The following is a 57,671-nucleotide window of genomic DNA, read 5'->3' as shown; positions in this document are numbered from 1 at the left end:
TACCGGCTTGCTCTCTAACAAGGGTTGGGTAAAACCACGAAAACCGCCCTTCTCGCCGTTTAATGCGCCTTTTTTGAAGATGGTCAGACGGGCTGGTACAGGGTTACCGCTTTTGGATTGAAATACGACGGACAAATCAATGGGAAACACATCCTGATTTAAGGCATTTTGCAATGCAGTAACCGATTCACTGCTCAACCCAAATGAAGATAAGGGTTGACCGATGATCTCATCCGGTGAGTAACCCAGGCAAACCTTTATGGCATCTTCACAGAAAATAATGCAGCCGCTTTCGTCTGTTTCCCACTTCCATTGTGGCAGAACCGTCGGTGGGGGTGGAGGGGGAGGAATCTGCTCGGCGGCATCTTCCGTAATGTTGGCAAAGAGATGGTCAAGCCGGTTGAGCAATTGCTTTTTCGACATATTGCAGGATCTCCTGGGCTAATTCGCGGTATTGCAAAGCAGAACGGCTTTTGGGAGCATGGTAGATAATCGGCAGACCGGCAATGGAACTTTCCCGCAGACGGGTATCCACCATGATGACGGTTTCCAGCACACCATTGCCAAAACTTGCACGTAACTGTTCACTCAGGGTTCGATGGATGCGGTTGCGGCGATCAAACATGGTGAGTAAAAGCCGGTAGGTGAGATCGGGATTGGTTTGCGAGCGAATGCGGCGGATTAAACTCATCATGTTTTTCAAGGCATAAATGGAAAAGTACTCTGCCTGCGTAGGAATGATGAGTAATTGCGACGCGGTCAGGGCATTAATCACCACGGAACCCAAAAAGGGGGGACAGTCAAATATTACATAATCAAACGGCAGCGAGATTTCGGAAAACGCCTTTTTCAGGGTAAATTCATATTCGGGACGGGCGGGCAAAATTCGTTCGCTATAGCCCATATCATGATTGGAAGGGATAAAAAATAAACCCGGAATACCGGTTTCCCGCCATAGTTTATGGATGGGAGATTGATCGGCAACGGCGTTCAGAATGGTTGCATGTCCGTTGAGGGGATCCGTTCCCAGTGCGAGGGTTAGATTGGCCTGAGCGTCCAAATCAACCAGCAACACCTGCCGCCCCGCTTCAACCAGGGCTGCACCCAGAGAGAGCGCTGTAGTCGTTTTGGCAACTCCGCCTTTTTCGTTTGTGATGGAAATAAAATAAGTCATACCTGCCCCTTCCTGCTCGAACCGTTTGATCCGTTATTCCGTTTTTGTAGAGTGGATGGTTCATTGCTCTGCTGTTGTGGAGGTGTGGTTTCTTCACCAGTATCTTTCCATATGACTTGAGCATGGCTGGCATTCAAAGTGCGTTTCAATTCTTGAATGGCAATCTCGATCATCGTGTTCGGGTCATTTGTGGAGCGGATCTTGCTGGTGATTTCCAAAACGCGGCGCTCGCGCTCAGCGCGACGGATGGTCTTTTCCAGCAAACGCGCATTTTCCAGAGCCAGCCCAACCTGATCAGCAACTGCCTGAATGGAACGAATTTCTTCTTCACTCCAAACCCGATCGGCAATTTGATCATCTTCAATGTGAATCACCCCAACGGTTTCACCTCTCAGCCTGACCGGAACCGATAATGCCGCCGGTTGACTTTCCTTTGCCGGGCGGACGATAACATCTCCGGAGAGCAGCACATCGGAAATTTCCTGTTCGCGCATCTCTTCCAATGCAATCAAACCATGAGGTGTTGCCCGATAGCCAATTACCGGTCGTTCTCCGGCTTCTTTGCTCCATTCCTGACGCAGGTAAAGCCGGTGAACGCGTTGAGATTCCTCCAGCGCTTGCAGGGTTTCGGTGTAGAGCCGGTTATTGAGGATGGCGATGGCAATTTGATCAGCCAGGATGCTGAATAATTCAACGTCTTCCTGGGTGAAGGCGTTGGGTATTGTACTTTGCACATCCAGAGCGCCGATCACCTCGTTGTTTGCTTTGAGGGGGAGTGCCATTTCGGATCGGGTTTGAGGTAAATCGGGATTGTTGAAGAAGACTGCGTCTTTACCAACATCAGTGGCGATACGGGCTTCTCCGCTACCGGTTACATAACCCACAATACCAACCTGACCGACCTTGAGCCGGTGCTGGCGAGCAAGCATCCGTTTACCGCCTTCTGAGTTTGCTGCTCGCAGAACGGCGTATTCCTTCTGTTCGTCCAACAAGAAAACGCCCACGTGATAAAACCCAAATCGTTCGCTGATCAGGATGGTGAGCTGGTTCAGCAGACTTTCCAGTTTTTGGGTCGAAACGATACCGCGGGCTACATCCGAAACGGTTTGCAACTGGCGTGTCCTGTAGAGCAATGCCTCATTTTGTTGGGCGAGTTCACGGGTTCGCTCTCGAACCCGGTCTTCCAGCGTGTTGATCAGGTTCTTCAACTGGTTGGTCATAAAATTGAATGCCTGAGCCAGTTTTCCAATCTCATCACCGGTTTCTACCTGCGCCTGTGCATCCAGCTCACCGGAGGAGATCAGCTCTGCAGTTTGCTGCAAACGAACAATCGGCCGGCTAAACGAGCCGGAAACCACGCTGGCAATTAACCCCACCAACCCAGCAATCAAGGTAGAAATTAAGATGGATAAGCGGCCTTGCCGTGCGACTAAGCCGGCAAAAGTAGTCTGTTCGCGGACAAAGACCACATACCACGGGTTGGTTTTCAAGCGAGTGATGGCACCAATTTCAGGATGGCTGGGATCATCCGGGTGAAATTCTGCAGTAAAGAAGGGGGAGTTCAAATAGTTTTCCAAACCTGCCGAGAGGGCAACATCATTGGTGCTCATTTCGTAAAGTGGTAAATTCGGAACACGATTGGATTGAATCAATTTTCCCATCACGTCCGAAGGCAGCGGCATGACCAGTTTATAAATACTGTTGGGAATGAGCGTATCGGCCAGACGCAAATAATTCTCATCGAGCAAGATTGGGTAGGAACGGATGCCCACCAAATTTACCTCTTGCTCCAGTAATTCCTGCAAGATCAGGGCGTCAAATTTAGCGCGCAAAACACCGATTACCTGCTGGCGTTGATTCCGTACCGGGCTTGAGAAATAGATATATCCATTCCGAGATCTCGGGTCAAAAATTACAGGTGAGGCATAAACCTGCCCAGTTGTGAGCGGGAGTGTAAAGTACTCGTTTTGAGATTCGTCTTGCCCGATTTGAAGAGGATTAATATCCAGAACGGCTTTGCCTTCCGCATCAACCAAACCATAAGAACGCAGAAAGCGCTGTTGACGGGAAGATAACGAACGCAAGGTCAGAGTAGCTGCCACTTCCTGGGTACTGTTAGGGCGGTACAAAGGCGAAAGCGAAAGGTAGTTCGAAAATACAGCCAGAGAAGCTTCACTGGCAATGGATTGTTTGTTTTCTTCAAAGAACGAATCGACTTTAGAAGCAGTCTGCTGGGCTGCAAGAAGAAGGACTTGATTGGTCTGATTACGCAGAGCATCCTGAAAGAAACGCGAATTGATAATCGAGATGACCAGTAATGGGACAATGGCAATTGCCAGTGAAATTGTCAGCAGTTTGATGCGTAATGTGGCGGAAAGAACTTCCAGCATCAACAAGATGATATAAACCATCATTAAGATGCCCAACAATACCGGAATGAACAATTCAATCTGCGGCAACCTGACTTGCGAGACAGGTAAAAAGTTGCCGGCGATGACAGCCGTCAGTGCTGAAAAGAAAGCCAGAGAGATACCGGTATCCCTTCGTTGACCTTCAAGGGAACCGGTGACCAGAAGAGTCAATACCAAAAAGAGGATGATTGCCAAAGGCAAAGCGACATTGACAATGAGAGCACTGAAAGCAATGGCACTTATTGAAAGCGTTGGAGCAAGCAGGTAGGTGCGCTTTTCGGCGGCTTCTTTCTCAGGAAAAGTAGCGGCGAAAAGAGATGCAAGAAAGCCGCCCGCGCTAAAAAATGTAAGAGTAAAGATTTGCCAGTAAGGTTGATTGAAGGATGTTAGCAGGAAGATGACACTTGTAATTCCAAGAATAATGGCAGCAAGCCGAGCCACGCCGGCAGCAAAGCGATCACGGCGATACGCTGGCTCGACGCCTTCTTGCGAGATTATCCTCATCAAATTGCTCTGGTATCCGATATTCATGAAACCTCCAGTGGATAATCCCCATGCTGTATCTCTTGCGAAGGAAGAATCTGGACAGTTACTTCGCGTAAACCCAGTTTTTGTCTGATTTGCTGGGCGGTTGTCTTAAGAATTTGTTCGAAATCGGTACTGGAGCGTACCTGTGTGGCAAGATCGCCTACCAGATGTTCTCTCTCGGCACGGAGTTGTAATTCCTCCAACAAACGGGCGGTTTCCAGAGCTGAACCCAACCGTTCTGCAGTTGTGTGAAGAAGCCGCTGAATTTCAGGAGACGGCTGCCCGCCTTTGAACTTAATATTGAGCACCCCGATCACTTCACCTCGGCTGTGCAGCGGCACCTGTACCGTTTGGGCATCCGATAAAGATTGTGAAGGATTTTTCACAACGGGAATTGGTTCAACTTGCTTACGATCAGGATCATAGCGAAAACCGCGGGTTTTACGACTACTGCGGATGTACATCCGCCAGGACTTGCGGGTTTCGGTGCGGTACCCGCTTTCCAAATCGGCTACAGTTTGTTGAAGCTGGTCAATCAGTCGGATGCGTTCCAATGCCACTGCCAGTTGATTGGCAATAATTTGAAGCGATTGAATATCCACCTGTGAGAACGCTTCCGGCTCGGTAGATTGAATATCTAATGCGCCGAGCACTCGATCTCCAATCTTGATGGGAAGGGCAATTTCAGAGCGGGTGTAAGGCAAGAGCGGATTCTTGAAGTGGACTGCATCCTTGCCGACGTCCAAAGCAATGCGCGCCTCTCCACGGGCAACCACGTTTCCGACAATACCTTCCTCGCCTTTTTTAAGGCGGTGACCTTGGGCGAGCATCTTCTCACCCGCTTCTCCCAGCGCAGAAACCAGTACGGCATACTCATCTGTATCGTCCATGAGGAAAATGCCAGCGTGATAGTATCCCAAACGGTCGCGAATCAGTTGAATGGTATTACGGAAAAGATTTTCCTGACTGGTTTCCATTGAGATTTGGTGGGCAATCTCACCGGCGGTTTCCATCAGGCTGGTTTGCCGGGTAAGTAGCCGGGTGCGTTCTTCGATGCGCGCTTCCAGGTTTTTTCTTTCTTCATCCAGAATTTGGGAGAGTTCTTTTTCAGAAGAAGCTGCCCTGTTGTAAACCTTGAGAAGGTGTCCGGAAATCATGGCCAAAACCCAATTGGAAAGGACGAAAGCCGCAATCAATCCGATGAAAGGTACGAGTTCAAGGGATTGAGTTCCCAGACCAAATGGTTTCAGCAACCCAAAATGGAGAGAAATACCCGCCGTCAGAATGAGTGCCAGACTAACCAAGAAAGTGGTCATGCCCGCTTTTCCATTCCAGAATATAAGGGCAACTTGAACCGCGGTCAGGAAAAGGAGAAGTCCAATGCTTTGCATCTCTCCAAGTAAAAATAAGGCGAAACCAACCAGCAAATAAAAGATTATCAGGAAGCCAGTCCGTAAAGAGGTTGAAAAGCTTTGACGAAAAGTAACCAGCAGGAGGAGTGCGAGCAGCGGAGCTAGTGCCAGTGGAAGGAGGGGCTGTTGGGTGAGGGCGTTCTGAAAGGCAATCCACAGGTAGGCGGCCAGACTGAGTACGCTGGTGAGATTCAAAATGGGCTGGAGAGCGCCACTCAGGTCATCCACTTCACCTCCGCGGCTGAATGCGGATGATAAAGAGGAGTAGGGGCGGGTGGGGAGATTTTGACTCATCCTTCAACTTCCTCCATTTGATCTTCAACCGGCGGAATTAACTGGACGCTCACCTCAGCCACATTGGGAAGGTGACCGATTTCAAGGAGAGCCGCTTTGAGAATCTGGTCAACGGTATTTGCGCGCGAAAATTGAGCGGTCATTTCACTGAGGCGCTGCTCTTCCATTGCCCGACGTTGGGTTTCCTGAATCAAGCGGGCATTTTCCAGAGCAATGGCGGTTTGATTGATTACCCCATCCACAAATTCCATTTCTTCGGGTGTCAAGCTCTTATCGCCTAATTCAAGAGTCAGGTTACCAATTGCCTGATCGCGAAGGGTCAAGGGGATGTGGATTTGGTTAGATGCTTTTCCATCTTGAATGGCGGAGGGATTTTGGTAGGTGTACTCAAGTTTGCCGTGCATGGCAACCGCGTCTTCCCAGGATTGCATGAGGTAAGCCCGGTTGAGTGCGCGGATCTCTTCAAGATTTTGTTGGGTTTCCTGAAACAGGCGGGCATTTTCCAGGGCGGTCGCGAGCGAATCGGCAATACCCATCAAAATGCGAATATCATCTTGATCGAAGGCTTCGGGTTGGGTAGATTGAATGGTCAGGGCACCTAAGCAGACACCGCGGCTGATAATGGGTAGTGCCATTTCAGAACGGGTTAGGGGTAAGTAAGGATTGTTGAAACGGACGGCTTCAACCCCGGTATCCAGTGCAATTTTGGGTTCTTTGCGTGCTGTTGCCCAGCCAATCATCGAGTTTCCGCCAACCGCCAGTTTGTGACCGGCGGCAATCATCTGGCGGCCGGCTTCGCCTGTGCCTGCTTTGAGGACGGCAAATTCGCCGCGCTCATCCACTAAAAAAATACCGGCGTAATACAGATCAAATTCTTTTTGAATCAGGTCAACCGATTGTTGGAGAAGTGTTTCGGGATCGAGAAAGGTGTTGACTGCTCTGGCAATTTCTGCTGCGGTACGTATCTGGTTCAAACGGCGCTTCAGGGTTGTGGTTCGTTCTTCCACATTTTTTTCGAGGTTCAGACGGGCAGCGTTCAATTGCATTGTCAAGGTTCGTTGTTGCAACAATGAACTTTGTAAACCGTTCAAGATAGTGTAGATGGACAGCAAAATGAAACCGCCCACGATGCTGAAATGAATTGCCACATTGACCCAGTTTTCGAAACTCATTGAATTCAATAGAGTTTCCTGCAATGGCTGGTTCATGCCCCCGTAGTTCATCCCGTAGCCCATCCCCACCACCGTGGCAAAGGTGAAAAGGATGGCAAAAACACCAGCCCGTACCCCCCATAAAAGTCCAGCGATGAAAACAATGGCCAATACATAGGCAACCGCGTTCCGTGTTACGCCGTAAACCACCAGATTTTGAACGGCCAAACCATACAGGACGACCAGAATTGCCAGGGTACGCAGGTTGAAGGATAATTTTCTGAGGAGGGGTAAAGCAAGCGCTACCAGCAATGCCCCGGTGTACAGGTAAATTGAGGTGCGGTCTTGATATTGGATTGCCCGTTGTATGGCAAGGTAGTAAATCACTGTGCCTGCCAGCGCAAACAGGAGGAGTGTAGTCTGTAAGATACGCTCGCGCCAGGTGGCTAGCTCCCCTAAACGGGAGATGTGAGGAGGGGTATGGGCAGGATTAATTTGGCGGATGAAGTTCATTTGCCGTTATCCTCAATGTGGTGACCATTGTTGTGTTCATCGGGGATGGATGTTAAAGCAGCATGGCTCTCACGTGATGAACTTTGAACACCTGGATTAATCTGGATATGGGCTTTGCGTGCACCGACTGCCCTGCTAATTTCATTTACCGAGGTACGAAGAATGGTTTCGATATCAACCGAACGGCGAATTTTACTGGTGATTTCATAAAGCATCCGCTGTCGTTCAACTTGTTGGCGAATTTGATCCACCAGACGGGCATTGGTGAGGATCGCACCCAGTGCGTCGCCAAGTGCGCCAATGATTTCCTGATCGTTTTCGTCGAAGCGATCCACCTGCTCGGATTCCACAGTGAGAACGCCAAGCAATTCATCCGAGAAAAGAATCGGAACAGCCAGCGCAGATTGCGTTTCCGGGTGGATGGTCACATTGGTCTCACCCGACGATAGACGACCAACCCGCACCGGATAGCGGTCTCGGGCGGAAATTGCCAGCAGATGTTTGCTGTTCTGGATGTTGATCTGATTGATTTCCAATCCCTCAAATCCGATGGCGGTATGCAGGAACAGGTTGCCGCTCTGATCAGCGAGATAAAAGGCTACACGTTCCTCGCCCAGAGATGTTCGCAGGTTATAAACCGTTCTCTGGATCGCTTCACTGAGGTTCGTGCTGGTAGAAGCGGCGGTGGTCATCTGATGGAGTAAGCGATGTTTGACCAGATTTTCCTGCGCATGGGCGTATAGATGGGCATTTTCCAATGCCATTGCCAGCTGATCTGCCAGGATTTCCAGCGTGTGAATGTCCTCGGTTGTAAAGGCATTAACCCGGTCACTTTGCACATCCAGCGCACCAATCACACGGTTTGCGGTTTTCAAAGGCACAACCAATTCCGAATGGGTATCTGGAAGGAGGGGGTTGGGGTAATAATTGGGATTTTGGCGGGTATTGTTGGACACAACCGTTTCGGCTTTGGCAACGGCCTGCCCAACCAGTGAACGAGAGCCAACAGCCAGACGGTGTCCGGCAGCTTTCATCTTCTGCCCGATCTCGCCGGAGGCTTCATGTAACACCGCGTATTTTCCTGTCGGATCCACAAGGAAAACCGAAGCGTGGTAATAACCAAATCGTTCGCGAATCAGGTTAGTCGCATTGACCAGCACTTGTTCGGTCTGCAGGGAGGAAGCCACATCGCGGGCAATCTCGGCAGCGGTGAGCAGCTGTTGGGCCTGCCGGTTGCTCAGGTTTTCGGTTCTCTTCAACTCGGTGATATCCTGAGAAATCACCAGCAAAGCATAGGGGTTTTTATTGGCGGGGTCCGCATTTGAAAATAGCGGAACACGGGAAACTAGCTCCCAGAGCGTTTCTCCATTTTCCGCATGATATTCGACCATTTCGCCGACAACAGGAATACCAGAGGAAATGACTCGCATGTCATGCTGATGGCGGAGGTTGCCAGCCTCGCCGGGGATTAATTCTTCATCAGTGTAGCCGGTAATCTCACTGGCTGAGGAGTATCCAAGGCTGGCAATAAAGGAATTGGAAACCCGCAGATAACGCCCTTCCTGATCTTTGAAGTAAATTTTCTCCGGCACGTTTTCCAGCAAGGCATTCAGCAGGGTGTGTTCCTGATCGTAGGCTTGCAAAGTTGAGGTCATGTTCTCAACCAGCTGTGCATTGCGGATGGAAATGGCGATTTGGGGGGCAATTGTCTCCAGTAAAATCAGGTCTTTTTCCGAAAAGCGTTCTTCTTTTTGGGTATCCTGTACGATGATTGCACCAAGAACCTGGCCGCCCACCATCAGCGGTACACCCAGCCAGGATTTGGCAGGCTTACCAACAATTTTTGCGCCTAAACGCATGGCATCTCGTTCAACATCCGAAACCGCATACATGTATTTATAAGCGTTCCAGCTGGCGGGTAAGTCTTTCGGTTCAAACTTTAAGGGCAGCAGCAGCGATTTTCGATTCTGAATGATATAGGAGGTCAGACCCTCACCCAACGGGAAGGGTGGAATGGAAGTCACTTTCCCGTCTTCGTAGTGATAGGGGAACTGGATAATTTGATTGGCTTGATCGTAAATAGCGAAGGAAAAAGATAAATCCGCACCAATTTGTTCACTGACCTTTTGGTGCACCAACTGATAAAGAGGTTGCAGGCTGAATTCATTGCTGATCGCCTGACTGATGCTGGTCAGGGTCTCATAAGCAGACATTTGACTGCGAAGGCTGCGGATGCTGCCAAGTTTTTCCAGTACCGCACTGATGGTATGAGATAAATGGATAAAGGGTTGTAGGTTCACCGCCGAAAGCGGGGTTGGCTTACGCGAACCAATGACAAACAGCCTGACGACCCGTTGATTGACCAGTAAAGGGAAAATTGCGATGGAATTGCAATTGCGATTTTCAAAGAGGGTGAACAGATTGACAAGTTCACTGATTTCCTCTTTTTGTTCGAGGATAATACAATCTTTGCCCGAAAATAAAGTTTGCGGGTTTTCAATCTGAATGGCGGTCCCTTTCAGGGACTTTTCGGTATACCGCACCTGCCGGTCAAGGAGATGCATCAGACGCAAATTATTGGGGTAGATGTCAAAGAATGCCGAAACATAATCGATTTTGGATAGAGTTTCGTCGAGGATTTGATTAATCTGAGATTCTTCACCGGCGTGATTGATTTTTTGAGCGGCGTGATATAACGGGTTTTCCTCTTGGCGGTCAAATTCAATCGGTTCGAAGGAAAACTCACTGTCGAAGTTTTCCTGGCGGTCCTCTTCAACGGTGAGGTCTAAACCAGACTCAACCAGCCCGGAAGATGGGTCGGCTTTTTGAGAAATTGCCTGTAACTCAATTTTTCGGTACATTCGTCCCAGTTCATTGCGAAGCAGATTCAGAGCGTAGGCCAGTTTCCCAATTTCATCTTTGCTTTGAACAGTGAACTTTTGACTCCAATCCCCATTGGCGAGTTTTTCGGTTTGGGTGGAGAGATTTTCTATCGGCACGATGAACACCTGAATGAACAGCCAGGTGATCCCTGCAGCGATTAACAGGCTGATCCCTGATCCTGCCCAAAATACCGGTTGTGAAAGAATCAAAATCCATGGAGTTTGTCCGCTTGTTGCAGGTGGCAGCAGAGATACTGCAAGGACGGTGGAAGCAACCGAGAGCAGTAAGGGGAAAACTGCCAGCAAGAACAAAAATAATAGAGCCTTATGCCTGATTCGCTTGAAGAAAGTGGGAGAAGATTTTCGGGACGGGGTAGATGGAAGAGTCATCAGAAAATCCTTAATCCATTTCCCAGACGGGTTCACCTGCCAGAATGCGCTGGATTTGATCGGGGAAGCGATCGGGATCGAGTGGTTTACCCAAAAAGCCGTCAAAGCCGGCTTTGCGGGCTTTGTTCATTTGCTCCAGACTGGCTTCAGCGGTGACGGCTACTACCGGAACATTCTTGAATCGCTCAGATTGGCGGATTTTGTTAAAAGCCGAATAGCCATCCTCATAAGGAAGGCGAATATCCATCAAAATCAGATCCAAACGGGGGAGCGTATCCGCAAATTCGACTACTTCATAACCGGAGGTTTTCCACTCGCAGTGAATCCCTAAAAATCCTAGCATGCGGGCAATCAACACGAAGTTGGACACATTATCTTCTACCACCAGAACCGTAACATCTTTGAGCAGGCTGCCAGTGGTACCGGCGGCCGGGGCTGGTTTTTGAGGATTTTGATTTGAGGTTGTGTTCATAGCTGCTTGACTCGATTACCGTTCAGAAATTGATTGACCTGATCAATGAAAGTGTCAATGTCAATGGGCTTTTCGATGTACCCGTCGCAACCCGCCCGCAAGGTACGTTCCTTGTCGCCGCGCATGACATTGGCGGTCAGGGCAATTACGGGCACATGGCTGGTTTGAGGAGCTGTCTTGATTTGCCGGGTGAGGGTGTAGCCGTCAATTTCCGGCATATTGATGTCCATCAGAATCAAATCCGGAATGCGAGTTTGAAGTAACTCCAAAGCTTGATGGGCGTTTTCGGCTTCCAAGACCAAAAAGCCCTCATGTTCCAGCAGACGCCGAACCAGCATTCGATTGTCAAAATTGTCTTCGATGTAAAGGATACTCTTTCCCGCGGTCATCAGATGAGGCACTCCTTGAAAAGTGAGGAAGCAGCGTTTGAGGAAATTATTTAGAAAAATCTCGGTTAAATTATAGTATTTTCTTGGGGCTGGCTCATCATCCCTTGCATTATTGTTAAGTTATTGAAAAATAAAACAAACCGACTGGTGCAAGGATCCTGCCAGTCGGTTGAAAATAAGTGTGCCTGTCTTAGAGCGGGTGATGGGACTCGAACCCACGACATTTTGCTTGGGAAGCAAACGTTCTACCACTGAACTACACCCGCATTGTGATTGGGATTATATGCAGTTGGGCGAAGAATGTCAAGCGCCGTAATGTTGCACTATGGTATAATTTTTGATTGATCTGTGAACAAATTTAACAAATCCTTTACGGATTAAGGAGACCAATTTGGCTTTCAATCCTTTCAACTGGCTGATGGGATTGTTTTCTCTGGATATTGGCATTGACCTTGGTACGGCCAATACATTGGTCAATGTTCGGGGTAAAGGAATCGTTATCAATGAACCATCCTGGGTGGCAATTGAGAAACGAACCCGCCGCCCGCTTGCCATTGGATTACAAGCGAAAGAGATGGTCGGACGCACACCGGCCAATGTGATTGCGGTGCGTCCGTTGCGAGATGGAGTCATTTCGGAGTTTGAGATTACCCAGGCGATGCTGGGCTATTTTATTGGAAAAGCCCATCAACAATCCGTTGTGCCGATGCCACGCCCGCGGGTTGTTGTGGGTATTCCTTCTGGCGCAACGGAAGTGGAAAAACGGGCTGTCTATGATGCGGCGATGTCTGCCGGAGCCCGAGAAACTTACCTGATTGAAGAACCTCGAGCTGCCGCACTAGGGGCGGGATTGCCCGTTGCTGAGGTTCAGGGAAGCATGGTTGTGGATATTGGCGGAGGTACAACCGAGGTGGCAATCATCTCGATGGGCGGGATTGTGGTTTCGCGCTCCCTGCGAGTAGCGGGTGATGAGATGGATCAGGATATCATCCAGTACATTCGTAACAAGTACAACCTGTTTATTGGGGAACGAATGGCGGAGCTGGTCAAAATGCAGATTGGTTCGGCTTACCCCTTACCCGAGGAAAAGACAATGAGCGTTCGCGGGCGGAATCTGGTCAGTGGATTGCCCGAAACACTGGAAATTTCCTCAGTAGAAATACGAGAAGCCATCGCCGGTTCGGTTCAGGTCATTGTGGATACCATCAAGGATGCGATTGACGAAGCGCCGCCAGAAATTGTGGCCGACTTGATTGAAACTGGGATTTGTCTGGCGGGCGGGGGTGCTCAATTGCAGGGACTGGTTGAACGACTATCTGATGAATTACATGTACGGGTATGGGTTGCAGAAGACCCAATGACCTGCGTTGCCCGTGGTGCGGGGATGATCCTTGAGGATCTGGATAAATATGCCGATTTTTTGGTTGGATTGGATCGTACAGGCAGCCGATAACCAACCCTGGTCGCTTGGCCGTTGTGTTAAAATGCTGGGCATATCATGAAAACAACCGGTTCTGGATTCTGGCAAACCGCAACCCTGTTGCTGGTAGGGGTGGGGATTGTCCTGTTTGCTTTGAGTGGTTTTTTGACCCCTCTGTTGGGGACTGTGCTCTCACCCTTGGTCAATGTGCAGGAATGGCTGGCGACCCGTTACATGGCAGTTTATGAATTTGTCACCGTTCCGCGCGATGTGGCAACCCTTCGAGCACGTAATCAACAATTGGAACAAGAAGTTACCAGCCTGCAGGCTCAAATCATCGAATTACAGCAACAATTGCGTGAAGCCCAGGTGTTGTATGCCCTGTTGGATTTTGCCCGATCCAATCCGCAGGGTGGACAGTATGTTGCAGCCGCTGTAATCGGTAAAGACCCCAATCCGTTCTTAAAATATGTGTTCATTGATCGCGGATCGGATGATGGATTAAGGCGTGGAATGCCGGTGATTACCAATCAGGGATTGGTTGGGCAAATTGATGCGGTCACCGCCACGGCTGCCAGAGTCAGGTTAATCACCGATCCTTCCTCAATTGTGAATGTGCGGATCGAGCCGCATCGTAGTGAGGCGCAACTGGTTGGATCGGTAACCGGCGATCTAACCGTTGAAATGGTATCGCAGGATGCACCGCTTCAACCCGGCGATCTGGTGCTAACCTCCGGTTTAGGAGGAACTTATCCAGCCGACTTGCTGATTGGACAGGTTATTTCGGTGCGTAAACAATCCAACGAGTTGTTTCAGTCCGCCTCAGTACAACCTGTGGTTGATTTTTCTACATTGCAGGCGGTTCTGGTAATTACCAATTTCCGGCCGGTTGATTTTTCTCCGTTGATCCCTACCAGCGTGCCTTGATTTGAGATGTTGATCTCTCTTTTGGGCATTCCCATTTTTACCCTTCTACTGATGCTGCAACTGGCAATTGTCAGCCGGTTACCGCTACTTCAGGGAACAGCGGATTTAATGCTGTTATTTGTCATCGCCTGGTCACTTCATGAACGGGTCAAACATGCGTGGCAATGGACCTTGATTGGTGGCACCCTGGTATCGCTGGTTTCTGCAACCCCCTTCTTTGTACCTTTAATAGCCTATCTGGTAGCCACCGCCATTGGAAGGCTTTTGCAGCGGCAAGTCTGGCAAACCCCTATTTTAGCCATGCTGCTGATGACCTTTGTTGCAACCATTCTTTATCACGGAATCACTTACCTTGCACTGTTTTTCAACGGGACAGCGCTCCCTATTCAGGAGAGTATCTCTCTGGTAACATTGCCCAGTACCCTGTTGAACTTGATTTTTGCCTTACCGATATTTGTGATTGTCAATGATCTGGCTCATTGGGTTTATCCGGTTGAGGTAATTTAATCTCCAAAATGAACGAAAATACTCCATCCCCCGCACCTCAATTTCTCAGCGGTTGGCGCTTGATCATGACCTACCTTGTTATAGGTGGGGTGATTGCGTTTTATTTGTTTCGCTTGTTCACGATTCAAATCCTGCAAAGTGAAGCCTACTTGATACGAGCGGAGGACAATCGTACCAATATTGTGCGGCTGCCAACCCAGCGCGGCTTGATTTTTGACCGCAACGGCACGGTGCTGGCGCGGAATATTGCTTCCTACAATGTGGTGATCATCCCGGCAAATCTTCCGACCGATGAGGGGGCTGTGCAGGAAGTTTACCGCCGGCTGTCTTCCCTTATCAATGTACCGGTCAATAACGGGGAAATTAACGAGGAAACTGTTCGTAACTTTACCCCCTGCTTCAATGATTTAGGAATTGCCCAAATTGTGTTCATCGGCGATTCGCTGGCGCCATTCAGCCCCGTTCGGGTTAAGTGTAACATTGACGAAACTACCGCTATGGTCATTCGTGAAAAGAGCGCCGATTTACCGGGCGTGGAGATCGAGATCGAACCCATTCGGGATTATCCAACAGGCGTGCTGACTTCAACGATTGTCGGTTTTTTGGGACCTATCCCGGCAATTGAGCAGGATTATTGGGAAAATCTTGGTTTTGTTGCCAATCGGGATAAGGTTGGCTACGCGGGTGTGGAAAACAGCCTGAATGATGTTTTGATGGGTAAAAACGGACGGCGAGTCGTGGAAGTGGATAATGCTGGAAAAATCATCCGTGATGTTGAACCACCCATCGAACCGGTGCCGGGTAATAATATCCACCTGACGATAGATGTGCGCCTGCAGGCGGCTGCGCGGGCGGCATTGTTGAATAACATGCAGTTTTACAATATCCGCGTTGGAGATCCGGACCGTTATACGCAAGGTGTGGTCATTGTGATGGATGTCCGTACCGGCGAGATACTGGCGCTGGTTTCTCACCCGACTTTTGAAAATAATCGGATGGCGCGTTTCATCCCGGCTTATTATTATGAACAATTAACGCGTGATCCCGCCCGCCCGCTTTTCAACCATGCCATTTCGGCGGAACATTCACCGGGTTCGGTTTATAAACTGGCAACAGCGATTGGGGCGCTCAACGAGGGGGTGGTAACGCCGGAGCAAGAAATCTTCGATCCGGGTGTGATTACATTGGAACAACGTTTTGCTCCCAATGACCCCCGCCCGCGGTTTGAGGAATATGTTTGTTACACCTATAAAACAACCGGCAAAGGTCACGACCAAGTAAATTTTGTAAAGGGTGTAGGTGTTTCCTGCAATGTGTATTTTTACAAGCTGGGTGGTGGTTATCAGAATGAGGTGCCAAATGGAGGCTTAGGGGTCTGGCGTCTTAAGGAATATGCGCAGGCACTGGGATATGGCCGAACTTTTGGCATTGAGCTACCCGGTGAGGCGGATGGATTGGTTCCAGACCCCACCTGGAAGCGGCGCACCGTGGGCGAGAACTGGGCAACCGGGGATACTTACCTGGCGGCGGTGGGAGAGGGATATGATCTGGCTACACCATTGCAAGTGCTGGTTTCAGCAGCCACGATTGCCAATAATGGTCGGATGATGAAACCGACCCTGATCAAAGAAATCACAAACAGCGAGGGAGAGGTTATTCGTCCTTTTGTTCCTCAGGTGATCTGGGACATCACCAAAGATCCGGTGATCAATATCTATGATGAAAATTTCTTCCAAACCGGTGAAAAGAAAACTGTACAGCCGTGGGTTTTGGAAGAAGTTCGAAAAGGTATGCGATATACAACAGTGGAAGGCACCGCATCTCTGATCTTTGCTGGAGCTACTTTTGAATCGGCCGGTAAGACCGGCACGGCTGAATATTGCGACAACGTTGCCCGAGAAAAGGGCTTGTGTCAACGCGGCAACTGGCCATCTCACGCCTGGTATGTGGGTTTTGCGCCATACAATAACCCCGAAATTGCGGTGGTTGCTTTCGTTTATAACGGCGGAGAAGGCGCGGTGCTGGCTGCCCCGGTTGTGAGACGAACGATGGAAGCCTACTTCGATTTGAAAAAGATTGATGAAGGCGAATAGACCCCCCAAAAGCGGCTGCTCTTTTCAGCCACATGGCTGGGCAGGCTTTGCTATAATGGATAGTTATGATTACCCGAACAACGAATCCAGACGAAAGACCCGGTTATAAAACCGGAAACGAGAAAGATACCGCAATCACCATCAAAGGAATCCGTGAGGGGTTGCTGGTAACTCTTGGCGAGGGTGATTGGGACACATTACAGGAACGTTTGTTGAAACAAATCGAGGAGAAAGGTACCTTCTTCCGCGGCGCCCGCCTGGCACTGGATGTAGGTAATCGCATTCTGCATGCTGCCCAAATGGGAGCCCTGCGAGACCGCCTTTCTGACCGCGAGATTTCTTTGTGGGCGGTTATCAGCCATTCACCGGTAACGGAGCAGACCGCGCAAGTTTTGGGATTGGCAACCCGCCTTTCGACTCCAAAACCAGAGCGGGTCGTGCGTCCGATGGATACGCAGTTACCGGGGGAGGATGCCATCTTGATTCAACGAACCCTGCGGTCTGGATTTCGGGTTTCGACACACGGGCACGTGGTGGTGATTGGCGATGTCAACCCCGGTGCGGAAATCATCGCGGACGGGAATGTGGTGGTTTGGGGAAGATTGCGCGGCACAGTCCACGCCGGCGCACAGGGAAACGAGCATTGCGTTGTGTGCGCGTTGGAAATGAGTCCAACTCAACTTCGCATAGCCAATCTTTTTTATGTGCCACCAATAAAAAAGAAAAATAAAGGTGCCGAAATTGCGCGAATTGTCAAAAATGAAATTATTACTGAAATTTGGAATACCAAAGTGAAATAGGGGAGGAGAATGGCAGCCAAAGTACTTACTGTAACTTCAGGAAAAGGTGGTGTTGGAAAAACAACCACCACAGCAAACATTGCCGTTGCTCTGGCAGCACTTTCTTATAAGGTCGTTTGCATTGATGCGGACATTGGACTGCGCAATCTGGATGTTGTTTTGGGTTTGGAAAACCGGATTGTATATGATGTGGTTGATGTGGTCGAAGGACGCTGCCGTTTGCGACAGGCCATGATCCGCGATAAACGCCTGCCCGAGTTGTATTTAATCCCTGCTGCCCAGACCCGAGATAAAAATGCCATTTCGCCAAGCGACATGGTTCGCTTGTGCGATGAATTGCGCAATGAAGTGGATTGGATTTTGATTGACTCGCCCGCCGGAATTGAACGCGGTTTTCGAAACGCTCTTGCGCCAGCTGATATGGTGCTGGTAGTCACCAATCCGGAAGTTTCGGCAGTTCGGGATGCCGACCGAATCATTGGCCTGATCGAAGCAGAAGAGAAAGGCCCGGCTCGCCTGATTCTGAATCGAGTCAATATGAATCTGGTCAAGCGCGGCGATATGCTCAATGCCGAAGATGTGCTTGAATTACTGGCGGTTGAATTAATTGGGATTGTGCCGGAAGATGAGGCAGTGGTTGTTTCTACCAATCGCGGGCAGCCGGTTGCGCTGGATGGGAAGAGCAAAGCGGGTCTGGCTTTTCAGAATATTGCCCGACGTCTCAACGGGGAGCAAGTACCATTCCTCAGCCTGGATGAAAAAGATGGCTTTTTTGCCCGGCTTAGCAGAATGTTCCGTTCAGGAGGTGCATGATTATGGCTGGCTGGTTGGAACAACTGCTGGGTAAGAAAGACAAAAGCGCCGAGCAAGCCAAGGAAAGGCTGAAACTGGTCTTGATTCATGACCGGACGGATTTAACCCCGCATCAATTAGAAGTGATGAAAAACGAATTGCTCGAAGTCATCTCGCGGCATGTTGCGATTGATCCCTCGGCGGTTAAAATTGATATGGCTCAGGATGGGCGTGAGCAACGGTTAATTGCCGATATTCCATTGAAACCTGCCAATGCCCGGCGGAGATAGTTTAAGAAAATAAATGTTACGGCGAGAAGTCTGGCGTCATTTTGATTACTGGTTGTTTGGGGCGGTATTAATCCTGTGTGTATTTGGGATTGTGATGATCCGCTCGGCGATTGCCGGTAATGAAGAACTGGCTGGTTCTGTTCAAAGCCAATCCATTTATGTGGCTTTGGGGATGGGGATCATCCTGATCACCGCCTCGATCAATTACCGAACCTGGTCTTCATTATCTCGTCTGATGTACATTTTTGGGGTGGTGATGTTGATTGGCATCAACATCATTGGGGAGGCTGCCTTTGGATCCACCCGTTGGTTTAGGGCGGGGATCATCAATATTCAACCCTCCGAGCTGGCAAAGATTATCATGATCATTGTGCTGGCAGATTATTTTTCCCGTACAGCCGATCAACCCAAAAATTTACTATGGATTGGCAAAAGTGCGCTAATGACTTTTGGAATGGTGGTGTGGATTTTATTGCAGCCGAACCTCAGCACCTCCATCGTCGTCATTGTGATCTGGTTTGCATTGATGTGGATTAGCGGTTTGCCGACTCGTTATATCATCATTTTTGGAATTCTCGGCGTAACCGTATTTGCTCTCTTAGTCGGTCTATTGGCGGCGGGAGTTGATGTACCTTTTATTGAACCTTATCAGGTCGACCGGATTGTCAATTTCCTTTTCCCCGATCCAAACGCCCGCCACGGTGAAACTTACAACATTGAACAAGCCCTCATCACGATTGGAAATGGAGGGGCGTTTGGCAAAGGATACGGGGCTGGCACCCAGGTCCAATTACGCTTTCTAAAAGTGCGCCATACGGACTTCATCTTTTCGGCAATGGCGGAAGAGTTCGGGTTTGTGGGAACAACCCTTGTGATCGGACTGTTGGTCTTCGTGGTCATCCGTTGCCTGCGGGTGGCACAAAAGGCAAGTGATGCTTTTGGTAGTTTAATTGCCTATGGAATTGCTATTTTGATTTTCTTTCAAATGGCGGTTAATATTGGGGTCAATTTAAATGTGCTGCCGGTTACCGGCCTGACCTTGCCGTTTATCAGTTATGGTGGAAGTTCGTTGATTTCATTGGTTCTGGGGATTGGGCTGGTGGAAAGCGTGGCTGCCCATAGCCAGACCTTAGATTTTTAGAGTTCACAAGGAGCATTATGGTCGAGTCGCTTTCACCTGTGCGTGTTCGTTTTGCCCCATCGCCGACCGGGCATTTACATATTGGCGGAGCGCGCACGGCGCTCTACAATTATTTGATCGCCCGGAAAACCGGCGGTCAATTTATTTTGCGAATTGAGGATACCGACCGAAAGCGTTATGTTGCCGGTGCTGAGGAGGAAATCATCCAGGGATTGCGCTGGTTGGGGCTGGAGTGGGATGAAGGCCCGGACAAGGGTGGCCCTTACGCACCTTACCGCCAATCCCAGAGAAAAGAAATTTACCAGCAATATGCCCAGCAGTTAATCGAAGAAGGAAAAGCTTACTACTGCTTTTGTTCACCTCAACGTTTGGAGGCCGTTCGACAGGAACAATTGAGCCGTAAGGAATCACCGCGTTATAACGGCACCTGCCGGCGGCTTGAACCGGGCGAAGCGAAAGCACGGGCAATGGCCGGCGAACCGTATGTGATTCGTTTCAAAACCCCGCAGGAGGGGACTACAACCGTGACCGATTTGCTGCGCGGAGAGATTACGGTTGAGAATAGGGTTTTGGATGATTACATTCTGGTCAAATCAGATGGGTTGGCTCTATACCATCTGGCGGCTGCGGTGGACGATCACCTGATGAAGATCACCCATGTGATTCGTGGTTCGGAATGGCTGCCTACCTTTCCTTTACATGGGCTGATTCACCGCGCTTTTGGCTGGCAGGAACCGGTTTGGGTTCACCTTTCGGTTTTCCTAAAGCCCAGCGGCAAGGGTAAAATGAGCAAACGCGAATCGGCTGAGTTGATTAAGGATGGTTACTCCATTTTCATCAAAGATCTGCAAGGCCTTGGTTATCTGCCGGAGGCGGTCGTCAATTGGATTGCGTTGATGGGATGGAGTTATGATGATCATACCGAGTTTTTCACCATGGCCGATTTGATCGAAAAATTCAGTTTGGAACGACTCAACCCCGCACCGGCGGCGATCAATTTTACCAAATTTGATCATTTCAACGGATTACATATCCGTCATTTGCCGATAGAAGAGCTGGCCAAACGGGTCAAGCCGTTTCTGGTTGAAAAAGGATACTCGGTTTCTGATGAAACCTTGCTCAAAGTCACCCCCTTGATCCAGGAACGCCTTCACACGCTGGATGAAGCTCCTGAAATAGCCGGTTTCTTTTTCGTTGAGGATGTTCAGCCAGTCCCCGAGGAATTGCTGGTGAAGGATTTATCCGTAAAGCAAAGTTATGAACTGGCAGAGAGGATATTGGCGATCCTCAAAGAATTACCCGATATGCAGGTATCCACCACTGAGCCTCCCATGCGTCAATTGGTGGAGGAAACCGGATTGAAACCAGCCCAGGTATTCGGCTTGATCCGCGTGGCTGTAACCGGCCAAAAAGTCAGTCCACCCTTGTTCGAGAGCATGGAAATCATTGGGAAGAACACCGTCATAAAAAGGATGGAAAAAGCGGTTGTACTTTTAAAACAGATGAAAGAACAAAGCCCTGCGTAAGCCTAGACAGCCATATGGAAAAGTGATAGAATGTGGCTCGTTAGATTTGGGGGCTCGTCCAACGGCAGGACAGCAGACTCTGGATCTGTTGATAGGGGTTCGAATCCTCTGCCCCCAGCCTGATGGCGAAAGCACCCTTTCGAGAGGGTGCTTTTCTCTAATCTGCAGGAGGTTTTCTAAATGACCGATCAATCCCAAGAATCCAGTAACTTCATTCTCGATGCAGTGAGGGAAGACCTCGAATCGGGAAGATTCAATTATGTACGCACCCGTTTTCCACCCGAACCGAACGGATATTTGCACATTGGACACGCCAAAGCCATTTGCATTGATTTTGAAACTGCTCAGGCGTTTGGTGGAACAACCAACCTGCGGTTTGATGATACAAATCCGGTCAAAGAAGATGTAGAGTACGTGGAAGCGATCAAAGAAGATATCCGCTGGTTGGGGTTTGATTGGGGTGATCGGGAATTTTACGCCTCGGATTATTTTGAGCAATTATACGAGTTTGCAGTTCAACTGATCAAGAAGGGGAAGGCCTATGTGTGCCATCTCAGCCCGGAGGAAATCCGAGAATACCGGGGTACTCTGACAGAACCTGGCCGGGAAAGCCCCTACCGCAATCGAACCGTTGAAGAAAATTTGGACCTCTTTGAACGAATGCGCAAAGGTGAATTTCCAGAGGGTGCGTGTGTATTACGGGCCAAAATTGATATGGCCTCTGGAAACATTAACATGCGCGATCCGGTCATGTACCGTATCATTCACGCAACGCATCACCGGACCGGTAATCAATGGTGTATTTACCCCATGTACGATTTTGCCCACGGACAATGCGATTCGATTGAAGGGATCACCCATTCTCTTTGTGATTTGGCGTATGAGGACCATCGGCCCCTGTATGAGTGGTTTATCCGTGAGTTGGGTATTTTCCCGAGTCGTCAAATTGAATTTGCGCGACTCAACCTGACCTATACCATTCTGAGCAAGCGATTTTTGAAACAACTGGTTGAAGAAGGGCATGTGCGCGGATGGGATGACCCTCGCATGCCGACCTTGCGAGGGATGCGCCGTCGGGGTTACACTCCCGAAGCCATTCGTAAATTTATTGGCATGGTGGGGGTTTCCAAAAAAGAGAGCGTGGTGGATGTAGCCCTGTTGGAAAGTGCGGTCAGGGATGACTTAAACTTGCGTGCCCCGCGGGTGATGGCTGTGATTGATCCGGTGAAGTTGATTATTGTCAATTATCCGGAAGGGCAGGTGGAAGAATTGGAAGCCATCAACAACCCGGAAGACCCCGCTGCTGGAACGCGCAAGGTACCTTTCAGCCGTGAGCTTTATATCGAAAGGGACGATTTTCGGGAAGAACCCCCGCCAAAATACTACCGTCTTGCTCCCGGCCGCGAGGTGCGATTACGCTGGGGTTACATCATCAAGTGCGTGGATTATGTCAAAGATCCGCAAACAGGTCTGGTGAGCGAAATCCACTGCACCTATGATCCGGAAACGCGCGGTGGTTACGCGCCGGATGGCCGAAAAGTTCAAGGCACCATCCATTGGGTATCAGCCTCACACGCGCTGGATGCCGAAGTACGCTGGTATGACCGCCTGTTCACCGTTCCCAACCCTAGCCAACCGGAAGAGGGCAAGACTTTTCTCGATTATCTGAATCCCGAGTCAATGAAGGTTATTTCCGGATGCAAAGTGGAAAAAAGCCTCGCTCAGGCAAAACCGGGCGACCGCTTCCAATTTGAACGCAAGGGTTTCTTTTGTGTTGACCCGGATACTAGCGATTCGCTTTTGGTTTTCAACCTGACGGTCACTTTGCGGGATACCTGGGCAAAAATTGAGCAGAAAATGAAGTAAAAACGGTTATGGTAAACGTAAAGAAGGCACCCGGTAATCAATCGGGTGCATTTTTATTATGAATTTCTTTGAAAAAATACAGTTTTGTGTACTAAATCAGTAAACATTATATAATCATTTTATTGGTGTTGGCATGGATGATGAACCCCTTTTTAAGTTCAATCGGTTTAAAGTCATTTGGATTGGCCGATTTTTCTGTGTGGTGATGCTATTATTGATGGGGGCTTTCTTTATCAATCAGGTCGAAATCTTTTTTCAGCAACCGGATTTAATCGAAAATAATTTTCCCTTGAATCTGGTATTTCAATTGGGGATGATTAGCGGTTATGTTGTGGCGCTCAAAAACGAAAAAGCCGGGTCAGTATTGATCGTAATTTTTTCGTTGATGTTTTTATGGACTTTGGGAATACCCAAGATGTTCTTGTTCTTTTTTGTGATTCTGATTTCACCGCTTTATTTTTTTGCCTATCATTGGTTTCGTGTTTCGAGAGGGGGATCAGCAGAATAAGCCAATGCTGCGGGTAGGGGGGCTTTTTGTGGGATGCGGACAAACAAGAAGAGAATCAACCAGGTCAATAGCCCAAACAAAGCCGATACCAGAAAAGTCAGACGATAGCTCACCCAATCGGCTAACCAGCCGCCCAACAGCGGCGCAAGGATTGCACTGGGGGCGATGAGTGTATTGGCCAAACCAACATAGGTCGGGCGTTCCTGTTCCGTCCCAAATTCAAGGCTGACGGCAATGCCAATTGTCCAGAAAACCGAACTTGCCATTCCGGCAAAAATCATAATGGCATAAAACCAGTTGTAATCCGGAGCAAGCCAGGCTGCGCCAGCAGCGATGACCGAACACAATGCTCCGATCATCAACACCGGCAATCGGCCTTTTCGATCTGCCAGCCAGCCAAACGCCATGTTGGAGACAACCTGAACGATAAACAGGATGCTGGTCATTACACCGGCAGCAACTTCTCCCATGCCGAGCACTTTGACCGCATAGACCGTATAGAAAGCGGCAGCCATGGTTGCAAATTGAAACAGAATTCGGCTGATGATAAACCAGCGGAAGGGGCGATCCTTGCGGATAATCACCAGGACTTTTTGCCAGAAAACCTTTTGATTATCCGGCTGCGAGTCTATTGGGTGATCGGGTTCGCGGCTGAGGGAAAGGAACACCCACGATACGACCATCATCCCACTGGCAAGCAGAAAACAAACCATAAAATTGGTTGGAAAATCAAGCCGTTCCAGTAGAAAGCCGGCCAGAATCGCCCCAATTCCACCTAAGAGGTTGGCTGCTGCTGATTGAGCGCCAAAGAAAGTAGCCCGCAGGTTGTAGGGGATGATTTTTCCGATGAAATTTTGCCAGGCATTTGCGGTCAATCCTCCGCCAACTCCTTGCCAGATGAGAAGCGAGAATGCAATGGTCAGCGTAAGCCGATTATCAATCGCCGGAGACCACCATGCCAGTAATGCCAGTCCTAAAAAAGGAAGACGCTCCTGCACCGTCATAAACAACACAAACGGTTTGAAACGTTTCATGCGGCTGACCCAGCGGGCAGTCAATAATTGCGGAAATTGCCAGCCTACGGCATGGATAGCGGGAACCAGACCGATCCAGGCGGCCGAATCGGTAAAGTTGGCGATAAAAAGAGGAATTACCGTGCTAAATGAGGCAAGACCCAGGGCAAATCCAAAAAATCCCCCATCGATCAGGTTGACAATGGTGTTGAACCGTAAACTCTTTTGGAGAAGATTTTCCTGTGCCATTGCATCCAATTTTCACAAAAAAACCCCGGAATCCCAGCCTTATCCGGGGTATTGCCCAAAGGAAATATCAAAATTAGAACTCTTCTTCGTCGTCGTCAATCCAATCTTCGTCTTCTTCTTCCAGTTCCTCTTCTAAATCTTCCCATTCTTCGATTTCTTCTTCGTCCCACTCATCCTCATGTTCACTCTCGGCGGTGGGAGAGTAGGTGAGGCAGCCCGAATCGGGGTCAATTTCTACGAGTGCAGCACTGCAATAACCATCGTCGAGGAAAGCGCAATCAATATAGTGGCAGCGGATTTTTGGCATTCGATCCTCCTGAGGAGCTAAGATTCATCGCCGCTCGGTTCAAACAGTCTCTTAACTGAATAAATAAACAAAATCAACATTGCGACTGCTGAAACCACACAGAACGGACAAATCGCTTTTATAACCGCAATTTCAAGGTACGTCAAGTAGGTTGAGTAAATAATGCCGATTAATGTGACACCGAACAGGATAAAATCGGCATATTGATGGACCAAACGGCTGCGCCGTTCCGCCCACAGCAACATGAGAATAAACCCATAGGCACCCAATCCCAGTATGGCGATGGGAATTCCAAAAATTTCCGAATAAATGCTGGTATTGACCGACCAGCAATCGCCAACTCCCTGAATACATAATGATTTATTGTTGCTTAACTTTAGAATTGTCAGGTAAATCGAGTCGAGTACGCCAACCCATGCCGTGAGCAATGCAATTCTTTTCCAAAGCCTCATTCAGGTTTCTCCAATACCGGTAATGGTTCATCATCCAGCAACCAAGCCTGAACAGTTTCTCCGGCAGGCAATGATTTTACACCCGCGGGGATAATCAGTAAAGCGTTTGCCTGAACCAGGGAGTACAAATTGCCAGATCCCTGATGCCCGGTAAGGCGAGCAACAAAACCATCTTGCGTTTTTTGGACAATGGCACGCAAGTAGCTTTCTCTTCCATCCGAAAGCACGGGATGCTCAAGGATGACCGGTAGGGTGGCGGGTGGGGTGGGTTCCAGTCCAGTAAGTTTTGCAATGACCGGGCGAACAAACACCAGAAAACCAACGAATGCAGAAACGGGATTGCCCGGCAGGCTGATAACCGGTATACCGGCAAATGAACCGTACGTCAGGGGTTTTCCGGGGCGCATATTGACTCGCCAGAGTTTGACCTGCCCGTGTTCTTCCAATACCTGACGAACAAAATCGAAAGCACCCACACTCACACCAGCAGAGGTCAGAATCAGGTCGGTATTGGCGTTTTTGGCCTTCTCGAACAAATCCACTACGGCTTGATACTGATCCCTGGCAACCCCCAGACGGATGACTTCGGCGCCTTCACGCTGGGCCAGCAGCCCCAGTGAATAACTGTTGGCATCAAATATTTTACCGGGTTGGGGAGGAATACCGGGAGACAGCAATTCATCACCGCTGGAAAAGAGGGCAATTCTTGGCTTTCGGACGACGGGTATTCGGTCAAGTCCGAGTGTTGCCAGCATGCCAATATCTTGGGGCTGGAGTTTTCTGCCTTTGATGAGTAATTTCTGGCCTTTTTGAACATCCTGACCGCGTGGACGGACATTTTCTCCCGGCTTGGGAAAGCGGTAAAAAGTCACTTCGGTGGGAAGCGGTGCGGAACCGTCACGGTACGGATAACTGGTGTCTTCGACAGGTAATACGGCATCTGCTCCTTCCGGTAGGGGGGCGCCGGTCATAATGCGAGCGGTTTCACCTTTTCCAAGCCGGAGGTTGGTTTGTACGCCTGCGGGAATATCGCCTACCACAGGCAGGGTAAAATTTCCTCTCAAACCGGCACGGATATCTTTTGAGGCACAGACTGCAAAGCCATCTACACTCGAATTGGAAAACAACGGCAGGTCGAAGGGCGAGTGGATATCTTCAGCCAGTGTACGGAAAAGCGCTTCGGATATTTCGATCTCTTCTGGTGGCAGTGACGAGAATTCAGAGAGGATTTGTGAAAGCGCTTGATTAACCGATATTAAATCCGTCATGGGATCGTCCTCGTCTTTAACCCGGATTGGTGCGATGGGCTTCCAGAACGTTCGGAAGGTTCTCGATCCGGGTCAGAACCCGGCTGAGTTGATTGATATCACTGACTTCAACCACCATGTGAATCGATGCCAGATTATGGGTGACTTTCAAGTCAATATCGAGTAAATTCACCTCTTCGTTACTGATAATCATCGAAATGTCGTTCATTAGCCCCTGACGGTCATAAGCTTTTACCAGTACATGAACCGGATAAGTTTGATGGGGTTCACCCCATGTCACTTTGACAATCCGTTCGCGTTCTTTCAAACGCAGTACATTCGGGCAGTCCTGACGATGAATCGTCGCGCCGCGTCCGCGAGTAATGTAGCCGACAATTTCATCACCGGGGGCCGGATTACAACAACGAGCAAAGGTGGTCAATAAGCCTTTCAACCCAAGGACGGTAACACCATTTCCGGGAGGTTTACTTTCCTTAGGTTGGTGCAAGGTAAAAATGAAGGGATCTTTCTTGGCATTATCATCGCTGATACGGTTAATCACCCTGCCCAGGCCAATGTCCCCGCATCCGATGGCAACATACAAATCATCCGCGTTCTTAAAGTCAAAATCCTGTGCCAGCTTTTCAACATCCACATCGGTAATCCCAAGGCGGCGCAATTCTTTCTCGAACATGGCTTTACCCTGGGTCAGGTTTTGTTCGCGGTCTTGCTTTTTGAACCACGCCCGGATTTTCGATCTGGCACGCTGGGTTTTCACCAATCCTAATGAGGGGTTGAGCCAGTCGCGACTGGGACCGCCCTGTTTGGCGGTCAGGATTTCGACTTGATCACCGGTTTTGAGGGTGTAATCTAAGGTAACCAATTTGCCGTTTACTTTAGCCCCCCGACAACGGTTGCCAATTTCGGTATGGACATGGTAGGCAAAATCAATGGGGGTCGAGCCGGCCGGTAAATCAATGATATCTCCGCGGGGAGTAAAGACATACACGCGATCCTGGAAGACGTCACTTTTCATGCCTTCCACAAATTCCTGGGCATCTTCAATTTCCTGACGCCATTCCATTAACTTTCGCAACCAGTTGATGCGTTGTTCGTAAAGTTCATCTTTTGGCCCGCGTTCTTTGTAACGCCAGTGTGCAGCGATACCGTATTCGGCGTTCTGGTGCATTTCCATCGTGCGGATTTGCACTTCCAGCGGTTTACCGTCATCGTAAATAACGGCAGTATGGAGCGATTGATAAAAATTGTCCTTGGGTGCTGCGATATAGTCGTCAAATTCCTGCGGGATGGGACGCCAATGGGTATGAATGACCCCCAGCGCTGCGTAGCAGGAAGGGATATCTTTAACAATGCAACGCACTGCACGCAGGTCGCGTACCATTTCAAAGGTTTTTCCCTTTTCAACCATCTTTTTGTAGATGGAATAAATGTGTTTTGGGCGGCCGCTGATTTCAGCCTTAATCCCGTTTTCCCGGAGGATGGTTTGCATTCGTTGGATAATTTGCTGAATCTGACGCTCGCGATCCTGACGCCGTTCTGCCAGATTTTCGGCAATTTCGCGGTATTTTTCCGGGTTGACATAGCGAAACGCCAGGTCTTCCAGTTCCCACTTGATCTGCCAGATACCGAGGCGGTTAGCGAGGGGCGCGAAGATATCCAGCGTTTGCTGGGCAATGCGTTTGCGCTTTTCTTCCGGCATGTAACCCAGCGTGCGCATATTATGCAGGCGGTCAGCCAGTTTAATCAAGACCACCCGGATGTCGTCTCCCATTGCCAGAAAGACTTTACGCAGGGTTTCATTGGTCATGTCCTTGCGCCGGCTGCGTGTAGTCGTTTCAACCGGTTCGGGGAGCAGGTCTTCATCGGCGATTGCACTACCGCCATGCTGATCACCGCGGGAGACTCGTGGGAGATTGGTTAATTTGGTCACCCCGTCAACCAATCTGGCAACTTCGTCGCCAAATTCTTTACGGATATCATCGAGGGTTACTATGGTGTCTTCAACCGTATCATGAAGTAAACCAGCGATGACGACTGCCGGGGGTACCTGCATTTCAGCCAGAATGGCGGCAACTGCCAGACAGTGACTCACATAGGGTTCACCGGAGGCGCGTTTTTGCCCCTGGTGAGCGGCTTCGGCAAAGCGATAAGCACGCATCACCATCTCCCGGTCAACCACCGAGTAATTTTGCGGCAGAATTTCCATCAGGCTGTCAATTTTCATGCTGCGCCCGTTTTCACTGGTTATTTATGGTTGTAAGTATACCTTTTCCCGCCCGACTTTCAAGGTGTGAAATAAGAAAAGTTTAAACCTTGATCTTCACTGGGGAATGACCGTTGTTGTGGTGGGTGACGATTTCCGCCAGTTGTTGGAGATTTAATTCGGTGAGGCTTTTTAAAATCAGGTTTGCCTCTGATAAATCTAACCTTATACTGATAGGGTTGGGAATTGCAATGCAAAAAAGACCTGCCTGCCGGGCAGCTTTTATTCCGTTGGGTGAATCTTCCAGGGCGATTGCCTGGGCAGGCTCTACCTGAAGCATCTGGATGGCTTTCAAGTAGAGGTCAGGAGCAGGTTTGACCGTCTGGACATCCTCTTTTGTTAGTATAAATCGAAAGTATGAACATAAATCCAGCCGTTCGAGATGACCCTGGACCCAAGCGCGTGGTGAACTGGAGGCAACGGCTAGAACCATACCAGCACTTTTGGCTTCTTCCAGCAAATGGACTACTCCCGGTAATGGCTGCAATTGATTTGCTTTTTGAATGGAGCGTCGCTTTTGCTCTGTCCAGAGGGTATGATTATCAGTGGTAATACCGGTACGTTGATAAAGAATTCCGGCGGCATCAAATGCCGCTGCAGAGGTCCCCAGACAGGCAACCCATTCTTCAAATTTGAGTTCTGCCCCAAATTCTCGAAACATTTCCTGCCATGTTTCAAATTCGGGGCTTTCGGTATCCATTATCAGACCGTCAAAGTCAAAGATCAAGGCGCTAATCGGCGAAATCATAATGAGTATCCAGAAACATCTATAAGAAAATTTACACTCTGAATACCAGCAGAGTGCGCTGCCAATGATACCATAAGGTACGGCTTATTTCAGCATTTCCTGCCCGGCAAACTGACGTTGTGGTGAAAGGATTTGAAGGATGACCTCGTCATCCGGCTCGGTTTCGTTCAGCACCAAACGCGCCAGCAGTTCTCCCACACCTGGCCCGAGCATGAAGCCCTGTCCGCACATTCCGACTGCCAGCAGGAAGTTGCGCGGATTTTGGGCATAACCGATTATTGGAAACCCATCGGGGGTCATGGGGTAAAGACCCCGCCATGTGCGGCGGACACGGATATGTTTCAGGCGCGGCATCACTTCGATCATGCGACGTGATACCATTGGCAGAAATTGACTGGTTTCCTCAGTATCCGTTCCCCAGATATTGGGTGAAGGGGTGATGCAAAACACAATTTGCCCGGTAAGGTGCTGGTAAAAATAAAAATTGGAGGAGCCTGGTGCCGGCCGGATATCCACAATCATCGGGTTGAGAAATCGGGTAACGGGTTCGGTGATCGCTGCTTCATGTGAGTCGGGAAAAACGGGCAGGTCAAGTCCGGCAAGTTCTCCAATTTGCCTGGCATGCCCGCCTGCTGCGTTGATGACGATATCCGCCGTGTATGTGGCGTGGTCGGTATGAACAGCTTGAATTTCCCCGTTTTTCAATGTAAATTTCTGGACTGTTTCATTGAAATGAAACTCGGCACCCAGGCGACGGGCATGACGGTAAAAAGCGTGAACCGCCAACATGGGTGAAGCGCTGCCATCTTCTGGGGAGTAGGTGCCGCCGATCAGATTATTTGGATTCAAATCGGGAACCACTTCCAACAATTGTTTTTTATCCAACCAGTGGATATTCAGGCCAAAAGAATGCTGTTTAACCAACAATTCTTTGAGGATTTTTTCCTCGCGTTCCCGATAAGCCACAAATACATAACCGCCGGGATACCATTCAATATCATCCCCGTAGGTATCTTTCCAGGTTGAAAAGATCTCTATGCTGCGTAAGCCAAGGCGGATTTTGGCGGGGTCAGAATGGGTTGCGCGTATACCACCGATGGCGCGTTTATTTGATTCCTGGCCTGGGCTGGCAGCCCGGTCAATCACCAGCGTCTTAATCCCATTAAGGGCGAGAAAGAAGGCTGCCGGCGTGCCAATTGATCCGGCCCCGATGATGATGACCTCATAATGACTGTGATTGGATTCAGGCATGGTGATCTTCCTCATCCTCCATTGAAATACCTGCAAAAGCTCCAAGCGGAACTTCAACGAAAAGCGGCCGTCGGGTATTTTCGGTCACCTGATCCAATGGAATGCCCTCTTCGCGGAAAAGGCGCAGGATGATATTGCCGCAGGTTTTGGAGCCGCAAGCTCCCATACCGGCACGTGATAGCGCTTTGATTTCATTGATATCCCGATAGCCTTGCCGGATCAGTTCACGGATTTCTCCGGCGGTTACATGCTCGCAACGGCATACGATGGTTTCGTTTTTAATTGCTTCAATATCGTGATCAAGGGGGCGCGTCAATTCAGGCGGCTGGAGGCGTATGCCGGCGATGCGGGTAGCGATTGCACGAGGTGCCTGAACTCGTACAATTAAGGTTCGGTCATTGTCAGGAATAGCATGGATGCCGACCAACGGCACATCACCTAGATCTGCTCCATCGATATCAATGACGGTCACAGTTTCCTTGCCTTCTAAGCTCTCCCGTGGAAATTCGTAAGGAATTGAAACAATCGGGTTTTGGGGGTCTTTTCGGCTGTTTACCAAGGTAACAGCAAGACCAGGACAACCTGCCACGCATTTTCCGCAACCTTTGCAATTGTAGTTACCTCCAATAAAGTGCGGAACACCGCGAATATCCTCGCTTTCAATCACGATCAATTCCAGTGGACACAAGGTTGTGCAGGGGTTGCACGGGATTTCCTGCTGACAATGAATCACCGGTAAAATCCCACCATCTAATTCGGGTAACTGCTCCGAGTAAATTTTACCGGGTTTGGATTTGAGGATTTCGCCGGTTTGGTACCAATCTGGAGGAATTTCAACCTCGGGATGTCCAAGGTGACGGACAATTTCCAGCCCTTTTATTTTGCCGGAAAAAATGGCAGCAGACGCTTCGGCGATTTCCTCAGCATCACCGGCAACAAAGGCGGGCAGGTTGTATTTGAGCGCTTTTTGATAGAATTCGTTTACTGGATCCAGACCGACCGCAATCAGCACACAATCGCACTCAAAATGTTGTTCCGTGCCTGGAATGGGTTTAAAATTTTCGTTAATCTGAGCAATGGTCACCGATTCAACCCGATCTTTCCCGTTGGCGCTTACTATTGTGTGGGAAGTGTAGATCGGCACCCCCATGCGCACCAGTTTATCTTTGTGGACTTTGTAACCCCCACATTCTGGTAAGGCTTCGACCAGTCCAACGACCTCAATGCCTGCCTGCAAAGCGTGATAGCCGGCAATTAAGCCGACGTTGCCGCCGCCCACGATAAATAATCGGTCACATGGTTTGACCAGATCCCGGTTTACCAGGGTTTGGAAAGCCCCGGCGCCAATGACGCCTGGCAATCCATTTCCATCGAATGCAAGAAATTTCTCCCTGGCGCCGCAGGCAACCAGCAAAACTTGCGGCTGAACCAATACATACTCGTGGTTATTTTTTAGAATACCCACTTTTTGATCTTCGAATACGGCCAGGGCAGTGCTGTTCAACCAGATGTCTATGGAGGGAAATGATCTGACTTCTTGTTCAAGACGGGTAGCAATGTCAATTCCCCGAGTTCCGGCGAAAACCGCCTCGCTGGAACCAAAGAAACGGTGGGTTTGCAAAACCAGTTTTCCTCCAAGCCGATGTTTATCGTCCACCAGCAAAACCGAAACGCCATGCTTCCCTAATTCAATGGCAGCCGAAAGACCAGCCGGCCCTCCTCCAATGATTAAGACCGGATATTGCAGGGTTTTGATCTCCTTCATGGGGGGAAGAAGGTCATCCTTTGGTAAAGCCGGCAGACCGTTTGCGGGATAAACATGTATCCCTTCTTTGACCAATTCCATGCAGGATTTGACCGGTTTACCATCAGCAATGACCATGCACTGGGCACATTGCCCGTTCGCACAAAAAATTCCCAGAGGCGATTCGTCTCTGGGATGATGTCCGAATACATGGATGTTGTTCGCAATCAGGGCTGATGCAATGGTTTCACCAACGTGTGCCACCAGGGGTTGATCCTGCCAGAAAAAAGTAAGGGTTGGTTTTTCGATTGCCGGCAGGATGGGGTGCTTTTGAATTCGCCGTGAAGACATGGATAGTCCTTTTCTGTGGTTCAGGATTTGCCTGCCACTACCGTACTGATTGTAGCAAACCCATACTCGCCTTTCTACTGAAATATTGCCGCTTTTTTGCTCACGAGTGTCACCTGTTCTTTGCATAGAGGATGATGGAATGCCACAATTCCAAAGGCGGCAGTATCTCAAAACTGTGTTAAAATCGTACAGACAGCTATCATTGGAGAGTAGTATTTTCGGAGGGTATGATCATGCGTAGAATTGCTGTGTTAACCAGCGGGGGGGACGCACCCGGTATGAATGCGGCTATTCGGGCTGTAGTCCGAACGGCAGCGATTCGCGGATGGGAAGTTTACGGTGTGCGCAACGGCTATGAAGGCTTGATTGATGGTAAAATTTTTCCTCTGGGCGCCAGAGATGTGGGGGGAATTTTACAGCGGGGCGGTACAATTCTGGGCAGTGCCCGTTCGCCAGAATTCAAGACTGAGGCCGGACAATTAAAGGCGATTCGTTCATTGAATCAATTTGGGATTGAGGGTTTGGTGGTGATCGGTGGGAACGGTTCTCAAACCGGTTCACTGGCGCTACACCGACATGGTTTTCCGGTAGTGGGGGTGGCTTCGACGATTGATAATGATCTCTATGGTTCGGACATCACCATCGGGGTGGATACGGCATTGAATATTGCCCTGGAGGCCATTGACCGCTTGAAAATTACGGCATCTTCTCACCAACGCGCTTTTTTGGTGGAAGTGATGGGGCGGGATTGTGGCTATCTGGCTTTGATGGCATCCATTGCCGGCGGTGCAGAAGCGGTGGTCATACCTGAGGTTGAGGTTGACCCCGAGGAAATTGCTCAACGACTGGTACGCGCCTATGAGCGCGGTAAAGCCCACGCTATTGTGGTAGTTGCTGAAGGCGCTCAGTACAATGCTACCAAGCTTGGTTCGTATTTTGAAAAGCACCGCGAGCGCCTGGGTTTCGATCTACGAGTTACCATCTTGGGGCATGTTCAACGTGGAGGCGACCCCGGCGCGTATGATCGGATTCTGGCAAGCCGGCTTGGGGCCGGAGCCGTTGAGGCCCTTGAAAGAGGTGAATACGGCGTGCTGGTCGGTATGATCAAAAGTCAGGTGAGCACAACCCCGCTGGAGGAAGTGGTCAGCAACAAAAAACAAATTGACCTGAAATTATTCGAACTGGCAAAGATGCTGGATTAGCGGTTTAGCGTTTCCAGCGTAAATAAGCCTCAATGAAGCCGTCCAATTCGCCATCCAGGACGGCTTGTGTGTTGCCGGTTTCGTAATCGGTGCGGTGATCTTTGACCAATTGATAAGGATGCAGGACATAAGAACGTATCTGGCTACCCCACTCGGCTTTTTGATATTCACCACGCAGGGCTTCCAATTCTTTTTCCTGCTGTTCCTGTTTTAATGCTGCCAGGCGAGCTCTCAGAACGCGAAATGCATTTTCGCGATTCTGGGTTTGGGAACGTTCGTTCTGACACGTCACAATGATACCGGTGGGCAGGTGCAAAAGGCGCACTGCCGTGGCGTTCTTCTGGACATTTTGGCCACCAGCCCCCGATGATTTAAAAATGTCAATCCGGACGTCTTCCGGGTTGATGACAATTTCATCATCATCTTCAATTTCTGGCAGGACCTCCACCAGCGCAAAGGAGGTGTGACGACGATGGGCTGCATCAAAGGGAGAAAGCCGCACGAGCCGATGAACTCCTTTTTCGGATTTCAAGTAGCCGTAGGCATATTTTCCATTGACGGCAATGGTAACGCTTTTGATGCCGGCTTCTTCCCCTTCGGTCATGTCCAGGATTTCGGTCTCGTAACCGGAACGCTCCGCCCAGCGAAGATACATGCGTTGGAGCATGGCCGCCCAATCCTGTGAATCCGTTCCACCCGCGCCAGCATGGATTGCAAGCAGGGCATTCCCCTGATCATAAGGCCCGGAGAGCAGGGTGCTTAATTCCTTTTGTTCAAGGATTTTTTGCAGATCTTCCACCTCTTGTTCGATTTCCGGCAACAGGCTTTCATCTTCCATTTGTGCCAGATCGAGCAAATCGGTGATTCTTTTTTGAAGTTTTTCCCACTCGTGGACTTCTTCCCGCAAAGCGGAAAGTTTTTTCATCAGTTGTTGGGCACGAACCGGGTCATCCCACAAGGTTGGATCTTCGGCTTGTTTTTCGAGGAATTCGAGTTCTGACTTCTTTCTGGCGAAGTCAAAGATGCTCCATTAGATCATGGATTTGACGGGAATATTCCGTCAGTTGATCAATTAATTCCTGCATACTTCCTCCCGTATGAATGGTTCAGGCCAGAATGCCATCCACAAAAGCCTCGCGGTCAAAAGGTTGAAGGTCATCCGGTTGTTCGCCCAACCCGGCGAACAGGATCGGTATGCCTAATTCTTTTTGAATGGCAAATGCCATACCCCCGCGGGCGGATGAATCGAGTTTGGCAAGGATGATTCCGGTAATCTGCACGGCTTCTTTGAATGCTTTTGCCTGCTGGAGCGCATTTTGGCCAGTAGTGGCATCCAGCACAAGCCAGGTAGCGTGAGGTGCGCCCGGTAAAGCCTTACCGCTGACGCGGTAGACTTTTTTTAATTCTTCCATCAAGTTATAACGGGTATGCAGACGACCGGCCGTATCTATAAAAACTAAATCCACATTCCGAGAAATGGCTGCTTGAATGGTGTCGTACGCCACAGCTCCCGGATCAGCGTTGGGCTGCCCGCTGACAATGGGCAGGTTAAGACGTTCGGCCCAAATTTCCAATTGATCCACTGCTGCTGCACGGAAGGTATCGGCTGCGCCAAGCAGGACTTTCTTGCCCTGCTGGGAGTATTTTTTACCCAGTTTGGCAATGGTGGTGGTTTTACCGGAGCCATTTACTCCGACTATTAACACCACTGCCGGTTTGTGGTGGTCCAGATCAATCGGCGGGGCGGGGTCAAGGCGTTGAATCAGTTCACTGCGCAGCAGGTTGCGTAGATCACTGGCTCGAATAATACCCTGTTGGGCTGCTTTTTTCTGGAGGACATTGAGTATTTCCTGGGTAGTCTGGATGCCCAAATCAGCCTGAAGAAGGAGGGCTTCCAGTTCTTCCCAGGTGAATTCATCAATCTCGGTTGCCCCAAATACGGTTGCCAGTCTGCCAAAAGCAGCTTTACTGGTTCGGTTGAGCGCCTCTTTCCATTTTGAGAAGAATTCTGCCATAGCGGGATGATTATATCATAAGGGGATTGGAAGGGGAGTTTTGGGCTTGTTGAATTGCCAGCTGACCGCAGCCAGCCTGAATATCAATACCGCGCCGGATGCGGATGGTGCAGGGAACACCATGGCGTTCCAATTCGGCCTTGAACGCCAGGGCACGCTCGCGTGTACTTCCTTTTCCAGCGTATTTTTGTGTGGGGTTCAGGGGAATGACATTGACATGACACAACAAACCTTCCAAAAGCCGGGCGAGTTTGCGGGCGGTTTCAACGGAATCATTCACATTCTGGATTAATGCCCATTCAAAGGTGAGGCGGCGGTGGGTTTGGGCAACATAATCCCGACAGGCTGCCATCAATTCGCTGAGCGGGTATTTTTTGTTAACTGGCAGCATTGAGGTGCGTAGCTCGTCATCGGCTGCATGCAGGCTGATAGCCAGATTAATCTGTCTTTGTTCTGCGGCAAAACGGCGGATCATGGGTACCAGTCCTACGGTTGAGATGGTAAACCTTCGCGCCCCTAAATTCATGCCCAATGGGTGATTGAGCCGGTCTATGGCGGCCATGGTGGCATCGTAGTTATGGAAAGGCTCGCCCATACCCATTAAGACGATATTGGTGACCGATTCGCCTTCCCGGCGAAGCAGGTTTGCGTAATAAATAACCTGTTCGACAATTTCACCGCTGGTCAAATTCCGCTTGAATCCCATTTGACCCGTAGCACAAAACACGCAGCCCATCGCACAGCCCGATTGTGTGGAGATACACAACGTGCGGCGTTTCTCATACTTCATCAATACTGCTTCGATTGCTCATCCATCCGGTAATTGGAAGAGCGTTTTGATGGTTTCCCGATCGGAGGAATGGAGGATTTGAATGGGTTCTAATGAAATGAACCGAAAACTATCTGCCAACCTTTGTCTCAAAGAAAGCGGCAGGTTGGTAAATTCTTCGGGATTACGCCAGTATGTTTGATACAAGCCTTCCCAAATCTGACGAGCACGAAACGAAGGCTGCTGCCAATCTCTGACCAGATTCTCGAGATCGGTATAATCGAGATCGTAAATCAGTGGTTTTAGAGAGGGCGGTTCTTTTTCAACCATTCAGGAATCAACCCCCACCAATTCACCGAGGGAGCTGGCAATCCAATCCGGTTTGGGTTGAAATTGTTCGGCTTCGGCAAGACCGGTAACCCCGCTAAGCACCAAGGCGGTTTTACAACCGGCATTCATTCCCCCCAAAATGTCGGTATCCAAGCGGTCGCCGATCACAAGTGTTTCGTGCGGTTGAGTTCCCATACGTTGGAGCGCCAATTGAAAAAGATGAGGATAAGGTTTTCCCATGATTTGGGGTGGGGTTCCACTGGCCGTTTCGATAGCAGCCAGAATGGAACCGGCACCGGGGGTTAACCCTTCGGGGGAGGGAAAGGTCTTATCCGGGTTGGTTCCGATAAATGGGATACCTTTTTGTATCAGCAGAGATGCCTTGCGTAACTTTTCGTAAGTAAACTGGCGATCCAACCCGGCCACCACAGCCACAACACCATCCTCAGCGTGATGAAAACCGGCTTGTTCGAGGGCTTCGATTAAACCGGTTTCACCAATCAAATAAACTGCACCCCCTTCCGGATGCAGTTGTTTGAGATAATGGGCAACTGCGATTGGCGAGTTGATGATCTGTTGAGGTTGAACATCAACCCCAAAGGAGCGTAGTTTATCCACATATTGACCGATGCTGCCAGTTGCATTGTTGGTAGCAAAGGTGTACTTGAGCCCAAGGTTTTGAATTCTTTCAAAAATCCGGGCGAGGTCACCAATTGGCTGCTTTCCCCGCCAGAGTACGCCATCCATGTCCAAAATGAGGGCTTTAATTTGCGGAAAATTATTGAGGAGCATGTCAGAAAAGGGATGTTTCCGGCAGGGTTTTGCTTAACCCTGCCGGAAAGGGGTTATTTTTTCGGTGGGGTGAGAACCTGATCCACCAGCCCGTATTCAACTGCTTGTTGGGCATCCATGTAAAAATCCCGCTCGGTATCCCGCTCGATGACTTCCAACGGCTGGCCAGTGCATTCGGCCAGAATTTCGTTCAAACGCGATTTCAGTCGCAGGATTTCTTTGGCCTGGATTTCGATGTCCGAAGCCTGACCCGAAGCACCACCGAGCGGCTGGTGCATGTGGATGGTTGCATGGGGCAGTGCATAGCGTTGTCCTTTGGTGCCGGCTGCCAGCAGAACCGTGCCGAACGAGGCGGTAACGCCAACAGCTACCGTGCTGATTTTGTTGGGGATCATCATCATGGTGTCGTAGATTGCCATGCCTGCGTAGATCATTCCACCGGGGGAATTGATGTACATTTGGATACCCTTATCGGGATCTTCTTTGCTCAGGTAAAGCAGTTGAGCTACAATCAGGTTAGCAATCTGGTCATCAATTGGAGTACCAACAAATACGATGCGCTCTTTCAAAAGCAGCGAGTAGATATCGTAAGCACGCTCACCGCGGCCAGTACTTTCGATGACCATAGGGATGATATTTTGAAAAGCCGGAATGGACATGGTTTCTCCTTTGGCTGGTTGAATTGATTTGAGGACTATTCCTCAGCAGGCGCGTCCTGATTCTCTTCCTGAACAGGCTCGTTACCGGAATCAGACTCGGTTGAGGATTCGCTGGCGAGGCCTTGTTCGGCAGGTTGTTCTTCCAAAGCTTGTCCGGTAGCAATGGCTTTCATCCGATTCAGGATCATTTGATTCAGCCTGCGATTGATATTGTAAATCAATACCTCTTGGGTGAGTTGGTTTTGTTCAGCCTTTGTGGGTTTTTTGTCCATTGGCATGGATTGCAAATCACGCAATGAGTCTTGAATGGCCTGCTGATAATTGGTTTCGTCAATTTTGATTTGTTCCACGTCGGCGAATTTTTCCATGATCAACGAACGTTCAAGCCGGCGGCGGGCAATCGGTTCGAGTTCTTCTCGAATGAAGGTTTCACGGTCTTTATTGACCATCTTGAGATAAGTGTCCAGTTCCATCCCCTGTCGGCTCAAATCGTGCTGGAAGTCCTCCAACAAATGTTCAATCTCATGTTCCAGTACCTGAGGCGGGTATTTGATGGTTGCTTGGGCTTGCAGCCGTTCGAAAAGTTGATTGAAAAAGGTTTCATCGGCCTCTTCTTTTTTTGCATTTTCTAACTGCTCACGAATTGCCTTCTTAAGGTCTTCCAATGTTTCAAATTGACCGATAGTCTGGGCGAATTCGTCATTGAGTTCAGGCAAGATCAGCGATTTGACGCTCTGCACGGTCACTTGAAACTCGACCTCTTTACCACGCAGGGCTTCATCCTTCTCGTCTTGCGGGAAGGTGTAGGTGAGGGTGAAAGCATCGCCTTCTTTTTTACCAGTCAAATTTTCGGAAAAGCCGGGAAACGGGAAAGAGCGGTTCTCCATCAAATCGCTGCCCAAAATGAATTGAGCTGGCCGTTCCGGAAAAACCATCTCGTCCTCTCCTTCGGCGGGGTGCGTCAATTTTCCGGAAAATTTGATGTAAACCAAGTCACCTTCCTGAGCAGGGCGGTCAACCGGTTCAGCCGTGGCGTAATTCGTTTGCAAACGCTTGAGGAAGTCGGTTACTTCTTGTTCTTCAACGGCCTGCGGGGAATATTCCAGACGAATATCTTTGTAATTGCCTAAGTCAACTTCCGGCTCTAACGGGACGAGGAAGGAAAATTTTGGCGGGTCCAAACTGAGGATTTTTTCTAAATTACCGGCTGCGCCGGGTTTGAGGCTGGCTTCTTCCAAAATTTTTGGATAGTATTCATCAATCAAGTCTTCAATAGCTTGCTCGATTAGAGCTTCTTCTCCCACGACCCGACGCACAACGTCATAAGGTGCCTTGCCGGGGCGAAAACCGGGGATACGGGTTTTTTCTGCAATTTTTCGCGCTGAACGGCGTTTGAATTGCTCTAAAAGTTCGGTCTCAAATTCAGCAATCACATTGACCTGATGGTCATCTCGGGGTTGGATTTCGAGTTTCAACTTGATCATCCTTGTTTAAAGAATTTTAATTTGAGTGGGGAAGGCGGGACTTGAACCCGCACGCCTTTCGGCACATGATCCTAAGTCATGCCTGTCTGCCAGTTCCAGCACTTCCCCGCATTTTGGCTTAATGGGCGTTTTTTGCCCGTTTTAAGCCAGATATGGCGGTGCTTTTTTGCCACCCGCCGCCCGCAAAATGGGCTAATCATGTGCCGTAAAAGCCCATTTTTGCGGTTGATTTTTTAAGATTGGGTGTAAATAACCCGTTGACGCTAGCACAATTATAGCGGGTTGTCACAATGTGACAAGGGGGAGATTTAGCACGTTTTGATCGGCGGCTGCTATTCATTGCGGCTGTTTTTGACCTGGCTGCCGTTTTTCTCGGAAGCGTCTTATTCTTGCCCGGTTGGAGCAACGGCTGGAGCAATATTCCTGATTGCCATGCTCGACCTTGAAAATCCTTCCGCATTCGGTGCATGAAGCAAGCGGAGTTTTCAGGTTTATAGTCATTGCCAGTTGATAGTAAATGTATTGAAGCAGATTATCGGGATAAGCCACCCAAAGAAAAATACCTGGCGACCCGCTGACGCCGTCCACTTCAAATGCCGCTTCAGGGATGAGACCGTGAGGGACGCCCGCAAGGTTTTCGTTGATAGTCCATGCTACAAGCACGGAGGCTTGAGCCAGTAATTCATCATCATCTTTCGGAGGGGCTTCAAACAGTTTGGCAAAGTCCGAAATTTGCCAAATGTCCCGCAGGAAAGAAGTATCTACCCTGCGGATGGCAATCACCATTTGGAACAAAAGCCTTACTGCCGCCGCTTCCGCCAAAATGTCCGTGACTTTTTCAAGCCCTTCAGTACGTTTCAAAAGTCCGTACTGGCCGACAAAAGCGGTAACGTCCTTTGGCGTCCGTAAGCCGGAAAAGTCAAATACCAGATTGGCACATTCGTAAGGCTGATACTCTTCAGGCTGGCTGATGGTGATGTAATCACCTTTCAATGTGGGCTTGCCGCGTGTCCAGGAACGGGGATAAACCAGTTGAGCATGTCCTTGCATGGGAAATCTCCAATTTTTTAAGGTTTATGTAACGGTAAAAAAATGATAACAGATTTTTTTATTGTTGTCAATCGTTGTAATATATCGTATTATAGTAACGGTATTTCAAATAATTACCGTTTTAGGAGATGTCCTATGTCCCAAAAAATTTTTGCAATCCGGCTTCCCGGCTGGCTTTGGGAAGAAGTCCAGCGGCGGGCTGAAACCGAATTCCTAACGCCTTCAGCGGTCATTCGCCGGGAACTTTCAAAGTCGTTTCAAAAAAAGCAAAGCGAAGAGAAAACCAAAGAAAACGCAAGCGGGGCTGAGGTGCAGCATGGACAAAACTAACAAAACAGAACCCGCCGTTGGCGGCGGCGGGCAAGGCTTGAGAACGCGGGGCAGCGTTCGCTATTTGGATTATACACTTGTGAACATTTTGCGTCAATTACCTGCGGGAGAAAAAATCAGCATGACCGACCTTGCCGCAGCGCGGGGCTGTTCGGAGCGAGAACTGCGGGCGCGGATTGAAGCCCTACGCCGGGCAGGATACCCGATTTTATCAAGCACGGCGAAGGGGGGAAGCGGCTACTGGCTTGACCCTGCGCCGGAAGCGGTGAAGCAATGGAAAGCGCGAACCGTCCGCCGGGCGGTGAAGATTATCGGTTTGGCAAATGCGGTGCAGTTAGAACTTTGGGACGGCGACGATGAACACAATCTCGATAACTGAACTTGTGACGTATTCCTTGCGCGGCTGGCGCGTTTTTCCGGTGCATTCGGTGCATAATGGGTGCTGTACCTGTGGCAACCCTAATTGTCAATCACCTGGCAAGCACCCGATCGGCGCGCTTGTCCCGCGTGGCTTCAAGGATGCCACCATTGATCTTGACCAAATCGCGGTCTGGTGGACGATGCAACCTGAAGCCAACGTAGGCATTGCGACCGGGTGCGAAAGTGGTTTAGTGGTGCTGGACGTTGACCCGCGACATGACGGGGACGCAACCTTGCTTGATCTTGAAGCCAAATTCGGGCGGTTACCTGCCACCCTTGAATCCTTGACCGGCGGCGGTGGGCGGCACTTGTACTTCAAATACCCGGCGGGTGTTCAATACCTAAAATCTTCCGCCGGTGCGCTTGGTCCCGGTTTGGACATTCGCGCCGATGGCGGTTTTGTGGTTGCGCCGCCGTCAATTCATTCAAGCGGGAATGCCTATGTTTGGGAAGCGTCCTCTGACCCGGAAAATGACGAACCCGCCGACCTGCCCGGATGGTTGCTGAACCTGCTTACCGCCGGGCAAAGCACGCCGAACGGACACAAGCCACAGGGGCAGCAGGCACAGGGCGGAAAGGTGTTACAAGGGCAACGGAACACCTGGCTGACCAGTGAGGCCGGGCGGATGCGCCGGGCGGGGATGGATGAACCCGCGATTTTGGCAGCATTGAGGGTACTTAATCAGGCACAGTGCCAGCCGCCGCTGGATGATGCCGAAGTCACCCGGATTGCTCAATCAGTATGTCGTTATCAACCAGGCTATGCCTTGACCGATGCCGGCAATGCTGAATTTTTTGGCGACCGACACGAGAAACAAATCTGCTATCGGCATGATACCCGCCGCTGGTATGTCTTCCGTTCGCCGGTGTGGGTGACAGATGACGATGGCGCGGTTGAACGTTTGGCGCTGGAAGCCATCCGGGAGCGGCAGGCACAGGCGTTCGGCATTCAAGATGCCGACTTGCGGAAGAAAACGATGACGTTTTTACTGAATTCAGAAAACGGGTATCGTCTGCGTTCGATGCTGGAAATTGCCAAGAGCCGCCCGAACCTGGCCAAAAGCGGCAGGAAATTTGATCAAAAACCTTTACTGCTGGCTGTGCAGAATGGCATTGTAGACCTGGAAACGGGGGACTTTCGGGAAGGTCAGCCGGATGATTACCTGACCCAATGCGCCGGGACGCATTACGACCCGCAAGCCAAAGCGCCGCGTTGGGAGCAGTTTTTGAGGGAAGTCTTCCTGGATGACCAGGAAATGATTACCTTCATCCAACGGGCGGTTGGTTATACCCTAACCGGCCTTACCCGTGAACAGGTGTTTTTCTTCTGTCACGGGGCGCGGGGGCTGAACGGGAAATCTACGTTGCTTGATACCCTGCGCGCCGCGCTGGGGGACTGTGCCAAAAGCACCAGTTTTTCAACCTTTACCACTGACCCGAACAAAGGCGGCCACCAGGAAAGCCTGATGGCGTTGGAGGGCGCGCGGCTGGTGGTTGCTGTAGAAACTTCGACGGTTGGCACACTGAATGAGGCGGTTTTGAAACTGGTTACCGGTCAAGACCCGGTAACGGGATCGCGAAAGCACGAACACGAGAGAACCTACATGCCGCAATTCAAGTTATTTTTGGCGGCGAACGACCTGCCAAAGGTGCGGGACGTTTCACCTGCGTTCTGGCGGCGGGTGGTGCTGATCCCATTCCTTGCGCGCTTTGAGGGACAAAATCAAGACAAGAACCTGAGGGCAAAACTTCAAGCCGAACTGCCCGGTATCCTGAATTGGGCATTGGAAGGCTGTCTGGCTTACCAGCGGGAAGGGCTGAACCCGCCGCCGCAGTGCGTTCAAGCCGCCGAAGCCTGGCGCGCGGACAGCGACCCACTGGCCGATTTTCTGGCGACCTGTAAACTCGACCCGCGACTTGAGACAAAGGCAAGCGACTTATTCGCCACCTATGAGCAGCACTGCCGCTTAAACGGCGTCCCGCAGGCGGTGAAGTCCATTCAGTTATTCTCAAAACTCATGGTGGCACATGGTTTTGAACGCGAAGTGAGAAAGAACGGAAAGTTTTTCAAAGGGATTGGAGTATGACGGTTACGAGAGGTGACGAGAAAAGGCCACTTTTCAAGTTTTCTTTCTTAAGTGACCACTTAAGGGGGAAAAATCAAAAAACGCCATTTTCTCGTCACCCTTCGTCACCAAGTCAAGATCGGAGGTTAGGAATGACCACACTACGGGGCAGATACAAACAAATCTTTGAGCAAGCCTGCGAAACTGGCTATATCGTTGCGCGGGAAGGTACGCCTTTGCCGGTTTTGAATGCTTTTTGGCATTTTTGCAAGGCAAACCGGATGCCCTATTTGCGGGTAACGGCACGGCGGAAATATGCTCGTATCCACTTTGACACCTTTCCGGCCGGAAGATACTTTTCCGATACTGAACAGGAGGCTTTGCGGGCCATTGGGCGCAAGTATCTGAAGCACGGCAAGTTTTATATGTTTGGCCGGGATGGGATCACCTTACCCGCTGTGCCGCTGGCGGATGTTCCAACGGTGGCTGATGAACTCTTGCGGTTGGCGATGGAGCGAACAAATGACCGGTGACTACTGCCCGCCTTTGTCGCTTCTTGCGGTGATGGAACTCGACCGCAAGCAAATTGAGCGGCTTCATCCGCTGTACCGGGCATTTTACCGGTTGGATGCCCTTGACCGGCCCGCAATCCTTGACCAGGTGCGGCGGCTTCAGGAGGCTGTACCTGACCTGAGCGAAGGCGATTGCCTTGAACTTCTGGCGAAAATTGCGCCGTATACGGGAGGTGACCCGTCCAAGACCGGCTGACGACCGGTGAGGATGCCCAAGACAATGCGTATTATGTTGGGCAAAAAGTGTTCGGTGGTATAATGAATACAGAACACCCGTTCGCAAAACATATTTTCTATAGGAGTGTGAGAAATGGCTAATCAGCCTGCTGTTTACTATACTCCCGCTGAACTGGCGGACATTGCCCGGCGCTATCTGCCGCGCCGTGTTACGAGTGATTTCAACGGTTTACGCATTCAAGCAGGTGTTACCGTTGAAAATCCAATTTATGAACTGCGTCAGGTGCATGAGCCAATCGCTGAAATCGTGACGCTGGCCTTTGAGGGTGTGCGTCAAATGCGCAAGGCCGGGCTTGACCCGTCCGTTTCCGCTGCTGCTTGTAATCTGATTGTGGATGAAGCCGTTGAGGTGCTCCACCTGTGGCATGGGCGCATTCAGGAACTTGGCAATCAGGCTTTCGCAAAACTTCAAGAAGAGCGCACGGCGGCGAACCCGCAGGATGAATCGGTGTTCCAGGCTTACGCTTTGCGCCGCTGGCCGCAATTTGAAACTTTGTTGAATGCCGGGCGTTCCTTGCCAGAAATTCTGCTGACCGTGACCGACCGCAAAGATTGCCGGGTGTTGCGTGAGGGATATCCGGCCTGGTATCAGGCAAAGCACGGGCTGACGGGCTTCGATGCTGCTGTTGCGGACATGCACAAGGCGATTGACCAGGCGGAAGAACGCTTCATGAGCGACCGGGAGAAGAAAATCGCCGCCAAATGGCAGGAGGTGGAGGTTGGGCTTCAACGGATGCAAACCGCCTTCAGCCAGGCGCTGACCGCAATCACCCGCTGCCGTGACCATGAACCCTCACGGACGCCTATCCCGCTGTGGATGCCTTCACCAGAAGGCGAGAATGTTGTTTGGGTAGAATGAACTACCGCGAACTTCCGCTTGCCGACCTTCTGGCCAACCTGCCGCCGGAAGTGCGGCGGGATTTCGACCTTGCCCGCTTCCGGCTGGCATTGGAAGGCGCAACGGATGCGGAAGTCACGGCGGCGCTGGTGACGTTTGGCTACCTGGTGCGATTGTTTGCTGGTACAATCCATTTTGACCGCTGGCAATTGCGCCAGTATGTCAGGATGACAGAAGATGACCCGAAACGACCTAACCGCAAGGCAAAAACGCTTTCTTCAAGCCCTGCTGACCAGTAAAAGCGCACGGGAGGCGGCGCATAAGTGCGGTATCGGCGAAAAGACCGCTTACCGCTGGCTGCGGCAGCCGGCCTTCCGTGAAGCCTTGCAAGAGGCAGAAAGTGGGTTGCTGGAAGAAGCCATGCGGAGGCTGCTCAGTATGCAGAGCGGCGCGCTTGATGCGTTGTCCGACCTTGTGACCGACCGCCGACTACCGGGCGCACGGCTTGCGGCTGCTAAAACAGTACTGGATGCCGTCTTGCGTTTTCGGAATGCGGTTGAATTGGAAGCCCGGATTACCGACCTTGAACGCAGGATTGATGAGGCTGCGGCGCAGGCTGAACCGCCTACGGACTAGGTTCAGGAAAACGTCAGTTTTTTGGGCATGCCTGCCATACTGAGCAACCAAAGCCCGAAATTTGCCCGTTCTTTGGACAATCCATATCAAATGACCTGTGAAGGCTAGAACGGGCTTTCTAGGGCTTTCTGGAGGGAAAATTCCGGCTGTTTTATCCTTTCTTTGCCAAATTTTCAACCGGGCTAAACCGCTGATGGGCTTGCTGTAAGTCATTTTCGTTCTGGGCAAGATACCGGCGCAAGACGGTTAGATCACTGTGTCCCATGAGCCTTTGAAGGGTGAACACGTCGCACCCCGATCGTAGCATATTCAGGGCAAAAGCCCGGCGAAAATCATGCGCGCTGGGTGGGTTGGTGATACCGGCTTCTTTGGCACGCACACGCAGGACTTTATCCAGCCCAAAGCGGGTAAGGCGTTCGCCTTTCTCATTGACCCACAGGGCAGGATGATCATCTTCACGGTTTTTGAGGTAAGCGGTGATGGCGCGGCGGGTATTCTTGCCAAAGTAGACCATGCGGGATTTATTCCCTTTGCCTTTGCGGATCAGGACGCCGCCGGTGGCAAAGTCCACATCGGCAAGGTCAACGGCAAGGGCTTCGCTGGCGCGTGTGCCGGCATCCAGCAAGAAAAACAGAAGGGCTTTATCCCGTAAATCGGTAAAGCGGTTGCCCTTGCATGCGTCAATCATCCGTTGAACGTCATCCAGGCTGACGCCTTCGATAATCTCTTTTGGCACTTTAGGCGGTTTGACCTTACGGATGGGGGCGCGGTAAGTATCTTCACCCAATTCAGTTTCCAGCCAGAACATAAAGGCGCGCAGACTTCGATAATGGGCATGGCGACCGCTGGGATTGTGGCCGTTCTGTTCCAGCCACAAAAGATAAGCCCGGATGGTATCCGGTGCGACCTGGTCAATTTGGGTGATTGCCTGGCTATCGCAAAACTCAATAAATCGCCTGAGACAGTTTCGATAAAACTGGATGGTATTGGAAGATAGTCCGCTGGATTGCCTATCTATGATGAAGGCTTCAATGGCAGTGCTGAGGTGATCCAAACCGAAGGTAAAAACATGAGTGCGGGTAATGTGCCGCGTTTTTGAAGAAGACATGAGCCACCCTCCAAAATGCCGTATTTGTGGGGGTGGCCATGCGCGATACCGCCAGATTTACGGGTGAATGTTTGCTTAGCCAAATGGCATGATCCTAAGTCATGCCTGTCTGCCAGTTCCAGCACTTCCCCGCTGGTTTGCGCGCCAATTATACCACCTATCACGGTTGAAGAGTATAACGGCTGGGGAAAAATTCACTTTTTCAAGAATTTTTATTCTATCTATGAAGCCGGGCTGGTATAATTGCGCCAATCTTTATTCATCGAGGAGAACTATGAGCCGCTTAATTAACCCGGAAAGCGCTGGAAAACAACGGACACAATTGACCAAAGGGGTTGTTCTGGCAATCCGGGAATTGATGAAGCAAGAACAGGCCGATGAAAATACTCGTGATCTGGCAGCATTTATCGGCCTGGCCTTGATTGAAATTGGCGAAACCATTGATATTTCGGTTCAGGCATGGGAAAAGCGGGGATACTGGGTCAAGGCTGAGCGATTTCGTATGGAGTGGGAGTGGGTCAATCAATTGGGGCGGGCAATGCTGGAGTCTCTAAAGGACGAGGATTGGAATCAGGTTGCTTTGCTTTCTGTGTGGATTGCTCAAAAATTACAGAAGATTCAGGTGGCTGAGCGTAACCGCCTTGGTACACCCTGGAAAGGGGCCTGGCAACGGCTTTTACAAACCCAGAAGTAAAAAAATCAAGCCGGGCAGAATCTTTGATCGCCCGGCTTGATAACGTTTATTGTTATGCCCTATTTTTTCTTGAGGATGATGCGGGCATCCACCACTTTCAGTCCTTTGCCGGATTCGTAAACCAAGACGGGATTGGCGTCCGATTCGCTTACTTCATCAGCCAGGTCGAGAATCATGGTCGAGTACTGACAAATCACATCAGCCAGCGCCTGACGGTCACGCGGGGCCTCACCGCGCACACCAGCAATAATGGGGGCACCCCGAATCTCGTCCAGCATGCGCAAAGCCTGGCTGGACGTCACCGGCGCAACACGGAAGGTGACATCCTTGAGAACCTCGACAAAGATGCCGCCCAGACCAAACATCATGGTTGGGCCAAAGGTTGGATCGTTGACCGAGCCAAGAATGACCTCGGTGCCCCACGGGGCCATTTCCTGTACAGCAATACCATGAATATTGGCGGTTGCCTTGTATTCTTTGGCGTTCTTCATAATCGTTTTGAAGGCTTCGCGAACGCCAGCATCATCTTTGATGTTGACCCGTACGCCACCCGCATCCGACTTGTGGAGGATGTCGGGGGAGACGATTTTCATTACAACCGGATAACCGATTTCGCGAGCCAGAGCCACAGCCTCGTCCTCGTTGCGCGCCAGGCGGGTGGGGGTTACCGGTAAACCGTAGCACTCGAAGACTTCCTTGGCTTCGATCTCGGTCAACGAGTCGCGCCCCTCGCTGCGAGCTTTGTTAATGATCTTCAAGGCACGCTCTCGATCCTGAGCCAGACAAGGCATGGCTTCCTCGCGGACAATTTCTTTCATACGGGCATATTCACGCAAGGCGGCAATGGCGTTAACCGCCAGATCGGGGGCACCATAAGCCGGTATGCCGTTTTCAACCAGCCAGCGCATGGCTTCTTCGGATCTTTCACCACCTACGAAGGAAACCGTCACTGGCTTATCGGTCACACCCGAATCGACAATGGCTTTTTTGATGCCTTTGGCAATTTCCAGCGGGTCAGTCATGGCGGTTTCACAATAGAGAACAACCAGACCGTCAACCCATGGATGGGCAAAGGCAAAGCGGATGGAAGCCTGATACCACTCTGTCCCGGCCATTCCGGTCAGATCAACCGGATTTTTGGCCGAGCCAAATTCAGGCATGTGCTTCTTTAACTCAGCCTGCACATCTGCTGGGGCAAATTTAAGCGGGACGCCCGATTTTTCTGCGGCGTCGGTTGCCAGAACACCTACACCACCGCCATTGGTGATGACCAGTAAGTTATCGCCTTTCATGGGCGGTTGCAGGGAGAGGGATAAGGTGCGGTTGAACAGATCGTTCAGGTCAGTTGCCTGAACCACGCCGGCCTGCTGGAAAGCAGCCCCATACACTTTGGCGGCTCCGGCAAGCGAACCGGTGTGCGAGGCAGCAGCAGCTGCGCCATGCGCTGAAACACCCGCTTTGAGAGCGATGATGGGTTTATTCGCATTGCGGGCTGCTTCGATAAATCGCCGCCCATCCCGAAAACCTTCGATGTAAAGAGAAATGCAGGAAGTGTTGGGATCCTCGTTCAGCCAGGTAATCAGGTCGGCAAAATCCACATCGGACATGTTGCCGATCGAAATGAGCTTATCAAAACCAACCCGACGAATATAACTGGCGGCATCAATGGCAATCAGCAGCGCTCCCGATTGGGAAACCAGTGAAGCCTTACCTTCCAAAGGTAGGAAGGGGGCAAAAGAACCGTTCATCTTGTCAGAATTTGAAAGCACACCCACGATATTCGGTCCCAATACGCGAATACCGTAACTGTTGGCCTTTTCGACCAGTTCGCGTTCCAGTTCTTTCAAACCAACTTCACTGAAGCCGGAGGTGATGACAATCATCCCTTTTGCGCCTTTGGCGCCCAATTCATCAACGGTGGGTAGTACTGCCTTTGCCGGGATGGTAATGATGGCAGCGTCAATGTCTTCAGGGATATCACGGATGGAAGGATATACTTTCAAGCCCAGAATTTCTGTTGCGGAGGGATTGACGGGATAGATTTTTCCTTGATAACCGCCTTCCAGTAAATTTTTCACAACTGTATAACCAATTTTTCCGGGGGTTGCAGAGGCCCCCACCACCGCAATTTTATTCGGCCTGAGTAAGCCATTCAGAGCTTTTTGGTCCACGAGTGTTCCTCCAGAAAGAATATGATGATAGATTCAAATTCTGTTCCCTTCCCAAGAAGAAAAACGGCAAAGGTCAGAATAGAGCATAGTTGTCTGTCAAACTGTTATAAGGATACCGTATTTATCACGAATTTTGAGTTAACAAAAATCCCTTTTTTGAGGTATTTTCATCACAATTTGAGCGTTAATCAGACGTTGTAGACCTGAGGGTTGGCACAGTAAGTCAGTTTTTCACCTCGCAATCCGGCAATCAGGTTTTCCGCAGCAATCAGGGCCATGTTTTGACGAGTACGGGTGCTGGCGCTGGCAATGTGCGGGGTGATTATAAGATTGGGAAAGTGTAACAAAGGATGACCGGGTGGGATGGGTTCGGGGTCAAAGACATCCAGCGCGGCCGCAGCAAGCTTTTTTGACTCTAATGCCCAATAAAGAGCCTGGTAGTCCACCAGACCACCGCGGGCTGTATTGATCAAAATTGCCCCATCTTTCATTTGCTCAAAACGCTGGCGATTAATGAGATGATGTAACTGAGGGGTGTAGTAGGTGTGAAGGCTGATGAAATCCGACTCCTGAAGCAGATCATCCAGATTCCGATATTCTACACGGAAATCCTTCTCAGCCTGTTCATCCCGTTTGGGGTCGTTGTAGAGGACTTTCATTGAAAAACCGAGGGCACGGCGGGCAACCGCCTTCCCAATCCGTCCAAAGCCGATAATGCCTAAGGTGGCGCCGTGGACATCCATGCCCGTCAGAACATCCGGTCCCCACGCCCGCCAGATGCCTTGATGAACTTCGCGGTCGGCTTCGACAACCCGCCGAGCGGCTGCCATCAGCAACGCCCAGGCAAAATCGGCGGTGGTTTCAGTCAACACGCCGGGGGTATGGCCTACCGGGATTCCATGGCGAGTTGCGGCTTGGATGTCAATGTTATCAAAACCCACGGCCATCTGGCTGATGACTTTGAGATGGGGAGCATTTTCAATCACTGCAGCCGTTATGGGGTCGGTCAACATCGTCAGCAGACCATCCAGACCTTGAACTTTCTCCAAGATGACTTCCGGCGGAGGAGGGTACTCCGCCGGCCAGATTTCGACCTGCGCAACCGTAGAAATTTTTTGAACCGCAGGCTCGTAAATACGTCGAGTTAACCAAACGGCAGGTTTATTCATGAGGGGTTTTCTCCAAAGCAAGTTGAATTAAGTCCTGAATGCGCGGAGCGAGTTCTCCCGGATTGGGGTGAAGCCCTTCGACCAACAGGGCATTTTCATAAAGTAACTCGATAGTTTTTTGAACAATGGGCGATTCGGGCGGGAATTTAAGCATGGATGTCAGAATGGGATGCTGATGATTGAGTTCAAGAATGGGTTTTGGAGGTTCAAAATTTTGATTGAGCAGCCGGTAAACTTTTTGTATTTCTGGCTGAAGCGCTCCCTGCGGCATGACCAACCGAAGTGGAGCCTGGAGCGGATGGGTTGAAAGGCGGATGTCACTGACCCGCTCACCCAGCACTTTCTTGAAGCGTTGAACAAGATCCTCGCTCTGTTTATCTGCCGAAACGGTTGTAGGGGTTTCTGCGGAATTCTCTTTCGGTAGTTTGAGATCTTCGCCGGCGGCATTGACCAGATCATGACCGTTATAGGTCGGCATTCGCAAGACCATGAATGGATCGAGGGGATCGGTCATAAAGAGGACATCCATGCCGCGACTGCGGAAAATTTCCAGATGCGGGCTGTTTTCCAGGCTCTTTTGATAATCGCCGATTAGGTAATAAATGCAGGTCTGGTTTGCAGGAGATTTCATCAAATAATCATCCAACGAGATCCACTCCTGCGGGTGATTGAGCGAGTGAAAGCGCAGGAGGGGCTGCAAGGCGCTTACAAGATCAGGCTCGGTGGCGATGGCTTCTCGAATGCTGCGGCCATGAGCAATCCAAAAGCGTTTATATTCTTCCGGCTTCTCCTTTGCGAGGGCTTTCAGGGTATCCAGGATTTTATTGGTCAAAATCCGTTTGATTTGTGCCATGACCCGATTGGACTGAATTGACTCTCGGGACACATTCAGGGGTAAATCCTCCGAATCCACCACACCATCCATGAAATGAAGGAAAGCCGGTGGTAATAGATCCTTGCAGTATTCCTGAATCAGGACTTTTCGGGCATAGAGTTTCAGTCCTTCTTCTTTTCTCAAACCAAAGGGATTGCGTTCCGGGCTTGCGGGTATGTACAGCAAAGCATATAGTTGCACGGGTGCATCAATGGCAAGGTGAAGTTTGAGCAGCGGGTCTTGAAAATCCAGTGTGAACTGGCGGTAAAAATCTCGGTACTCATCTTCCCCAACCTGATGAGGTGGCTGACGCCATAAAGACATACGGCGATTGGCAGGTTCTTGTTCATTGCCAATGTAAATCGGATAAGGGATGTAGTCGGAATGTTTTTTGACAATCTGACGCAGCCGATTTTCGTCACAAAATTCAGCCGCATCTTCTTTGAGAAATATTTTTACCGTTGTTCCTCGTTCGGATTTTTCAGCAGGCTCGATGGTAAAGGTATCTTCCCCCCTAGATATCCAGCGGGCTGGAGAGTCGTTGGGACGGTAAGAGCGGGACTCAACTTCGATTTTGTCCGCTACCATGAAGGCGGAATAAAAACCGACCCCAAATTGTCCAATGATGTCATTCAGTTTTGTGTCTCCCTTTTGAGCCGCTTCTAAAAATGCTTTGGCGCCTGAATGGGCAATCGTACCCAGATTCTGGCTCAATTCTTCGGCATTCATGCCAATCCCGCTGTCGCGGATCATCAATATGCGCTGCTGGGGGTCGCTTGTAATCCAGATTGCCAATTCGGTTTCGGGGTCAATAATTTCGCGATTGATGAGGGTTTCAAAATGAAGACGAGTCAGCGCATCCGAGGCATTGGAGATGAGTTCACGTAAAAACACTTCCCTCTCTGAGTAAAGGGAGTGGATCAGAATGTTGAGCAACTGTCGGGTTTCAGCCTTGAAGGGTACGGGTTGTGCGTTGTGTTGTGAAACGGCCTGAGACATCTCGAGTCCTCCGGAGTGGTTCTAAAAATGACGTCATTATATTACCCGAATTTTGTAAGATTTCTATCAAAATTCGAGAGTGAGAGAGGAGTGAACAATCTCTTTCTGCTAACCGGTTTTTTTGCCGTAAAGCGCCAGGTTTTGCCTCACGATTAAATAAGGCACTTTCAGGGTGCCCATTTCTGGCAAGAGCGGGTTCGAAATTTCCACATCGTAAATGGAGGTGAAAGCCTCGCGCGTAACATCCAGATATTTCTTTACCGAGGAAAGAGCCGAAAGTCGCAGGTGCCCTTCCATTCGGAAAGTGTCCACCCAAAGGGTAACCGGTTCCATAATGCGGTTGGGTTCAGTGGGGTCGAAATCGGGTGGTTCCTGATGAGGAGGGATTAAATGATAGGCGATAATCTGACTGACAAAGATGCTTAATTCCGGTTGGAAAATTGGTTTTAATTTTGCGCCGGCTGCCGGTATCAGCATTTTTGCGTTAAAAAGCGTCAGGACTTCGGGGGCAACGTTTGTCCGCAGCCAGGTGCTCACTCGTATGGCTTCTTTGACCACTGCATCTCCCCAAACCAACTTGCCGGGGAGATAAACCATCAACGGCACAACTTTTTCATCGGCTGCCGGCGTAAGGGTGATTTTTTCCGGTGTGGTCATTGTGCTTCTCCCCAATTTTAAACCTTGACCCCATAACGTTCTTTGATGGCAGGGATGAGATATTCGTTGAAGGCGCGTTCCTTATTATATTCCGGGAACCATCCCCAGTCTTTACGGGCGGCGCTGTCGTCCACGTCTGCTGGCCAGGAATCCACAATTGCCTGTCGGCTAGGGTGTGGTTTGAAGGTGATTTGCGCCGTTGGAAAAGCATTCATCACAATTTCGTAAATTTCCTGCGCCGTAACGCTGAAACTGGTCACATTGTAAACCAGATGTTTCAAATTCTCTTTGGGGGCGCTTTCCAGCATCAGCAGGGAACGAACCGCATCAGGCATAGCCATGAAGGGCAGACAGGTATCGGGACGGACAAAGCAAGCATACGGCACACCCTGAGCAGCATGATGGAGCATTTCCGGGCCGTAATCGCTGGTGCCGCCGGTTGGAACAGTATCTGCACTGATCAATCCGGGAAAACGAATACAGCGAAAATCAATTGTGTTTGGGGTATGGTCGGCGGCCAATTGTCGGTAATGCCGGGTGTAATACCGTCCGAGATGTTCACAGTACAACTTATTGCAGCCATACATGGTAGTGGGTTCAAGCCACATCCACTCTTTTATTTTTCCCGCGTTCAGTTTGGTTTCCAAATCGGGCAAACCATAGGCAGCGATAGAGGATGGGTAGATAAATTTTACTGGCCGTCCCTGCCAGCCGGATTGCTCCACAGCCAGCCGCAGGAGATTGAGAGTGCCTTCGACATTGACGCGGTGGGCGGTTTCGGGGTTGTATTCTGCCTTTGTCGAAAGGATAGATGCCAGATGATAGATTGTGCGGATTTCAAACTCGGCTACCAGCCTGCCAAGCAACATACCATCCAGAATGTCCCCCTGAATGGAACGCAGGCAATACTGGCGCAGGGATTCATCCAGTGGCTGTACATCCAGTGCAACAATGTCCACTTTGCCTTCTCTGCCAAGATGAGTGATCAAACCATGACCGATTTCACCGTTTGCACCGGTGATCAGGACCACTTCTTTACGCATGGGACTCTCGCTTTCTCCGGGAAGGGATAGGGTGGGATTGAAATAGACGATGAGATGAAGGATTAAGTTGGTCTCCTTCAATCACACCTTAATTGTATCGGTTAAGTCCAACCTGTCACCTTACAAACGTCATTATTTTCCGCTGCCAAGGGTTAGTCGGCTGTTTTGGAGTGGAGTTTTTGCAATGCCAGCCGTTCTTTTTCATCGTGAATCACGGCTAATTTTTGTTTGACTTCATCCCATTGTGAACCGGACAGTGGGTACCAGCGCATGGTCAACCAGCTGATGGTCAAGAGGATGGCTGGTATCAACATCCATGCCAGCAAAATACCGTTTTCAGCCTGAGCGGTTTGCAAGCCTTTGGGCAAGAGAGGATCATAGCCGTTAGCCTGTAAAATCCAGAGAAATGCAGCTTGAGCGAGGCTGATGGCCGGCTTGGTAACCAGACTGTTAATCCCGGCGTACATCCCTTCGCGACGCAAGCCGGTACGTTGTTCGTCGTAATCAATCACATCTCCGTTCATGATCGGGATCAAGTACATTCCGCCTGCAAAACCGACGCCTATCAGGAAAAATCCGGCCACGGCGGGTATCAGCATTTTCCCGCCTAGCAGCATGATTACACAGCCGGCTGCAAAGGCAGCCAGCCAAACGCGGACGCAGGTCTTCACACCCCACGGATCACGCTGGCGAATCCAAAACCAGATTCCAAACACAATCCCGGCCGCCAAACCAAGATAAAGCGGCAGCGGTGTGATCATGATTTCATCGAAGTAATAGGCTACGCCCTGCATCAGACTTGTTTGTATATAAATAACGGTAAAACTGACTACCAGAAAGATGACGAAGGCAAAGTTGAGAAAACTTTCTTTCAATGACTTGAGAAAGGGAAACTGCTCGTCTTGTTGGGTAAAAACTTTTTCCTCGTAAAAAAAGGTGCTGGAAAAGACAATCAGCCCTAACACAATGGCCATCCCGATTAGAAGGAAGCGATAGGCGGCGGGGTCATCCCCAGGGCCGGGCTGAATTGCGGCAATGACAAAAGGTAAAACGTTTGGAAAAATCATGAAGATGATTTTCCAGATAAAAATACTGCTGCGGGCTTTGTTGGAAACCGCCATTTCATAAGGCATGATGTAGATGCTGGTGGCAATGGCAGTATAGAGAATGTCGTAAAAAAATAAACCAATCAGCATCTGGGAAAACATTACAACCTGGGAAGCAGGCAGGTCTAGCCACAGGAAAATGAAGCCAAGAGTCAGGAGCGGCGCGCCGTAGCGAATGTAGGGCCGCCGGCGTCCCAGTTTGGATTTGGTGCGGTCGCTGATGAACCCAAATAGAGGGTCATTGATGGCGTTCCAGATACCGAAAAGTAACCAGACCAGACCGGCTAAATTCGGTTCAAGACCACGAACCCGCGTGAAGTAATACGTGAGAGCGCCACCACCAACGATGGTTTGCAGCATGGCAACCGATGAATCAGCCAGCGAAATCCAGATGCGGCTTTTCCAAGGGATTCGTTCTTCAGTGATTGAGTTATCCATCCTTATACTCCCTTGAGGAATTGAGATGTAACTTAAACAACAGGGGCTGTCCAAAAAGTAAGGGACAGCCCTTTTCTTTTTAGGAGAAACGTGATTCAATGGGGGCATGAAAAGAAAACCTGCCGCTCCTGTCTTCAAACCTTATGTGATGGGTCAACCTTATCTGCTGCCACCCAGTTACGATGACCTCATCGAGCCAGGCCACCTGGTGCGGGTGGTGAACCATGCGATCGACCAGCTTGACTTGAGCCCCCTACTGGCACAATACAAGGGGGGAGGCACTTCCAGTTATCATCCAAAGATGCTCTTGAAGGTGCTGGTGTATGCCTATACCCAGAAGATCTATACCTCGCGCAAGATCGCCAAAGCGCTGCGGGAGAACATCCACTTCATGTGGCTGAGCGGGGGCAACCGCCCGGACTTTCGCACGATCAACGACTTTCGCGGCAGCCGGATGAAGGGAGTGATTGATGAAGTGTTTGGCGAGGTACTGGCGTATCTGATCGAGGTGGGCAAGGTCAAGTTGGAGACGTATTTCATAGACGGGACGAAGATCGAAGCGGACGCCAACAAACACAAAGTGGTGTGGGCGAAACGCAAAAACACCTACCAGAAGCGCGTGCGCGTGCAGATCGAGGAACTGCTGAAACAGATCGAAGCGGAGAACGAAGTCGAGCAGGCTACGTATGGGGAGGAAGACCTGGAGGAACGCGGCGGATCGGAAAGCAGTAGTGGGGAGATAGATGCCGAACACCTGCGGGCGCGCATCGAGAAACTGAACCAGCGGCTGCGCGAGCGTCCACAGCGGGAAGAAGAAAGCCGGGCGGCGCGCAAAGCGCTGAAGAAGCTGCAAGACGACTGCCTGCCGCGGCTGGAGAAG

At 50.2% G+C, this 57,671-nt stretch carries 53 protein-coding genes and 3 tRNA genes (1 of these 56 running past the window's edge); 23 read left to right on the top strand and 33 right to left on the bottom strand.

All coding sequences use genetic code 11. The features are described from left to right. The 9 genes from AC812_RS13590 to AC812_RS13550 form a co-directional block, all read right to left on the bottom strand. On the bottom strand, nucleotides 1-423 hold the 5' portion of the coding sequence (locus tag AC812_RS13590) for a GAF domain-containing protein (protein ID WP_061917386.1). The gene continues 4,482 nt to the left of window position 1, outside the view; 423 of the gene's 4,905 nt are visible here — the first part of the coding sequence; its start codon is at nucleotides 421-423; its stop codon lies beyond the left edge, outside the window. Continuing rightward, nucleotides 392-1,174 (bottom strand): ParA family protein, encoded by a 783-nt coding sequence (locus tag AC812_RS13585; RefSeq protein ID WP_061917382.1) that lies wholly within the window; start codon nucleotides 1,172-1,174, stop codon nucleotides 392-394. Before AC812_RS13585 ends, AC812_RS13590 begins: the two co-directional genes overlap by 32 nt. Further along, entirely contained in the window at nucleotides 1,171-4,116 is a 2,946-nt protein-coding gene (locus AC812_RS13580) for a GAF domain-containing protein (protein WP_061917379.1), read from the bottom strand. The genes AC812_RS13585 and AC812_RS13580 overlap by 4 nt, the downstream gene beginning before the upstream one ends. Then, on the bottom strand, nucleotides 4,113-5,819 hold the full coding sequence (locus AC812_RS13575) for a GAF domain-containing protein (RefSeq protein WP_061917376.1): 1,707 nt from the start codon (nucleotides 5,817-5,819) through the stop codon (nucleotides 4,113-4,115). The genes AC812_RS13580 and AC812_RS13575 overlap by 4 nt, the downstream gene beginning before the upstream one ends. Next, nucleotides 5,816-7,483, bottom strand: a complete 1,668-nt coding sequence (locus AC812_RS13570) for a GAF domain-containing protein (protein WP_061917373.1) — start codon at nucleotides 7,481-7,483, stop codon at nucleotides 5,816-5,818. Before AC812_RS13570 ends, AC812_RS13575 begins: the two co-directional genes overlap by 4 nt. Continuing rightward, entirely contained in the window at nucleotides 7,480-10,755 is a 3,276-nt protein-coding gene (locus AC812_RS13565) for a GAF domain-containing protein (RefSeq protein ID WP_062158936.1), read from the bottom strand. The genes AC812_RS13570 and AC812_RS13565 overlap by 4 nt, the downstream gene beginning before the upstream one ends. A 10-nt stretch (nucleotides 10,756-10,765) precedes the next feature. Beyond that, a complete protein-coding gene (locus tag AC812_RS13560) occupies nucleotides 10,766-11,227 on the bottom strand; it encodes a response regulator (protein ID WP_061917368.1) in 462 nt (153 codons plus the stop codon). Further along, complete coding sequence (locus AC812_RS13555; RefSeq protein WP_061917365.1) at nucleotides 11,224-11,616, bottom strand: response regulator; 393 nt, start codon at nucleotides 11,614-11,616, stop codon at nucleotides 11,224-11,226. Before AC812_RS13555 ends, AC812_RS13560 begins: the two co-directional genes overlap by 4 nt. Before the next feature lie 194 nt (nucleotides 11,617-11,810). Beyond that, nucleotides 11,811-11,882: transfer RNA gene (locus AC812_RS13550), tRNA-Gly, on the bottom strand. 125 nt (nucleotides 11,883-12,007) lie between these two features. On the opposite strand from AC812_RS13550, the gene mreB reads away from it, so the two are divergent. The 12 genes from mreB to AC812_RS13490 all read left to right on the top strand — a co-directional run bounded on the left by mreB (nucleotide 12,008) and on the right by AC812_RS13490 (nucleotide 23,486). Continuing rightward, a complete protein-coding gene (gene mreB, locus AC812_RS13545) occupies nucleotides 12,008-13,069 on the top strand; it encodes a rod shape-determining protein (protein ID WP_114676111.1) in 1,062 nt (353 codons plus the stop codon). Between the two features lie 45 nt (nucleotides 13,070-13,114). Further along, nucleotides 13,115-13,963 carry a rod shape-determining protein MreC gene (gene mreC, locus AC812_RS13540; protein WP_061917362.1) on the top strand — a complete coding sequence of 283 codons (849 nt, stop codon included), beginning with the start codon at nucleotides 13,115-13,117 and terminating at the stop codon, nucleotides 13,961-13,963. A 6-nt stretch (nucleotides 13,964-13,969) separates the two neighbouring features. Then, nucleotides 13,970-14,470 carry a rod shape-determining protein MreD gene (locus AC812_RS13535; RefSeq protein ID WP_061917359.1) on the top strand — a complete coding sequence of 167 codons (501 nt, stop codon included), beginning with the start codon at nucleotides 13,970-13,972 and terminating at the stop codon, nucleotides 14,468-14,470. A gap of 8 nt (nucleotides 14,471-14,478) precedes the next feature. Continuing rightward, nucleotides 14,479-16,563 carry a penicillin-binding protein 2 gene (gene mrdA, locus AC812_RS13530; protein WP_061917354.1) on the top strand — a complete coding sequence of 695 codons (2,085 nt, stop codon included), beginning with the start codon at nucleotides 14,479-14,481 and terminating at the stop codon, nucleotides 16,561-16,563. A 65-nt stretch (nucleotides 16,564-16,628) separates the two neighbouring features. After that, complete coding sequence (gene minC, locus AC812_RS13525) at nucleotides 16,629-17,363, top strand: septum site-determining protein MinC (protein ID WP_061917351.1); 735 nt, start codon at nucleotides 16,629-16,631, stop codon at nucleotides 17,361-17,363. Between the two features lie 9 nt (nucleotides 17,364-17,372). Beyond that, nucleotides 17,373-18,176 (top strand): septum site-determining protein MinD, encoded by an 804-nt coding sequence (minD, locus tag AC812_RS13520; protein WP_061917348.1) that lies wholly within the window; start codon nucleotides 17,373-17,375, stop codon nucleotides 18,174-18,176. Between the two features lie 2 nt (nucleotides 18,177-18,178). Beyond that, complete coding sequence (minE, locus tag AC812_RS13515) at nucleotides 18,179-18,445, top strand: cell division topological specificity factor MinE (protein WP_061917345.1); 267 nt, start codon at nucleotides 18,179-18,181, stop codon at nucleotides 18,443-18,445. A 13-nt stretch (nucleotides 18,446-18,458) separates the two neighbouring features. Continuing rightward, on the top strand, nucleotides 18,459-19,586 hold the full coding sequence (locus AC812_RS13510; protein ID WP_061917342.1) for an FtsW/RodA/SpoVE family cell cycle protein: 1,128 nt from the start codon (nucleotides 18,459-18,461) through the stop codon (nucleotides 19,584-19,586). A gap of 17 nt (nucleotides 19,587-19,603) precedes the next feature. Next, nucleotides 19,604-21,112 carry a glutamate--tRNA ligase gene (gltX, locus tag AC812_RS13505; protein ID WP_061917339.1) on the top strand — a complete coding sequence of 503 codons (1,509 nt, stop codon included), beginning with the start codon at nucleotides 19,604-19,606 and terminating at the stop codon, nucleotides 21,110-21,112. Nucleotides 21,113-21,159: 47 nt separating this feature from the next. Continuing rightward, nucleotides 21,160-21,230 (top strand) — tRNA-Gln (locus AC812_RS13500). A gap of 62 nt (nucleotides 21,231-21,292) precedes the next feature. Next, entirely contained in the window at nucleotides 21,293-22,978 is a 1,686-nt protein-coding gene (locus AC812_RS13495; protein WP_061917336.1) for a glutamine--tRNA ligase/YqeY domain fusion protein, read from the top strand. A 133-nt stretch (nucleotides 22,979-23,111) separates the two neighbouring features. Further along, nucleotides 23,112-23,486: a hypothetical protein gene (locus AC812_RS13490; protein ID WP_061917333.1), complete on the top strand. Its 375-nt coding sequence runs from the start codon at nucleotides 23,112-23,114 to the stop codon at nucleotides 23,484-23,486. On the opposite strand, the gene AC812_RS13485 is transcribed toward AC812_RS13490, so the two are convergent. The 8 genes from AC812_RS13485 to AC812_RS13450 all read right to left on the bottom strand — a co-directional run bounded on the left by AC812_RS13485 (nucleotide 23,447) and on the right by AC812_RS13450 (nucleotide 33,132). Next, a complete protein-coding gene (locus AC812_RS13485; RefSeq protein WP_061917330.1) occupies nucleotides 23,447-24,748 on the bottom strand; it encodes an MFS transporter in 1,302 nt (433 codons plus the stop codon). The genes AC812_RS13490 and AC812_RS13485 overlap by 40 nt on opposite strands. A 73-nt stretch (nucleotides 24,749-24,821) precedes the next feature. Next, on the bottom strand, nucleotides 24,822-25,055 hold the full coding sequence (locus AC812_RS18020; protein ID WP_061917327.1) for a hypothetical protein: 234 nt from the start codon (nucleotides 25,053-25,055) through the stop codon (nucleotides 24,822-24,824). A gap of 17 nt (nucleotides 25,056-25,072) precedes the next feature. Further along, the gene (locus AC812_RS13475) at nucleotides 25,073-25,507 is read right to left on the bottom strand and encodes a vitamin K epoxide reductase family protein (RefSeq protein ID WP_061917324.1); all 435 of its coding nucleotides are present in this window, start codon (nucleotides 25,505-25,507) and stop codon (nucleotides 25,073-25,075) included. Beyond that, nucleotides 25,504-26,775, bottom strand: coding sequence for a molybdopterin molybdotransferase MoeA (locus tag AC812_RS13470; protein WP_061917321.1), 1,272 nt, complete (start codon nucleotides 26,773-26,775; stop codon nucleotides 25,504-25,506). The genes AC812_RS13475 and AC812_RS13470 overlap by 4 nt, the downstream gene beginning before the upstream one ends. Nucleotides 26,776-26,791: 16 nt before the next feature. Beyond that, nucleotides 26,792-28,999, bottom strand: a complete 2,208-nt coding sequence (locus AC812_RS13465; RefSeq protein WP_061917318.1) for a RelA/SpoT family protein — start codon at nucleotides 28,997-28,999, stop codon at nucleotides 26,792-26,794. Nucleotides 29,000-29,081: 82 nt separating this feature from the next. Beyond that, nucleotides 29,082-29,786, bottom strand: a complete 705-nt coding sequence (locus AC812_RS13460; protein WP_061917314.1) for an HAD family hydrolase — start codon at nucleotides 29,784-29,786, stop codon at nucleotides 29,082-29,084. An 84-nt stretch (nucleotides 29,787-29,870) separates the two neighbouring features. Continuing rightward, nucleotides 29,871-31,037, bottom strand: a complete 1,167-nt coding sequence (locus AC812_RS13455; protein WP_061917311.1) for an NAD(P)/FAD-dependent oxidoreductase — start codon at nucleotides 31,035-31,037, stop codon at nucleotides 29,871-29,873. Beyond that, the gene (locus AC812_RS13450) at nucleotides 31,030-33,132 is read right to left on the bottom strand and encodes an FAD-dependent oxidoreductase (protein ID WP_061917308.1); all 2,103 of its coding nucleotides are present in this window, start codon (nucleotides 33,130-33,132) and stop codon (nucleotides 31,030-31,032) included. Before AC812_RS13450 ends, AC812_RS13455 begins: the two co-directional genes overlap by 8 nt. 233 nt (nucleotides 33,133-33,365) lie before the next feature. Here AC812_RS13450 and pfkA point away from each other — a divergent pair, with 233 nt between their 5' ends. Then, the gene (pfkA, locus tag AC812_RS13445) at nucleotides 33,366-34,334 is read left to right on the top strand and encodes a 6-phosphofructokinase (protein WP_061917932.1); all 969 of its coding nucleotides are present in this window, start codon (nucleotides 33,366-33,368) and stop codon (nucleotides 34,332-34,334) included. Between the two features lie 4 nt (nucleotides 34,335-34,338). Here pfkA and prfB read toward each other — a convergent pair. The 9 genes from prfB to AC812_RS13405 all read right to left on the bottom strand — a co-directional run bounded on the left by prfB (nucleotide 34,339) and on the right by AC812_RS13405 (nucleotide 41,433). Next, a protein-coding gene (prfB, locus tag AC812_RS13440) for a peptide chain release factor 2 (RefSeq protein WP_236839264.1) occupies nucleotides 34,339-35,419 on the bottom strand; the annotation gives its coding sequence in 2 pieces (ribosomal slippage) (nucleotides 34,339-35,352 and nucleotides 35,354-35,419; 1,080 coding nt in all). A 21-nt stretch (nucleotides 35,420-35,440) separates the two neighbouring features. Then, entirely contained in the window at nucleotides 35,441-36,349 is a 909-nt protein-coding gene (gene ftsY, locus AC812_RS13435; RefSeq protein WP_061917303.1) for a signal recognition particle-docking protein FtsY, read from the bottom strand. Nucleotides 36,350-36,359: 10 nt separating this feature from the next. Continuing rightward, entirely contained in the window at nucleotides 36,360-37,142 is a 783-nt protein-coding gene (rlmN, locus tag AC812_RS13430; protein WP_272897783.1) for a dual-specificity RNA methyltransferase RlmN, read from the bottom strand. 15 nt (nucleotides 37,143-37,157) lie between these two features. Continuing rightward, nucleotides 37,158-37,448 carry a radical SAM family protein gene (locus tag AC812_RS18015; RefSeq protein ID WP_201797715.1) on the bottom strand — a complete coding sequence of 97 codons (291 nt, stop codon included), beginning with the start codon at nucleotides 37,446-37,448 and terminating at the stop codon, nucleotides 37,158-37,160. Beyond that, nucleotides 37,449-38,240 carry an HAD-IIA family hydrolase gene (locus AC812_RS13425; protein WP_061917300.1) on the bottom strand — a complete coding sequence of 264 codons (792 nt, stop codon included), beginning with the start codon at nucleotides 38,238-38,240 and terminating at the stop codon, nucleotides 37,449-37,451. Nucleotides 38,241-38,293: 53 nt separating this feature from the next. After that, complete coding sequence (locus AC812_RS13420; protein ID WP_061917297.1) at nucleotides 38,294-38,899, bottom strand: ATP-dependent Clp protease proteolytic subunit; 606 nt, start codon at nucleotides 38,897-38,899, stop codon at nucleotides 38,294-38,296. A 35-nt stretch (nucleotides 38,900-38,934) separates the two neighbouring features. Continuing rightward, complete coding sequence (tig, locus tag AC812_RS13415) at nucleotides 38,935-40,374, bottom strand: trigger factor (RefSeq protein WP_061917293.1); 1,440 nt, start codon at nucleotides 40,372-40,374, stop codon at nucleotides 38,935-38,937. Nucleotides 40,375-40,409: 35 nt separating this feature from the next. Beyond that, a tRNA-Leu gene (locus AC812_RS13410) sits at nucleotides 40,410-40,491 on the bottom strand. 228 nt (nucleotides 40,492-40,719) lie between these two features. Then, on the bottom strand, nucleotides 40,720-41,433 hold the full coding sequence (locus AC812_RS13405; RefSeq protein ID WP_061917290.1) for a CGNR zinc finger domain-containing protein: 714 nt from the start codon (nucleotides 41,431-41,433) through the stop codon (nucleotides 40,720-40,722). A 135-nt stretch (nucleotides 41,434-41,568) separates the two neighbouring features. On the opposite strand from AC812_RS13405, the gene AC812_RS13400 reads away from it, so the two are divergent. The 8 genes from AC812_RS13400 (at nucleotide 41,569) to AC812_RS13365 (ending at nucleotide 46,532) form a co-directional block, all read left to right on the top strand. Then, a complete protein-coding gene (locus AC812_RS13400; RefSeq protein ID WP_061917287.1) occupies nucleotides 41,569-41,763 on the top strand; it encodes a hypothetical protein in 195 nt (64 codons plus the stop codon). After that, the gene (locus tag AC812_RS13395) at nucleotides 41,750-42,142 is read left to right on the top strand and encodes an HTH domain-containing protein (RefSeq protein ID WP_061917285.1); all 393 of its coding nucleotides are present in this window, start codon (nucleotides 41,750-41,752) and stop codon (nucleotides 42,140-42,142) included. The genes AC812_RS13400 and AC812_RS13395 overlap by 14 nt, the downstream gene beginning before the upstream one ends. Then, nucleotides 42,120-44,270 (top strand): phage/plasmid primase, P4 family, encoded by a 2,151-nt coding sequence (locus AC812_RS13390; RefSeq protein WP_082149116.1) that lies wholly within the window; start codon nucleotides 42,120-42,122, stop codon nucleotides 44,268-44,270. The genes AC812_RS13395 and AC812_RS13390 overlap by 23 nt, the downstream gene beginning before the upstream one ends. 131 nt (nucleotides 44,271-44,401) lie before the next feature. Continuing rightward, nucleotides 44,402-44,782: a hypothetical protein gene (locus AC812_RS13385; RefSeq protein ID WP_061917278.1), complete on the top strand. Its 381-nt coding sequence runs from the start codon at nucleotides 44,402-44,404 to the stop codon at nucleotides 44,780-44,782. Further along, on the top strand, nucleotides 44,772-45,017 hold the full coding sequence (locus AC812_RS13380) for a hypothetical protein (protein WP_061917276.1): 246 nt from the start codon (nucleotides 44,772-44,774) through the stop codon (nucleotides 45,015-45,017). Before AC812_RS13385 ends, AC812_RS13380 begins: the two co-directional genes overlap by 11 nt. A gap of 114 nt (nucleotides 45,018-45,131) precedes the next feature. Further along, a complete protein-coding gene (locus AC812_RS13375) occupies nucleotides 45,132-45,917 on the top strand; it encodes a hypothetical protein (protein ID WP_061917274.1) in 786 nt (261 codons plus the stop codon). After that, entirely contained in the window at nucleotides 45,914-46,195 is a 282-nt protein-coding gene (locus AC812_RS13370) for a hypothetical protein (protein ID WP_061917271.1), read from the top strand. Before AC812_RS13375 ends, AC812_RS13370 begins: the two co-directional genes overlap by 4 nt. Then, nucleotides 46,134-46,532 carry a terminase small subunit gene (locus AC812_RS13365; protein ID WP_061917268.1) on the top strand — a complete coding sequence of 133 codons (399 nt, stop codon included), beginning with the start codon at nucleotides 46,134-46,136 and terminating at the stop codon, nucleotides 46,530-46,532. Before AC812_RS13370 ends, AC812_RS13365 begins: the two co-directional genes overlap by 62 nt. Before the next feature lie 151 nt (nucleotides 46,533-46,683). Here AC812_RS13365 and AC812_RS13360 read toward each other — a convergent pair whose 3' ends face one another. Next, nucleotides 46,684-47,640 (bottom strand): tyrosine-type recombinase/integrase, encoded by a 957-nt coding sequence (locus tag AC812_RS13360; protein WP_061917265.1) that lies wholly within the window; start codon nucleotides 47,638-47,640, stop codon nucleotides 46,684-46,686. A gap of 274 nt (nucleotides 47,641-47,914) precedes the next feature. Between AC812_RS13360 and AC812_RS13355 the strand changes: the two genes are divergently transcribed. Then, nucleotides 47,915-48,334: a hypothetical protein gene (locus AC812_RS13355; RefSeq protein ID WP_061917262.1), complete on the top strand. Its 420-nt coding sequence runs from the start codon at nucleotides 47,915-47,917 to the stop codon at nucleotides 48,332-48,334. A gap of 59 nt (nucleotides 48,335-48,393) precedes the next feature. Here the strand turns inward: AC812_RS13355 and AC812_RS18310 are convergent, their stop codons facing one another. The 6 genes from AC812_RS18310 to AC812_RS13325 form a co-directional block, all read right to left on the bottom strand. Continuing rightward, nucleotides 48,394-50,505, bottom strand: a complete 2,112-nt coding sequence (locus tag AC812_RS18310; RefSeq protein ID WP_061917260.1) for an acetate--CoA ligase family protein — start codon at nucleotides 50,503-50,505, stop codon at nucleotides 48,394-48,396. 188 nt (nucleotides 50,506-50,693) lie between these two features. After that, nucleotides 50,694-51,674 carry a 2-hydroxyacid dehydrogenase gene (locus AC812_RS13345; protein WP_061917257.1) on the bottom strand — a complete coding sequence of 327 codons (981 nt, stop codon included), beginning with the start codon at nucleotides 51,672-51,674 and terminating at the stop codon, nucleotides 50,694-50,696. Further along, nucleotides 51,667-53,547, bottom strand: a complete 1,881-nt coding sequence (gene htpG, locus AC812_RS13340; protein ID WP_061917254.1) for a molecular chaperone HtpG — start codon at nucleotides 53,545-53,547, stop codon at nucleotides 51,667-51,669. The genes AC812_RS13345 and htpG overlap by 8 nt, the downstream gene beginning before the upstream one ends. Before the next feature lie 108 nt (nucleotides 53,548-53,655). After that, the gene (locus tag AC812_RS13335) at nucleotides 53,656-54,204 is read right to left on the bottom strand and encodes a hypothetical protein (protein WP_061917251.1); all 549 of its coding nucleotides are present in this window, start codon (nucleotides 54,202-54,204) and stop codon (nucleotides 53,656-53,658) included. Between the two features lie 17 nt (nucleotides 54,205-54,221). Next, complete coding sequence (locus tag AC812_RS13330; protein WP_061917248.1) at nucleotides 54,222-55,247, bottom strand: NAD-dependent epimerase/dehydratase family protein; 1,026 nt, start codon at nucleotides 55,245-55,247, stop codon at nucleotides 54,222-54,224. Nucleotides 55,248-55,399: 152 nt separating this feature from the next. Beyond that, nucleotides 55,400-56,791 carry an MFS transporter gene (locus AC812_RS13325; protein ID WP_061917245.1) on the bottom strand — a complete coding sequence of 464 codons (1,392 nt, stop codon included), beginning with the start codon at nucleotides 56,789-56,791 and terminating at the stop codon, nucleotides 55,400-55,402. A gap of 106 nt (nucleotides 56,792-56,897) precedes the next feature. On the opposite strand from AC812_RS13325, the gene AC812_RS13320 reads away from it, so the two are divergent. Further along, a partial coding sequence (locus tag AC812_RS13320; RefSeq protein WP_211261488.1) for a transposase occupies nucleotides 56,898-57,671 on the top strand: 774 nt, incomplete at its 3' end.

The organism is Bellilinea caldifistulae, assembly GCF_001306055.1.
GTDB classification, from domain to species: domain Bacteria; phylum Chloroflexota; class Anaerolineae; order Anaerolineales; family Anaerolineaceae; genus Bellilinea; species Bellilinea caldifistulae.
This window is presented reverse-complemented; position numbering and strand designations above follow the sequence as displayed.

Bases quoted from the DNA above. Each gene is read 5' to 3' on its own strand.
- AC812_RS13560 (WP_061917368.1), bottom strand. From the start codon at position 11,227: ATGAACACAACCTCAAATCAAAATCCTCAAAAACCAGCCCCGGCCGCC.
- AC812_RS13535 (WP_061917359.1), top strand. From the start codon at position 13,970: ATGTTGATCTCTCTTTTGGGCATTCCCATTTTTACCCTTCTACTGATG.
- minE (WP_061917345.1), top strand. From the start codon at position 18,179: ATGGCTGGCTGGTTGGAACAACTGCTGGGTAAGAAAGACAAAAGCGCC.
- AC812_RS18015 (WP_201797715.1), bottom strand. From the start codon at position 37,448: ATGGTTGAAAAAGAACCGCCCTCTCTAAAACCACTGATTTACGATCTC.
- AC812_RS13375 (WP_061917274.1), top strand. From the start codon at position 45,132: ATGGCTAATCAGCCTGCTGTTTACTATACTCCCGCTGAACTGGCGGAC.
- AC812_RS13380 (WP_061917276.1), top strand. From the start codon at position 44,772: ATGACCGGTGACTACTGCCCGCCTTTGTCGCTTCTTGCGGTGATGGAA.
- AC812_RS13335 (WP_061917251.1), bottom strand. From the start codon at position 54,204: ATGACCACACCGGAAAAAATCACCCTTACGCCGGCAGCCGATGAAAAA.
- minC (WP_061917351.1), top strand. From the start codon at position 16,629: ATGATTACCCGAACAACGAATCCAGACGAAAGACCCGGTTATAAAACC.
- AC812_RS13580 (WP_061917379.1), bottom strand. From the start codon at position 4,116: ATGAATATCGGATACCAGAGCAATTTGATGAGGATAATCTCGCAAGAA.
- AC812_RS13490 (WP_061917333.1), top strand. From the start codon at position 23,112: ATGGATGATGAACCCCTTTTTAAGTTCAATCGGTTTAAAGTCATTTGG.
- AC812_RS13465 (WP_061917318.1), bottom strand. From the start codon at position 28,999: ATGAAAATTGACAGCCTGATGGAAATTCTGCCGCAAAATTACTCGGTG.
- AC812_RS13330 (WP_061917248.1), bottom strand. From the start codon at position 55,247: ATGCGTAAAGAAGTGGTCCTGATCACCGGTGCAAACGGTGAAATCGGT.
- AC812_RS13455 (WP_061917311.1), bottom strand. From the start codon at position 31,037: ATGCCTGAATCCAATCACAGTCATTATGAGGTCATCATCATCGGGGCC.
- AC812_RS13345 (WP_061917257.1), bottom strand. From the start codon at position 51,674: ATGAATAAACCTGCCGTTTGGTTAACTCGACGTATTTACGAGCCTGCG.
- AC812_RS13385 (WP_061917278.1), top strand. From the start codon at position 44,402: ATGACCACACTACGGGGCAGATACAAACAAATCTTTGAGCAAGCCTGC.
- AC812_RS13405 (WP_061917290.1), bottom strand. From the start codon at position 41,433: ATGCAAGGACATGCTCAACTGGTTTATCCCCGTTCCTGGACACGCGGC.
- AC812_RS13360 (WP_061917265.1), bottom strand. From the start codon at position 47,640: ATGTCTTCTTCAAAAACGCGGCACATTACCCGCACTCATGTTTTTACC.
- pfkA (WP_061917932.1), top strand. From the start codon at position 33,366: ATGCGTAGAATTGCTGTGTTAACCAGCGGGGGGGACGCACCCGGTATG.
- AC812_RS13460 (WP_061917314.1), bottom strand. From the start codon at position 29,786: ATGATTTCGCCGATTAGCGCCTTGATCTTTGACTTTGACGGTCTGATA.
- AC812_RS13370 (WP_061917271.1), top strand. From the start codon at position 45,914: ATGAACTACCGCGAACTTCCGCTTGCCGACCTTCTGGCCAACCTGCCG.
- AC812_RS13585 (WP_061917382.1), bottom strand. From the start codon at position 1,174: ATGACTTATTTTATTTCCATCACAAACGAAAAAGGCGGAGTTGCCAAA.
- mreC (WP_061917362.1), top strand. From the start codon at position 13,115: ATGAAAACAACCGGTTCTGGATTCTGGCAAACCGCAACCCTGTTGCTG.
- AC812_RS13355 (WP_061917262.1), top strand. From the start codon at position 47,915: ATGAGCCGCTTAATTAACCCGGAAAGCGCTGGAAAACAACGGACACAA.
- AC812_RS13325 (WP_061917245.1), bottom strand. From the start codon at position 56,791: ATGGATAACTCAATCACTGAAGAACGAATCCCTTGGAAAAGCCGCATC.
- AC812_RS13365 (WP_061917268.1), top strand. From the start codon at position 46,134: ATGACCCGAAACGACCTAACCGCAAGGCAAAAACGCTTTCTTCAAGCC.
- AC812_RS13470 (WP_061917321.1), bottom strand. From the start codon at position 26,775: ATGACGGATTTAATATCGGTTAATCAAGCGCTTTCACAAATCCTCTCT.
- AC812_RS13450 (WP_061917308.1), bottom strand. From the start codon at position 33,132: ATGTCTTCACGGCGAATTCAAAAGCACCCCATCCTGCCGGCAATCGAA.
- gltX (WP_061917339.1), top strand. From the start codon at position 19,604: ATGGTCGAGTCGCTTTCACCTGTGCGTGTTCGTTTTGCCCCATCGCCG.
- AC812_RS13570 (WP_061917373.1), bottom strand. From the start codon at position 7,483: ATGAACTTCATCCGCCAAATTAATCCTGCCCATACCCCTCCTCACATC.
- mrdA (WP_061917354.1), top strand. From the start codon at position 14,479: ATGAACGAAAATACTCCATCCCCCGCACCTCAATTTCTCAGCGGTTGG.
- AC812_RS13425 (WP_061917300.1), bottom strand. From the start codon at position 38,240: ATGCTCCTCAATAATTTTCCGCAAATTAAAGCCCTCATTTTGGACATG.
- AC812_RS13510 (WP_061917342.1), top strand. From the start codon at position 18,459: ATGTTACGGCGAGAAGTCTGGCGTCATTTTGATTACTGGTTGTTTGGG.
- AC812_RS18020 (WP_061917327.1), bottom strand. From the start codon at position 25,055: ATGCCAAAAATCCGCTGCCACTATATTGATTGCGCTTTCCTCGACGAT.
- minD (WP_061917348.1), top strand. From the start codon at position 17,373: ATGGCAGCCAAAGTACTTACTGTAACTTCAGGAAAAGGTGGTGTTGGA.
- AC812_RS13395 (WP_061917285.1), top strand. From the start codon at position 41,750: ATGGACAAAACTAACAAAACAGAACCCGCCGTTGGCGGCGGCGGGCAA.
- AC812_RS13565 (WP_062158936.1), bottom strand. From the start codon at position 10,755: ATGACTCTTCCATCTACCCCGTCCCGAAAATCTTCTCCCACTTTCTTC.
- AC812_RS13475 (WP_061917324.1), bottom strand. From the start codon at position 25,507: ATGAGGCTTTGGAAAAGAATTGCATTGCTCACGGCATGGGTTGGCGTA.
- AC812_RS13420 (WP_061917297.1), bottom strand. From the start codon at position 38,899: ATGTCCATTCCGGCTTTTCAAAATATCATCCCTATGGTCATCGAAAGT.
- ftsY (WP_061917303.1), bottom strand. From the start codon at position 36,349: ATGGCAGAATTCTTCTCAAAATGGAAAGAGGCGCTCAACCGAACCAGT.
- htpG (WP_061917254.1), bottom strand. From the start codon at position 53,547: ATGTCTCAGGCCGTTTCACAACACAACGCACAACCCGTACCCTTCAAG.
- AC812_RS13555 (WP_061917365.1), bottom strand. From the start codon at position 11,616: ATGACCGCGGGAAAGAGTATCCTTTACATCGAAGACAATTTTGACAAT.
- AC812_RS13390 (WP_082149116.1), top strand. From the start codon at position 42,120: ATGAACACAATCTCGATAACTGAACTTGTGACGTATTCCTTGCGCGGC.
- AC812_RS13485 (WP_061917330.1), bottom strand. From the start codon at position 24,748: ATGGCACAGGAAAATCTTCTCCAAAAGAGTTTACGGTTCAACACCATT.
- AC812_RS13575 (WP_061917376.1), bottom strand. From the start codon at position 5,819: ATGAGTCAAAATCTCCCCACCCGCCCCTACTCCTCTTTATCATCCGCA.
- AC812_RS13495 (WP_061917336.1), top strand. From the start codon at position 21,293: ATGACCGATCAATCCCAAGAATCCAGTAACTTCATTCTCGATGCAGTG.
- AC812_RS13400 (WP_061917287.1), top strand. From the start codon at position 41,569: ATGTCCCAAAAAATTTTTGCAATCCGGCTTCCCGGCTGGCTTTGGGAA.